Below are 57,671 nucleotides of genomic sequence, written 5' to 3' on the forward strand. Positions count from 1 at the left end.
TTAGTATGCAAATCTTTAAAGAACTTACACTGGACCTTTAGAAAAAAGAAAAAATCTTATGTGAAATTAAACTTATATAAGCTTAGCTTGATGGGCATGTGGCGATACCCCATAGCCATCAAGCTAAAATTTTTTAGTACCCCCAGAACGAAATTTTGTGCTAACTTGTAACCAAAAAGCTCATTTTATCGTATGGGGGTGGATTTGTTTACTTAAGTTGATGGGCATGTGGTGCGACCCCATGTAGCTCTACACTTGGTTGTTAGTTTTTGACGCTAACATTATGACCAAGTGTAACCTACGTTTAGCAAACTGGGGTCGTTTCGTTCATTATGACTAACGGACGGGAAGAAAATGATTCTTTTTAATCTGAGTAGAAATGATAATTACATGAGTAATATGTCCCCCGCTATTTCGATTTCGACCGAAAAAAGGCGATTTGTAAAAATTCCAAATCGCCTTTTTTAATATTATTGCTTTTTAGGTTTCTTATCTAAAATAAAGCGTAGTTCATTGATTTCATCATCAGATAGGGTATCTTCCTGAATGAATTGGGCAAGCATGGATTTCAGGGTACCTCCATAGATACGCTTGATAAATGATTTGGTCTCGGCACGCTGGCACTCTTCCTGTGTATAGAGCGGGTAAAAGGTGTAAACTCTTAGATTTTTATTGACACCTACTACATCTTTTTGAACCAATCGATCGAGAAGAGTGCGTATGGTTTTCGGCTTCCAATCAGTACTCTCCTGTAAGGAAAGTATGATGTTATTCGCTGTTTGAGGAGATTTATCCCAAAGCACGTTCATGATTTCCCATTCTGCTTCTGATATACTAGGAATGTTTTTCTCCATATTTATCCCCTCCATTTTCTTTAATAGATTCCTAAATCTTTTAAAATTGATAAAGTAATTTCTATAGCCTTGCTTCCAGATGCATCATCTTCATTTTGTATATTGGTAGCAAAGAAATAAGTATTGTTCTTCGTCTCTACATACCCGATAAACCAACCATTGATGTTTTTTCCATTCACTGTTCCTGTACCCGTTTTTCCTGATAGGCGAGCTTCTTCATTCTTTTCTAAGAGTAGTGCTTCTTTCACAGCTTGGATATTCATTTCCTTATATCCTAATTGATTATAATAAAAGGCCTGCAGCAGTTGCACTTGCTCGACTGGAGAAATTTTTAATGAGGATTCGTGCCAGAATTCACCTAATCCCCCAGATACATTGGAGTTTCCATAGTTTATATCTTGTAGATTAGATTGTATTGTTTCAAGTCCTGTTCTACGATCTAGTTCTTGGAAATACCAGTTTACAGATTTTTGTAAAGCAGATGAGACATCCTGATCCATATTCCAAGCGTCATAGGGTTGCTCCGTCCCATCCCATGAAAGGGTGGATTCTTCGGGTGATATCACATTTGATTCTAGTGCAAATAAGGCACTATAGATTTTGTATGTGGAATCAGGTGATACCCGCAACGTACTTTTCTCTTCATTATAAATGCGATATTGTTTTGCACTATGATCATATAAAACAAAACTTCCTTCATACCCTTTAAAGAATTGATGTAAATCCTCATAAACTGTTCCGTCATTATTAAAATAGTATCGGTCGTTCTCCGTCGCAAATACAGAAATGACAGGTAATTGAACTGTCAAAATGATACTGGCCAACACATAAATAAAGACGCTTTTTCTTATTGATTTCTTTGCGCCAGGCTTATAGGCAGCAATTTGTTCAATTCGTTTTTTGATTTGACTCTTCGAACCGTTTATTTTTGTTACTAATTGTAGCTTACTTGACCGTTTCGAAAGATCCAAAAAATTAATGATTGTATTTCCATATTCACTAAATGAATTATCATCTAGTAAATGTAAAACAGATGTATCACATGCGATTTCCCGATCTAATCTCATTTCTCTAAAAGCAAGCCAGACAAGGGGATTAAACCAATAAATGATTTGATAGAACAATATCACGTAATTTGTCAGCAGATCCTTATTTTTATAGTGATTCAGTTCATGAAGAAAGATATACTCGTAATGTTTCAAGCTGAGCCAGCTTTCATGCTGAGAAGGTAAGACGATATATGTTTGAAAAAGTCCGAATATCATTGGCGATTGGACTTTTTTTGAAATAACAATCTTTATTGATTTTTTAATCTGTAGTCTTTTCTTGCATTCTTCGAAAAGCACGAGAACTTCTTGATTGGAAAACGTAGAAGAATAATTCTTTATCCTTCTAAGTGTAATCCATCCACGAACCATAGTAAAAGTGTATAATAGCACCCCTGACATCCATAATCCCATCACTCCCATATTAAGTAAGGACAGATCCGGCCGATTGACAGATACAGAAAAGTCTTGTATCAGGTGTAGGCCCTGCATCATATTAGTTCCATTTATTTCTGTATTAGGGCTGAGCGCATTAGTCTGATATGTATCCCCACCGTTAAAGAGAGAACTAAAATTATATAAATGAGTAGGTATGAATGGAAGTGCTAAAGCGATAAAAAGAAACATCCACAAATGATAGTGCCATTTTGCTGTTAGCTGTCTTCCAAACCATTTTCGTATAAGTAGAATAACAGTAACGGAAAATGAAGACACCAATAGGCCAATTATAAAATGAGTTAAAAACATGTCTCTCAACACCAACTCTCTTGGATTTTTAAATTTTTAAAAACAGGTATATAGCATATTTATAGTAGCTTGGTGGTAAAAAATAAAGAGTTGACTTTATTTGATTACATTTGTAGTATTGTACTACAGATGTAATCAGACTACAAATGTAATCTTTTGAAACTCCTTGAATAAGGTTGTTTTTTCAATTCGTACATAAGAGTCTAATCAAATAATTAGGAGGTTTTACATGTAATAGTAAAAACTGGTGTTCAAATTGTATACATTGTATCTAATTTAACATTTGTTTTAAGTATTAAAAGTCTGAAAGGAATGATCATTTTGAAAAGTACAAGGATGCTAAAAATAGTGATGTGTGTTGGCATACTAAGTTTAAGTCTTGCAAGTGTAAAACTCTTTACAGGTGAACCATTGCAAGTGGAAGCAAAAGAAAAAACAAAGCAAACCAAGCATACAAACCATGCGACTCATCAAGAGTTCGCTCAACTTGAGAAAAAGTTCGACGCTCGACTAGGTGTCTATGCTATTGATACTGGTACAAATCGAACAGTTTCTTATAAACAAAATGAACGGTTTGCTTTCGCATCAACATATAAGGCTTTAGCTGCAGGAGCAGTGCTAATGCAAAATCCAATTGACAAATTAAACGAAGTTATCACTTATACAAAAGATGATCTAGTTGAATATTCACCCATTACAGAGAAATATGTAGATACCGGTATGACACTTGGAGAGATTGCAGAAGCTGCCGTTCGTTACAGTGATAATACCGCAGGGAACCTTTTATTTAAGGAACTAGACGGGCCTAAAGGATTTGAAAAAGCGCTCAAACAGATTGATGATGGAGTTACCCAGGCAGATCGCTTTGAGACAGATTTAAACGAAGCAATTCCTGGTGACATCCGTGATACAAGTACAGCTAAAGCACTTGCTACCGATCTTAAGGCTTTCACAGTTGGAAATGCACTCCCAGCTGACAAACGTAAAATTCTTACGGATTGGATGCGCGGAAACGCTACAGGAGACAAACTCATCCGCGCTGGCGTACCAAAAGACTGGGAAGTCGCTGATAAATCAGGAGCCGGAAGCTACGGAACACGAAATGATATTGCAATCGTTTGGCCACCGAATAGAGAACCCATTATCATTGCAATTCTGTCCAGTCGTGATACAAAGGATGCTACCTATGATAATGAACTGGTCGCGCAGGCTGCCACGATTACAATTAATGCTCTCAAGTAATAATATCCCAGTTTCCTCATTCATTAATCCAATGTTATCTAGAGGATAAAACTAGAAACCGATTCTTTTTATTGTGAAGAGAATCGTTTTTTTGCATGATTATCATTTCCATTATGGGGTAGCACCACATCGCTATAGCTAAGATAAATTTGTATCCATATAATCAAAAAAACGCTATTCTTTTTGTAGAAATATACAGAAGGGATGGCGTTTTGTATGACTCTATCGATTCAAGATGAGTTTCATTTATTCGCTGAAGAACTACAGCGATATCTATCTCCAAACATCCTTCAACAGCTCGCGCAGGAGACGGGTTTCGTAAAACGTAAAAGTAAGTATGGCGCACGAGAATTGACTGCTTTATGTATTTGGATTAGTCAACACGTAGCAAGCGATTCTCTCACTCGATTATGTAGTCGACTTTATGCAAATACAGCTACACTCATAAGTCCAGAAGGACTTAATCAACGTTTTAACCGATACGCTGTTTTATTTCTACAGCGCGTATTTTCCCTTTTAGTCAAAAGCAAACTAAACGATTCATCTCAAATTTCAAACCAATACACTTCTTATTTTCAACGTATACGTATTTTAGATGCTACTATTTTTCAAGTACCCAATCATTTTACAATTATTATTATGTTCTCTTTAAAAGGAGAAATAATTGTTAGTTTGCCACTAGATGTAGTACGAACTGCTGTCCCTCTTCGGATTTACTTTATTGTGATGTTTTCGTTCTCTTCTTCATGGGAAAGAAAATTGGGACCAATTATTCTGTGACAACTACATTAGTATTTACGGCAGTAAGCAACAACTTTGAATTGGTAATCGCAGTGGCCGTTGGTGTATTCGGTATTCATTCCGGCGCAGCATTTACAGTTGTGATTAGACCGTTAGTAGAAGTGCCCGTAATGATTGTACTTGTAAATGTCGCTCTCTGGTTCAAACGTAAATACTTTAAAGATCCAGCTATATAAACTTCACAACAAAAGTGGAACACAATATGGAAAATAAGAAGACAATTTTCAGGAAACTCATGTCGCAGCCAGAAGGCTGGGGGAAACAATACTTAGGTGACTGTATTCTGCAGGTATTGAAGCGCATGGAGTAACTCCTAATGCGACTAAGGCTATGAAAGAGGGGAACATTAATATTTCAGATTAAACATTGGATGTAATCGATCCAAAAATCCTAAACAACGCTGATTTAGTAGTCACTCTTTGCAGTCCGCCATTTTGCATTTGTTTATAGAGTAGAAAGTTTTATTTCTATTTCAATATATATCTATCACACAAAAAACGACCCGCATTGCGGGATCGTTAAAGTCTATTTCTCTTTCAGATGTTGTTGTAATTCGTCTATGACTTTTTGTAAAACATCGTGCTGTTCTCGTGCTAGTACCAATTCTTCCTTTACTAAAGTCAATTCCTCCATCACTGTATCATGAGTCTCACCTATAATTTTTTCAACTTTTTGTAAAGTATCGTACTGTTCTCGTGCCAGCGCTAATTCTTCCTTTACTAAAGCCAATTCCTCCATCACCGTATCATGAGTCTCACCTATAATTTTTTCATCTTTTTCCCCGGCGATTCTTGCTACATATCCGATGACAGGTAAGGCAATGCCTTGAAAGATCGTCTGTACTACGTACTCTACCCATTCCACAAGAGTATTTGGATGCTGAAAGAAAAGCGGCACAATTACAAGCCCAAAAACGATATAAAAGCAAGCCATTGTAGAAAACCATAGGGCCAGTTTGTCACCAAGCCATGCATTAAAACGCCTTATCATTCATCACTCCGTATCTAAAATAAAGTTGCTCTTTTGTACATTTGAAGAAAAGGATTTCCGTTCTGTTCCATTTGTTTCGCTATTTAAATGAATTTATCCCGCACTAACGGGCAGTGAGACCCCCACCTCAAGATGCAGCGAAAGCGAAGAAGCCAGGTGGGGGATAACTGCCCGTAAGAGCCCGATTGGTTCAACTAACCATCAGTGGGGAGATGAAGAAAACCCCCACTGATGGAAGTTTCACTTTATATCAATCTTTTTTACCGTGTTCCAGTGACTTAATAAATAGAATGACAGCATTGATGAGAAGATATACAGTTGCAAATCTCCAAATAGTTTGCTCAACAGGTGGAAACTTCGTTTTATAAATAAACGGTCGAACACCCACATAGATAAAAGCATGATATAAGATTAACAAGTTCATCCACTTAAGGAATGATCTCCAATTTTTCACTGTGATTCCGGCTACAACAACAAGGATTGTAAAATAAAAGAAGCTAAGTAAAAGTCCTGTTAAAAATCCTGTCGATTCATTAATCATTTCAATTATCAAAAAAATATCACATCCTTTCATGCATAATGTACTATCATACTATGCGCAAAAGGGACAAGCTGTTTGTACACGTGTACTTTGCAAAAAAATAACATACGTAATTCGTGTGTATGTCGATTCCGGCACCATTTTACCAAGAAAAAAACCCGAATTGTGTACTTTTGTAATGTCCACAATTCGGGTTTCAGTTCAAAAAACGTATATATTTATTTCATTAATTAGAGATGCTTTTTATGCCAACGCAGACGCATGCTCTTGTTGATCAACCGGAACAACCGCATCTGTTAATGCTGCATCTAATTCAGCTGTATATTTCAGCTTTTCTTCCCCGCTCCAGTTTAATGCTCCTGCCATGTAATTGATTACAGCCTCTTTCCATTTATATACCCAGTGAATGTTGAAGAACACAGCTCCCATACGGCGTACGAAGAAATCAACTGGTTTTGTTGTCATTTCGAACTCCATCGCGTATACAAGTGGAAGAAGTACATCCAGCGGCATATTATAGCGTTCTGCATCTTCTTTATATTCTTTCGCTAACTCAAAGAGAACATCAACGTTTGAACCGTAGAACTTCGCAAATTGCTCAGCTTGCTCTACTGTTAAACCGTATTTTGTACCTTCTTGTGCTTTTTTGGCAATGAATGTTGAGAAATTTTTAGAACCGCCAACATGACCACCAGAGATTGGCATATGCTTCGTTGAGCTTGCAGGGTATGAACCGTGACCTTCTTTTTGTAGTAAAGATGTGACATAATCGACAACCATCTCTGCCATTTTGCGGTATCCTGTTAACTTTCCGCCGGCAATTGTAATTAAACCAGATTCAGAAGTCCAAATTTCATCTTTACGAGAAATTTCAGATGCACTCTTTCCTTCTTCATAAATTAATGGACGAACGCCTGCCCAGCTTGATTCAATATCCTTTTCTGTAATTTTTACAGTTGGGAACATGTAGTTAATCGCATTAATAATATACGTGCGATCTTCTGTTGTCATTTTTGGTACCGCTGCGTCTTTATCGTAAAATGTATCTGTTGTACCTACGTACGTTTTACCCCCACGTGGAATCGCAAATACCATACGTCCATCTGGTGTATCAAAGTAAATTGCTTGCCCTAATGGGAAACGTTTTTGATCAATAACAAGGTGAACACCTTTTGATAACTGCAATACTTTCCCTTTTCTCGAATTATCTTTTTCACGAAGCGTATCTACCCAAGGTCCTGCTGCATTGACAATCTTTTTACCGTACACTTCATATACTTTTCCGTCTAACACATCAACTACACGTACGCCGCATACTTTTCCATCTTTGTATAAGAAGCCGTCTACTTTTGCATAGTTCACTGCTTTTGCACCATGTTTAATCGCTTCTTTCATAACTTCAATTGTTAAACGCGCATCATCTGTACGATATTCTACGTAGTAACCGCCGCCTCTTAATCCATCTTGTTTCACAAGCGGTTCTCTCTTCATTGTTTCTTCGCGACTAAACATCTTTCTGCGCTCACTTTTCTTAACACCCGCTAAAAAGTCGTATACGCGAAGACCAATTGATGTACTAAATGCACCGAACGTACCGCCTTTATGAAACGGAAGCAACATCCACTCTGGTGTTGTTACATGTGGGCCGTTCTCATATACAATCGCACGTTCCTTTCCAACTTCAGCTACCATTTTCACTTCAAACTGTTTTAAATAACGTAAACCGCCATGAACAAGCTTTGTGGAACGACTTGATGTACCTGCTGCAAAGTCTTGCATTTCAAACACAACTGTTGATAACCCGCGTTTTGCTGCATCTAATGCAATACCAGACCCTGTGATTCCACCGCCGATAACAATAATGTCTAACTCTTGTTTATTTACTTCATTTAAAACATTTTGACGTTGTTTACTTGAGAATTTCATGGTAATTCCTCCTTTTAATTACGAAAAAAAGAGACCACAAACATCACCATAGAATTGCTTCTATAGCGCGTTGTGGTCTCTCCAAATCTCCTACCGAATTATTAACTTATCATCATAATAACACTGTTTATAATTATTTAAAAGCTTTTGTTGCTTCAATTGCTTTTTTCCAGCCAGCATATAGTTCTTCACTTGTACCCGCTTCCATTGCTGGTGCAAAGCTCTTATCCATATTCCACTGTGCTGCGATTTCCTCTTGATCTTTCCAATACCCAACTGCAAGACCCGCTAAATATGCTGCTCCTAAAGCTGTTGTTTCGTTTACTTCTGGACGCTCTACCGGCACGCCTAAAATATCACCTTGGAACTGCATTAGGAAGTTATTTTTCACTGCGCCGCCATCTACACGTAATGTTTTTAACTCAATACCAGAATCAGCTTCCATTGCGCATAATACATCTTTCGTTTGATATGCTAACGATTCAAGCGTTGCACGTACAAAGTGCTCTTTCGTTGTACCGCGTGTTAAACCGAATACTGCGCCGCGTACTTCACTATCCCAATATGGTGTTCCAAGTCCAACAAATGCAGGTACAACATATACGCCGTCAGTTGACGCAACGCGAGTCGCATACGCTTCACTTTCACTTGCATCCTTGAACATACGCAGTCCATCGCGCAGCCACTGAATGGCAGAACCTGCTACGAAAATACTACCTTCTAATGCGTATTCTACTTTCCCGTTTAAGCCCCATGCAATTGTTGTTAATAGGCCATTCTCAGATGCTACTGCTTTTTCACCCGTGTTCATTAACATAAAGCAGCCTGTTCCGTACGTATTTTTCGCCATACCTTCACCGAAGCAAGCTTGGCCAAATAATGCCGCTTGTTGGTCACCTGCAATGCCTGCAATCGGTACATTTTGACCGAAGAAATGATAATCAACTGTATGACCGTATACTTCAGAAGATGGACGTACTTCTGGAAGCATGCTCGCTGGCACTGTTAACATAGCAAGAAGCTCTTCGTCCCATTTTAATTCATGAATGTTATACATTAATGTACGAGATGCATTGGAATAATCTGTTACGTGAACGTTACCACCAGATAATTTCCATACAAGCCACGTATCAATTGTTCCAAATAATAATTCACCGCGCTCCGCTTTCTCTCTTGCACCTTCTACGTTATCTAAAATCCATTTTACTTTTGTACCAGAGAAGTATGCGTCAATTAAAAGGCCTGTTTTTTCACGAACCATATCGTTATAACCTTTTCCTTTTAGCTCGTCACAAATTTCGGCTGTTTGACGAGATTGCCATACGATTGCATTGTATACAGGTTTTCCTGTTTCTTTTTCCCATACAACTGTTGTTTCACGTTGGTTTGTAATCCCGATACTCGCGATTTGCTCCGGTTTTACGTTTGCTTCACTTAAACAGCTTGCAATAACCGCTAAAATCGATCCCCAAATTTCTTGTGGATTATGCTCAACCCAACCTGGCTTTGGAAAATGTTGTGTAAATTCTTTTTGCGCAACATGTACAATTTTACCTTCTTTATTAAAAAGAATCGCACGCGAACTTGTTGTTCCTTGGTCTAATGAAAGAATGAATTTTTCCATATGTATTTCCCCCTTACGCTACTTTTCTAGTATTTGTATTTTTTCCGCTCTGTTTGCTTGTCATATAAGAGATTGCTAGAACAATCACTGTTACAATTACTACATAGATAAGTGCTGAGTTTTGCTTTCCTTCAAATACAACTTGATGGAATAATCCTGCTAATGATCCGCCTAAAATCGGTCCTACAACTGGAATCCATGCGTATTTCCAGTTCGATCCGCCTTTTCCCGGAATCGGTAGAAGGAAGTGTGCAATACGAGGTCCTAAGTCACGTGCTGGATTGATTGCGTAACCAGTTGTTCCTCCTAATGATAAACCAATACTTACAATTAAGAAACCTACGACAAATGGATTTAAACCATCCGCAAATTTATTTGCACCAATTGCTAAAATACCAAGTACTAAAATAAAAGTTCCAATAATTTCACTTAAAAGGTTTGCAAATGTATTTGGAATTGCCGGTCCTGTTGCAAATACGCCTAACTTTGTGCCTGCATCTTCTGTTTCTTTCCAATGTGGTAAGTAATGTAAATATACAATAACTGCCCCAATCATTGCCCCCAGCATTTGTGCTGCGATATAACCTGGTACGTCACTCCAAGGAAATGCTCCTTTAAACGCAAGTCCAATTGTTACCGCTGGATTTAAATGTGCTCCGCTAATTGATCCAACTGCATAAGCAGCTACTGAAACCGCTAAGCCCCATCCCATCGTAATAACGATCCATCCTGAATTTTGCGCAAACGATTTCTTTAAACTTACACCAGCACAAACACCGCCGCCAAGAATGATTAGTATTGCTGTCCCTATTAACTCCCCTAAAAATGGTGACATATAACCCCTCCATAATCAAATTAAAACGCTTTCAGTGAAAGAGGAAAACTGAATGGCCATTCTTTTTTTCAAAAGAAAAAATCCACAAATACAAGTTTCTATAGAAACATAGAAACAATGAAATGTGGATCTCTTCTTTTCTCCGTCACGTTTATTAACTTGTTTATAATGTTAACTGCAATTGAAAGCGGTGTCAATTAAATTTTTCCACATTTTTGTCATTTTTCATGAAAATGTTTCCATAACTCTTTTTTCGATGTTGTAATCGCTGTTGCACCAGCTTCTAAAGCCCTTTCCACATCATCAACCGTGCGAATAAATCCACCTGCTAAAATAGATAATCCGGTCCGTTCTTTCACTTCTGCAATCACGTCCGTTAAAGCTCCCGGCAACACTTCAATGTAATCTGGCTTTGTCTTTTCTAAAAGAGCACAACTTTTTTCCATTGCACTAGAGTCAATTAAGAAAACGCGTTGAATCGCAACGACACCTTTTTGCTTCGCTTTCATAATCACACTTGATTTCGTAGATAACAAACCATATGGGCGAAACTCCTGGCATACATATTCCGTTGCATACGCATCACTTTGCAAGCCATGAATTAAATCGACATGTAAAAAGACTTTCTTACCATGCTGCTTCGCTAACGCCACGACACTTTTCAACTGACCGACATGAATATCTAAAATTACAATATATTCATACGAACTATGTAACAACTTTTCTAAATCCTTGATTTGCCGAACAGCTGGTAATATTTTTTGTTCATGAAATTCCATTCGAAAATCCCCTTCTGTATGTCTTTCTATCTCTTATAGTACACAAATTAAGGAAAAAGAAAAGATGATACCTTTTTTTAGAGGTCCAGTTCCAGCGTAGCTTGATGACTCGCATGTCGAACATAGTCGAAGGGTCTTTATATTGTGTCGAGTCGTCGATATATTGTAAAAAGCGCCGATAAATATATGTTTTCCGCCGATATATTGCGAAAAGCGCCGATATATCGGCGAACACGTAAAAACGGGACTGACCCTAAAGGTAGGTCAGTCCCGTTTTTTCCTAGCAATTACTTATTATCAGCACCTAGCGTTGAAACTTGCCATTCCACACCGAATTTATCTTTCACTTGGCCGTATAACGGGCTCCAGAAAGTTTCTTGAAGCGGCATTACTACTTGACCACCGTCTTGTAATTTTTCAAATACTTCTTTTGATTTTTCTCCATCTTGTATGTGAATTGCTATAGTCAATTGCGATCCAATTTCGTGTGACTGACCTGGGAACGTATCAGAAATCATAAGATCCGTATTACCAACTTTTAAATGTGCATGTAAAATACGATCTTTCGCCTCAGCAGGAATCGGGTATTCTGGATTTTCTGGCATTTCTCCAAACGTTTGAAGCATTTCAACCTTTGCATCCAATGCGTTTTCGTAAAACTTAACTGCTTCTTGTCCATTACCATTCGTCACTAAATACGGGTTAATACCTAAAATCATCACAAGCACCTCTTTCTAAAATGTTTAACATATGTAACCGCGAAACAGAACATACGTTTCTATTATTTTATCATATATTACTTGCTTATGGAACTATTTTACTTCGTTCGTGCAATGAAAAAAATCGACATCTTTTTATGTGAAAATAAGATAGTTTGGTTGATTTTTTTATAACCCTGCTCGAATTTCGTGCTAAGCAAATGCTGACATAATTCGCGAAATAATGGTGCTACTCCCTTCTCCTTTAGCTTACACATGAAAGTGTTCTAAAGGAGGAAATGCCTGAAATATAAATATAATCAAAAGGAGTGAGATAATAATGGAAGCAAGCACCTTTTTAGGACTGTTTTGGGGATGGATGATAGTTATCGTATCAGGAATACTTTTCGTACGTCCATCCGTACTACGTGAGCTGAAAAAATTAGTAGTCGAGGACAGAGGATTTGGGATTATGTATGGCTTTCTATCGATTTTTTTAGGGTTAGGCACTGTTATCCTGCATAATGTATGGGCACTCAACTGGCAGGGATTCATCACAATCATTGCATGGCTCGCGCTATTAAAGGGAATTTACGTAATTGCATATCCTGAACCATCCAAGAAAACCGACTTCGAAGTGCGGATACGATCTACGCGTATAGCACTTGCTATCGTTGGTGCTTTGGCTTTATGGATGCTTGTCGTAATCTATATGAAATAATCTGTAATTCGAAATAGGTCTCAGTAGATTCGTTAAGATCATTAAGAATTTCCTAACACTTTCCCGTTTAAAAGGAGATGAGTAGATGAAGCTGAATCATTTGAATTTATGTGTGAATGATTTATCGGCAGCAAAAGTTTTTTTTGAAACATTTTTTGATTTTCAATGTTTAGAAGAGAAAGGAAAAGCTCTTGTAGTGATGAGTGATAATGATGGATTTATTCTTGTATTAAGTGATCCAAAAGCGTTTAAAGGGGGAAAAGATGCGATATACCCGGAAGCTTTTCATATTGGTTTCTTAGTAGAAGAACCAAATGAAGTTGATCAATTATATGATCGCTTAATAGATGGAGGTATTGAAATAGATAAAGAACCTTATAAGATGAGAGGTAGTAGTTATGGCTTCTACTTTACAGTATTTAATGGATTGTTGATTGAGGTTTCTTGCCTTGACTATAAAGACGGTAAAAGAATCTCAAAACTTAATGTTACTAAAGATGCTAAACGTTAATGAACTATCGATGCTTTATATAAATGCAAATTGAAAAATAAAAGGAGCTGACTTTTTGTAGTCAGCTCCTTCTTATATGAATTATTATCGGCAAACAACCGTTGAAATTTGCCATTCTACACCGAATTTATCTTTCACTTGGCCGTATAATGGACTCCAGAATGTTTCTTGAAGCGGCATTACTACTTGACCGCCGTCTTGTAATTTTTCAAATACTTCTTTTGATTTTTCTATATCATTTATCCCGATGAATATAGTCACTTGTGATCCAATTTCATATGGTTTACCTGGGAATGTATCAGAAATCATAAGATCCGTATCACCGACTTTTAAATGTGCATGTAACACACGATCTTTTACCTCAGCAGGAATCGGAAATTCTGGATCTTCAGGCATGTCTCCAAACGTTTGAAGCATTTCAACCTTTGCATCCAATGCGTTTTCATAAAATTTAACTGCTTCTTGTCCATTGCCATTCGTCACTAAATAAGGGTTAATACCTAAAATCATGAAAAACACCTCTTTCTAACATGTTTAGTAGTCATAAACATATGCAACCGCGAAAACAGAACATATGTTTTGTTTTATTTTATCATGTGTTACTTGTTTATGGATCTATTTTACTTCGTTCGTGCAATGAAAAAAATCGACATCTTTTTATGTAAGCCGTCAGTTTTTGAGAGGTGACTTTTTTGACAATACTTCAAATGCTAAGAACTGTGTTACCTGACTAGAGTTGAAATTATTATCTGAAACTAGTACAAGGCTGTCGTTCCCGTTTGCAAGTTTAGGACCCCAAGAGATGCCTTCGATATTGTCTAGTTTAGATAAACCTAATGTGTTCAAATCAAGAATCAGACGCTTTTTAACAGGCTTAAATTTGCTTTCTTGTAACGAATCTATATGACTAATATCACTAGCTCCGTTAAGATCAATCTCATAAATACGAATATAGTTTTTAAAGGTTCCATCTTCACCTTGTACACCAGAACGTTCAACTGTTAATAACTCATGGTTGTTTACCGCAAGGATCTCTGACACGCCATTATCTGCGTATTTACCAGGCGCTGGCGTTGCTGGAATTGGATCAATAGGGTATGCGTACTGTCCGAGTACATTCCCTTTACGATCATATTGAGTGATCCGTGAAAGTGCCCCGGAGTTTGCAGTAGGTATAGGCCCGTCCTGATATAATGGACCTTCCATTGCAACCCATAGCGACTTACCGTCGGGTGCAAACGTAGAACCTTCAAAACTCAGGTTATTACGTGCCCCAGTCTCTTGTGTTGGTGATACTTTAAATATTTCCGGCAGAGACAATGTAGACAAGTATTGTCCATCACGAGTGGCATGTTTCACGAACGGATTTAAGCCAAGAGAACGATCGCCCTCACTCGTATACCAAATACTCCCATCTAGAGGATCAATGTTTATGGATTCAAAATCTGGAACTTCTCCACCCTGAGTGGTGTATTGTGTTTGATTGGGATAAACGCTTCCGTCAGCTTGCTTTAAAAAATTCACTCCGGTCAATTGAATAGAATGAAAACCTTGGGGATTATAGTTGAGCCTAGCATTATAAAAACGCGCAGGATTATAACTTGATCTGTCGTCGCTTATCATAACCCATGTGTCACTTTTAGAATCGTACCTAAGTCCTGAAAGGCCGCCCACAGTAGTTCCTTCAAAATTCTCATTGAACGGGATTTTTTTCTCTCCAATAAACCTTAGACTCTTAACGGAACGTTTTTCGTTTAAGTTGTTTACACCATCCTTTTTCTCGCTAGAATGGTCATAATTTTCCTGTGATACATTTTGCTCAGCAGCATGAATAGTAATAGGTGATAAAGCTAGACAAGCACTTAATGCAGCAACACTTAAAACGTTAAAATACTTAGGTAACTTAAGTTTTTTCATAATACTCTCCCTTTTCTATGTTTATTTTTATACAACAAAAAAGGCATTTCTATAATTCAGTATGATGAAACGCAGAGCTTTAACAGCAAGTCCCTATTTATTAGATTTACTAAATGAACGCACATCCCCATTTCCTTCATACAAAATTACCACTCTACAATAACACCAAGATATGAATTTCCGTTTAAAAGACTATTAAAAAAATGTAAAGCATCACAACGAAAAAGGATGGCAACCTCTCGGCTACTCATCCTCTAACATACAACTATTAAAGCAAAACAGAATCCTCATCCTTCTCTTGATGACGTCGTTCCCGTTCTTCTGCCAAACGTCTCATATATATTTCGCCTTCTTTTTCAATAAACTCATTATCAATATCTTGCTCTTTTTTCGACGTGTATAAGACCATATAACCGCTCACAACAATCCCAATAATAATGAGATAAATCCACCATGGTAAAGTTTCCATTCAAGTTCCTTCCTTTCATAAGACAAGCTTTGTTAATTTCACTGTATGAGAGGAAGGAAGGTTTTATGACTCTTTTATTTTGAAAGGGCCTTCAACTTATCGATGAACCCAAACTGCCCCTGCTGACTTATCATCAGCTTGACCTACCACTTCAATTTTAATTCCAAGATTCGGAAGTTTTCGTCCTGCATCTGGAATTACGCTGTTCATATATGATTTAGAATCATCAAATTTAGACACACCTGGTAATCCTTTATAATCAAAGATTCCGCGCGTTGGTGAATTTACTTTCCATGCTGGCGTTTGATCAAACGAGAACGCAGCATCTGCAATTTGATAACGAGTACTATTTTTCACACTTGGCTGTCCATTTAATGTTCCAATAATCGCTTCTGGATGAGAATCTACTACTCCAAGGAATCCTTCGCCTGGATGCACGCCAACCCAGTTATCTGTAAAGCTTTGATCTGCATACCATACAACAAGTCCTGTATTGTAAACTGGACCGCGTCCATATTGCAGTGCTTCGTCAGAACCTGCATAGTTTCTCCACTCTAAATAATAATTATTTTTCTTCTGCTCAAATCCATCAGAAACAGTAAATCCTTTTAAAGTAAAGCTCGGTTGTCCTTCTGCATCATCAGAGAAAACAACTTTATTATCTACCGTTAAAGTAGCATTATCAAGCGCAAAGCCTCTGTAAGCTACAGCAACATCTGTTAAATATTCAAATTGTAGTTTTACTTTCTTCCCTTTGAATTGACTTAAATCATAAGACTTGTCAATCCACGTATCATTCGTTGTATCCATGCCATTCTTTACGTCTTTGTCACCCATTCTATCAATCTTTGTTTTCGTTCCATCTTCCGTAATAGCATATACGTCAAGGAAATCATAATTTGCTTCAAGTTCATAGAATGCTTTATAATCAAATTTCGCATTCGTTACATTTGTTAAATCAAACACTGGGGTCTCTAATGTTGTATGTATATCATTTCCTTTTGTACTATAATAAAATTTCTTTCCAAAACCAGATTCAATATTTTTCAACTTTTTATCCGGTAAATTTACACGAATAATTCCTGGACGTTTTGATTTTGTAACACTTTGATCTAAATACGTCGAAAATCCGATACCTGTGCCAAGTTTATCATAGTTTACCTCTACAATATTCGCCCAGTTCCCTTGCATATTCTTTTGGAAGAACTCTTTATTTTGCGGAGAGAAACTTGTCGGTTCTGTTCCTGCAATTCTTCCAGCCCAGCTGCCGCCGCTCATAATAGACCAAGCTTCAATTGGCTCACCTTGTCCTGAATATTTTGTATCATACTCATCAGGTAAACCTAAATCGTGACCGAATTCATGAGCAAATACACCAACTGCACCGTCTTCAGGCTCAATTGTGTAATCATATGCAGCCATCTTTCCACCCCAGTTTGGAACAGATGCTGTTGTGCCATCAATTGCATAAGGTTTTCCACCAAGTTTTGAACGGTGAGACCAAATCGCATCATCCTTTAATTTTCCGCCGCCAGCTTCTTGGCCAACACCAGCGTGAACAACCATTAAATGATCAATAATTCCATCTGGTTCATTTTTATTACCATCACCGTTGTAATCATACTGATCGTATTGATCAAAATCAGCTAAATTAATTCCTTTTGCTACCGCCGCTTTTAACGCGTCTTTTACTAAATCACGTGGTCCTAAAGGTGCTTTATTATCATGACCACTTCCTGCATCATCACCGTAATCAGAAGCTTTACCTGGAACAGTCAACCATTCCGTTACAGTTCCATCAACTGTATAACTGCCGCCTGATTGCTCTTCATAATATTGCTTAAATGTTTTAATTTTCGAACCATTGAACAGCGTAAACTGCTCATCTCCAAACAGCATATTTTCATAATGCTCACGATTAAAATCATTCGCATACATATATCCTGGTTCTTGATCAATATTGTTATGTTTAAAATCACTAAATTCTACAAGTAACACAAGAACTTTATCTGTACGAACAGGCCCGTTATATTGCGCTTGCTGCGCTGAAGACGTCGGCACTTTACCATTTCCATGTATCTTTCCATTTAATCCAGGTACTTGCCCAGCTAATGGACCATTCTTTGACTGATGTTGGTTCTCTTTCTCTTCCATTTTCGCATCTTTTACTTTTTTCATAAAATCAGTAGCTTCCTGAGTAAGACTGTCTTCTGGCGTTGTTTCCTTTCCAGGATTTTCGCCTTTTTTCTTCTCTACATATTTTTCTACAGCCTTCGACGTTTCTGCTTGTGATGCAGATGGATCAATGACCCCGCGTTGTTTCAGTGCATTTGCCAAACGTTCCTCTGGTATTAAATGCTCATCTATGAAACTAGATGGCTCTGATGATGATTCAGCATAAGCAGCATGACCACCGAAGGCAAACATAGAACTTAGCATAGCCCCTGTTGCCAACACTGAAAAAGTTTTTAATTTTCTGTTCTTTTTCAATGCAATCCCCCCTATTGTGTATAAGTTGTCGACTTTTTTTGTCGATATGTACATATTATTATCGATTGATGTAATTTTCAATATTTTTGTAATATACAGACTATTTAATGTAATTTATTTTATTATAATAATTTTTCTGCAGTAGAGCTGATCATTTTTTTGTTCTACTTCACTTCAATCATCATAAAAAAAAGATTCTACCACGATAGTAGAATCTTTTTTACACTCTTTTTTAGTTATGGAAAGTAGGTTTATAAAACGAACGATTATCAAGCGCAAATACACGCTCTGTATATTCACCTGGTTTTGTACGGCTTAACGCACGGTCCATCATATTCATCTTCGCATCTAAGTTATCAATATAATGAAGAATTTCTGCTTCTTTTACAAGCGGCGGCTTCGGACTGCCCCATTCTGCTTTTCCGTGATGCGATAAGACAATGTGCTGAAGAATCAATATTTCTTCTGCTTCAATTTGCAGCTCGTCTGCTGCTTTGCCAATCTCATTTACCATAATCGAAATATGACCAAGCAAGTTACCTTCTAACGTATACGTTGTTGAAATTGGACCTGATAATTCAATGACTTTACCAAGGTCATGTAAAATAACACCCGCATACAATAAATCTTTATCAAGAGACGGATATAACGCTGCAATTGCTTTCGCTAAGTCAAGCATCGATACAACATGATACGCCAGTCCTGAGACAAACTCATGATGATTTTTCGTTGCTGCTGGATAATCTAAAAATTGACTTTGATACTTATTCAGCAAATGTCTCGTAATGCGCTGAATATTAGAGTTACTCATTTCAAATATGTACTGTGTAATTTTCTCAACCATATCTTCTTTTTTGAGTGGCGCCTTTTCCACAAAATCCGAGATATCCGTTACTTCATTCGAATTTGCCACTCGAATTTGTTTTACACGAAGTTGAATGCGTCCTTTATAATTTTGAATATCGCCCGCTACTTTTACGATTGTTTCCGCTACATATTGCTGCTCTACTTCAGGTGATACATCCCACAGCTTCGCTTCAATGTCACCGCTTTGATCTTGTAAAATGACTGTTAAAAATGGTTTCCCGTTACTTGCGATACCTTTCGTTGCCGATTTAATCATTAAATATAAATCGACTTGCTCACCAACTTCATACTGTGCAATTTTCTTTTTCATATATTTTCCTCCACCGTCATCGATATTATTAGTATAGCATATTACAGCACTTCTACCTCACTGCTTTAATCGCTGAACTTCATCTTCTTCAAAGAAAGATAAAAGGTGTTTATGACAAGTAAAGAAAATGACTTGCCGTTCTTTCGCTAATTCCTTCATAAGATGCACAGTTCGCTCTGTCCGCAGTACATCAAAATGTACAAAACTATCATCAATAATAAACGGATACTGCCCTTCAAACGTATGCGCTAACGCAAACCGCAGCGATAAATACAGCTGCTCTGCTGTCGCTTGGCTTAATTCATGACTGTAAAAACGAAGTCCATCTTCTCTCTCTACAATAAACGGCTCTTCTGCATCTGGCGAAAAGACTTTTACATATTTTCCACCTGTTAAATACACAAAGTATTCTTCTGCCTTTTGCAAAATGCGCGGCAACTGCACTTCATGATAATACTTCTTCGTTTTTGTTAATACAGCCTTGGCCGCAGCATAAGCAGCCCACTTTTTCACTTGCTCGCGTACTTGTGATTTTTTCAATTCCCATTCATGAAGCACATCACCGTACGTACGACCATCTTCTAACTGGGAGATATCAAGACGCAGAGCTGCCAGTGTATTCGTCAATTCTTTTTCCTCGCGCATGAATTGTTCTAGCTGCTCTTGCTCTTTTTGGCGCTCTTCTTCGTAGCCTTCTAAACGGTAACCAGTCTCCAGCGCCGCAGTCATTAATCGTCCTTCCAACAAATCCATTTGCGGAATTAATCGATCAAGCTGCTGCTGCTTTTCTTCAATCTGCGCCGCTTGCTTTGCCGCAGTCAAAAAGGCCTCTTCATCAGCAGCTCCGGTAACATCCCAAAGTTGCTGACGTTCTTCTAAGAAATGATGAAGTTGCTGTTGCACTGCAGCTTGCTCTTCTTTCCACGCAGCATCCTTTTCTTCCAGCTGCTTTTTCTGCAATTGCTTTTCCTTTTCTTTCTGCACATCTTTACTCATACCATACAAAAATAACGACGGTGTATCCACGTTTCTTTCTGTAGAAACAGTTAGCTTCATTAGTTTATGTTCAAACTGCGAAATCATGTCTTCCTGCAGTTCTTTTCGTTCTTGCAGCTTTGCTAACTCACGATACAATTGCTGCATCTTTTCAATCCGTTCAAACGCCGGCAATATGTGAGCGTATGTAAAATGATCTGGCAGTGCGTACATCTCTTTATACGATTTTACCTGCTCATTCACCTGAAACAAATCATTCTCCCACTCGTCATACTCAGAAAGAACGCGTTCATATCCGCGCTCAATTTGCTTTAACTTAAATTCTTCGCGTTCAAGTAACTTGCGTACTTCATCATCTTTCTCCAGGCGATACCTTAGTTCAAGCGCTTCATTACTTTCATGTCCACCTAACTCAGACCCTTTAGAAGCAGAGCCCATATACATCACATACAAAACGACAAGGCCAATTAAAAGAAAGACTCCAACAAACAATAACTTGCGATTATCCATTAAAACGCCCGCAAGCAGCAGCAAAGCATTCATAACGAACAGTACCATCGCAGCTTTATTCATCTGCGGTGCGGTGTTACTTCGTTTCTGTCTTTGCCCTCTTTGCTGGGACGCTGCACTTTGCGCTTTTGGCAAATGTCTCTCCCGTTCTTCCTCAGACATCGTTTGCGCCTTGAGCCTGTTAACCGCTTCCTCTTGTTCCTCTAACTGTTCCTGTCCTGTTTTAAATCTTTCATCTAACTGTTGTTTTCGCTTCTCTAACTCTTTTGCTTGCTGCATTATTTGCGTAATTGTTTCCTTCATAGCCAAGCTCGTACTGAAAGAAAGAACGTCCTCACGCTCAAACACTATCCCGATTTGCTGCTGCAAATCTTGTATTTCTTCCTCTATATGTGAAATGCGTCCTGTCAAATCCCGCACTTCTTGCAGCGCCGTTTCATAAGACATATGCTGCAAACGAAGCTCTTCTACATACATATCTTGCTGAAGCAATTCTTCATTTACTTGCAATGCTTCTATTTCAGTTTGAGCTGCATTCAATTTCTTTTGCAGCGCATCTTCCTGCAACTGAAGTGGTTCAAGTCGTGCTTTTACTGCTTCATAACGCTTTAGACCATCAACTGGAAACGTATGTCCCTCGTGTTGTTCTAAAAAGCGTTCACACGCACGTTTTTCCAAAAAGAGCGGCTGCAACGCTTCCAGCACTTCATAATCTTGCTTTCGTTTTCCTGCTTCTTGCTGCTCTGTACGAATGACTGTAAGACGTTCTTCGATACTCTTTTTCTTTTTCACAAGCTCTTCATACGCCGCAATCTTTCCTTGCCAATCCGCCAGCTGATCTTGCAGCTTTTTTAGCTCCTGCAATGCGACATTAATTTCGGGCTTACGGCCATTTGGCTTAAAACGCTGCTCCATTTCTTTTTCAAGCATTTTTTCGAGTCGTAATAACCCGTCGCTGCCAACTGCACTTGCTGAAAATAAATAATTGCCAATATCGTTTTCTCCGATGTGGTGAATATTTTGCAAACCGTGCATATCAAATGAAAAAACAGAATCAAACAATTGCTCATTCATTCCATTTAACAGCTGCTTTAAAACATCTTCACCGCCTGTTTTTCCGTCCGCAAAATAAACCGTCACTTCCCCGGCCGCTGTTTTCGGAAGACGTTCAATTTTTAATCGTCCATATTCTTCGGTGAAAACCGTAATTGCACCGCCGTATTTCCCGCCTTCTTTCGGCTCATAACGGCGCTGCCCTCTTGTCGGAAAACCAAATAGTATGCTCTTCATAAACGAACGGATCGTTGACTTACCCGCTTCATTTTCTCCGTACAATACTGTAAGCATGGAAAGGTTCAGCTCGACATTTTCCAATTTTCCATATCCGTAAATATGAAGCTTTTCAATTCTCATGCTTTTCTCCTTTCTTGCTCTAGTAATTGCTCTAAAATAATATTCTCGGCGCCCTTTTGAATCTCTTTCTTTTCTTCCTCAGAAAATGAATGAAGCACCTTCCTCGCAACCGGCGAAGTCCAAATCATCCGCAGCACCTCATCCATACTAGAAAATGACTCAAGCTCCTGCAGCACATTCCCAATAAAATGATTCTCTTTCTTCAACTTCTCAATTTCCGCAAACGAAATTGTTTCATTCTTCCATTTCACGACGTGTACAAAACTACTGCGCTCTTCGCCTGACGAGACAATATGAAGGATTTCCTCTACGCGCTTCTCATCACGTAAATAAGAAGCAAGCGGACCTTGTCCTGTAAACGTCATCGTCACAAGCAAACCTTCCTCTTCTCTTCGAACACCGTTCATACTCTCTGTACATGCATGAATAAGATCATCAACTGTCTCTAGCTCATCAATGTTGATAGAAATCTCATCCCAAACAACATCTGCCGTACTAAAAAATGCCAGTTCCGTCCCTCGCTTAGACAAGGAAACAACATACGCACCTTTCTCTCCTGTTTCCTTTCGGTGCCGCCCTTGAATATTGCCAGGATACACGATGCACGGTTCTTCTGCTAACACTTCACGTTTATGTATATGACCAAGCGCCCAGTAATCAAACTGCTTTTCCTTCAATTCACGAATTTGAAACGGCGCGTATCGATTATGCTCGGCGTCTCCTTCCACGCTTCCATGAAGCATACCGATATGAAACGGTGCACCCGTCATCTTTTTATATTGCTCTGTCATATTATCGGTCACGGCTTGCTGCTGATAACTAAATCCGTAGATGGAGGCAAGCAGCTCCCCGTTTTTATAAAATGATTTTTCTTCTATATAAGGCTCTGTAAAAATATGTACATTACTCGGAAACTCAATTGCCGCCCAGCTTCCTCCTAAATGATCATGATTGCCGTGAATCACATATGCCGGAATATCATACTGCGCCAAACGCTTCATTTGCTCACGAACAAACACTTGCGCCCGCAAACTTCTCGTTTCTGCATCATACAAATCACCCGCAAGTAAAACAAAATCGACCTGCTCTTGAATCGCTTTATCAACAATGCGCGCAAACGAACGAAACGTACTTTCCTTCATTCTTTCCCATATAAAAGCTGGCACATTCAATTCCATCCCTTTAAACGGACTATCCAAATGCAAATCTGCCGCATGAATAAACTTTACTTCTTTCACAACGTAACGTCCTTTCTCCGTCATACTCTGCTCAATCTAACATGAATAAGAGCCGACTCACAATATATCGACGCAAATGCATCATTTATCGGCGCTTTTTCTAATATATCGGCGCAATAGCACCATTTATCGGCGTTTCGACACAATATAAAGTGAAACTTCCATCAGTGACGCTTTTCTCACTGATGGTTAGTTGAACCAATCGGGCTTTTACGGGCAGTTTTCTTCCCCGTGCTTCTCCAGCCTTTACTGCCCGTTAATGCGGGATAAAGACCTATCGACCATATTCGACATACGAGTAGAAGCACCTAAAATACGAGTAGGCAAAGTTTCACTTTATTTTAGCATGATATGTCACATATTTCTTTTGCATAATCGCTCGTTTTATGACACAATAGTTATAACATTCTGATTATTTATTTTGGAGGGAATTTTCATGGGCGTATACACACTAACAGTTTTCGAAAAAGACGGTTCCAAAGTACTAGACGAATCATTTGAGGCTGCCACTGAAACAGAAGCAAAATCAAAAGGCGAAACCCTTTTACAAGAAAAACAATTGTATGACCATACCCATCGCTGCACATCTTCAAGCGGAAAGCTTGTATTATTCCAGCGCTAAAAAAGAAGCGTCAGAACGCTTCTTTTTTACACTATATCTTCTTCACACCACAGAAACACAACTTCTACGATTCGATTACCTAATCGAACGCGCTTATTCCACATTCCTGCTTGAATAAGGCGCTTTAACTCATCCTTCATTTTATCCGTCCAATCAAGAATACTCTCTTTCTTATCATACGGATAAATACTTGGAAACTCTTCATGCAAGAGACGCAAACTTTCCGCATCCAGATGAAAATGAAAAAAATAATTCGCAGTAAGAGAAGGCTCCTGCAATTGTAAAAACTGGTGGTCAATTTGCTTTTTATTGCGATAAAACGTAAAAATATTGACCTTCCCACTCGTAATTTGATCAATTTGAATTTCGTGCTTTTCAATAATCACGCTGTTCAATCCACCTCAACATATACTACTTCTAGTATATATGTCTTTGACGGAGAAGTTAACTACTTTCATATGGAAATTCATCATTCCGCCAAAAAATACAATCAGAACAACTCAAAACAAGAAAGGAAGCGATTATATGCATTTCGGTAGCAAAGGTTGGTACGTAAATGAGTTAAAAAAATTAGGTATCCGTACTTATGAAGGTAGAAAACTAGAGTCATATCGTACGCATATTTTGGCTGGGTTGCTTGAGAAGGTTAAGAAACAGTCGGCTTAATGTAAAGAAGCTCCTTCTTAAGTGGAAGGAGCTTTTTCATTGAAATTCTTATATCTTCAATCATTTCTAGAATACGACTGCATACTAGTTTGTTATAAACTGACATCGCAGCTCCTCTCTTTTCACTTTTTCCATCACACAAAAATCACCTTGTGAATTTTAAATAAAGTATGCTAAATTGAACTCTTATTTTTTACCGCAGCTATCGTCTAAATCATACTGCTTTGAGATTAGTTGATTGCGAATTTTATCTAATTGTCCACTTATTGATTTTTTTATTTCATTACCTGTGCGGCTTTCAAAACTTTGATTTAACTCTACAGCCTTTCCTGTTAATTCTTTACATACATCATGAAATAAATCATGATTTTTCCGAAGGATATATTGCTCTTCATCTATAATTTGATTTATTTTAAACGATACTTCTGTTTTTAAAAACGTTCGCTGCATTTCTGTTTCCAAGTGTTTTTTAGCAGCTTGTAATTCATCTATAACATGCGTTGCAACATCTTTTGCTGTATTTTCAATTTCCTTTTCAATCTTTTTAATTTCCCCTATAAAATCAACCACGTTATCTCCTCACTAATCCTGTAAAGTTGGTCGCTAATTCATTATCTTTATCTCGTAATGATTTCGCTGCATAAGCAATATCTTCTCCCAAATAGCCTAAATCTCTTTGTTCTTTTCGCAAAAGATAAATTAACTCTTCTGCCAAATCCACATCATAAAAATAATCTATTCCGTTTCTTCTTGCTTTGGCGATCTCAGCAATCGCTTTGTCTACATCATACTCACTTAACAAATGGTATTTTCCGCCTGGTCCTGTCTCATACTTCAATTTTCTCTTTAACTCCATAATTGCTTCTTCTTCTCTTCTTTGAAATTCTTCTATATTTCGTGCAATATCTAATAATTTATCGCTTACTGCTTGGATTTCTCTTGCTTGTCTAATAATTTCTTCGGGTTCAAATTTTAATTGAACACCTCCATTTGAGTGGAACATACCCTCAAATGTATTCATCGGATGTTCTCCCATGAATACTACAGCAAGAATTTTATCTAATTTCCCGTTACCTTTTACTGTATATTGCTTTCCGATTATAGGTGCTCCAAATTGTGCAAAGTTTCCTACTGCATCTTTCCTATGTGTATAATCAACAACCTTATGATCCATCTCTCCAGAATCTACACGTTTCTTCGCCTCTGGACTTAGTAATCGATATATATTAGGCGCGGCATATGTAGTTGCATAAAAATTTCGTTCTGTCGCTACATATTGAGCTAATCCAGCACCTAAACTATGGCCTGTAGCATGAACAAAAGTTGGATGGTATTTTTCATTTACTTTATCTACCCAATTTATTGCAGTATCGAATTGTGTTTCCTTATTTGATTTTTCTAATTGAGTTGGATATACACCATTTCTTTTCACTTGAAGATTCTTTTGATTTCCGAGAAAAACTTGATTAGTGTCTGCAGTTAAATCACCATCAAATTTACCAAACTCTGTTCCACGAAATGCAAATACGATATTTTCATAGTGTACTTTATTCTCTTCATAATCTTCTGCTGGGACTACAGCAATGGCTTGTAAACCATTTTTTACTTTTTGGCGATCTGTATCGATAGATTCTATGACTCTCCAAACCTTACCGTTGCTACCTTTTATTTTTGCACCTTGATGTAACACCTCATTATCATAAACTTGATCTGATAAATTAAAATAATCTTCATCTGTCGCAATTGGATTTTTTTCCAATTCATTCATATATCTCAACTCATTTCATGGTATATTTTAACTATATTTGAGCTAAGGGGTTGGATTATGAAAAAGGTAATTATAATCATATTATCCATTATTTTCATTATAACAGGAGGGTACTTTACTATGGAATACTTCAAACAAAAAGAAAAAAAAGAGCAGTTTTGGAAGGAACAAGAAGTACGGGTAGAAAAGTATATTCATTATAATGTCAAAGATGTTCAATCTATTACTTTTACAGAACAAAGCATAAGTCCTATGGGCGTTCCTAAATTAAAAGGTTATATAAATAATGATAAAGAATTATGGTTTATAGCTAATATTAGTACTACAAAAAATTTCGAAGATAATTTTTCATCTTCTGGAGAATTATATGATAAATACACAAAGAAACCTGAAAAATCCGTATCTGAAATTGAAAAAGAAGAGAAAAAACAAAAACAAGAGTAGTCAAAAAAAGACGCTCTTCTTTTCTACACCATGCTTTAAAAATGAAAAATAGTTAATTAGCTTATAAGTAGCGAGGAATTTCTATGAAGAAAAATATCATTTTGTTTATATCTGTCATGCTTATCATAGCAGGAGGATATTTTACGATGGAATACTTAAAACAAAAAGAAAAAGAAGAAAAGTTTTGGAAAGAACAAGAAGCACGGGTAGAAAAGTATATTCATTATAATATTAAAGACGTAAGATCTATTACCTTTGAAGAACACGGTGTAAGTCCCATGGGAGTTCCTTACCTAAATGGATACATAAATAAGGATACAGAATTGAATTTTAATGCTAATATCATTGATTCAAAAAATTTCGAAGAAAATTTTAACTGTTCCGGAGAATTAGATAAACTTATCCAAAAACCTGATAAGTCAGTATCAGAAATTGAAAAAGAAGAAAAAGAAAAGAAGCATGAGTAGTCAAAAAAGACTACTCTTATTTTGTACGACATATTTTAGAAGAAATTTAAAATAATTGCACATCCTCCAAATGCCATTGTCACTATAAGCCATTCCAGAATCAATTATAAAACCACATATCAATATAACTATGTAACAACCTAAAATGGATAATATAGTTTTATCCCCTATTATAGAAAATACTCTATATTCTCACTTTATGGTTTATGACAACTTCACATTCAACACGTATACTGTTGCTGGTACATACTGCATGAACGGTCCTCAAGAAAGTGTTGACTGACGATACAGTTCGAATAACAGAGCGGGATCGTTCCATTAAAGATGAAGGAATATTGGAATCAGTAACGAATTGTTCGAATGAGTAGTGGTAGTGTCGGCTCTTCGATAAAGTGAAACTTCCGTCAGTGGAGGTTTTCTTCATCCCCCACTGACGGTTAGTTGAACCAATCGGGCTTTTACGGGCAGTTATCTCCTACCTATCTTCCTTGTTCCTCTCTGCTTCTTGAGGTGGGGGTCTTACTGCCCGTTAATGCGGGATAAATTTTTTAGGAGATGATTGATTTGAAGTTGTTGCAAATAAGACTTTTGGTCAAAGATTTTAAGAAAAGTGCCATGTTTTACAGAGATTTATTGGAGTTTCCAGTTAGTTGGTACGAGGAAGACATGGAATATGCGCTTTTCAATAATGGGGATACGAAGATTGAGCTTGTATCTCGAAAAATGATGGCCGAATTGGTCGGAGAGGGAAATAAGCCTTTAGAAGCTGAGTCTCAATCAAGATTCTTGCTTCAATTTGAAGTTGAAGATGTTGATAAGACTTATAACCGTTTCAGAGAAAAAGGAATTGAATTTGTTAATGAACCGCACGATCGTAAGGAATGGCGATCACGTATTGCACATTTTCGCGACCCTGATGACAACTTAATTGAAATATATAAAATGCTGTAATTTGATTGGTCAAAATGAAATTTTATAATCCTAAACACCTTTAATAACACAGTTCGATTTATTTGAACTGTGTTAATTTTATTTGTGAGAGTAGAATTTTTACAGTAAACGAACAAAAAGGACGGTGTTTTTTTACGTATTTCTTCTATGTATTCTTTTTCATTTAAAGTTCTTGTTGTAAACTGGCATCGCAATTCCTCCAATACTTTGATTCTATTATTTTATCACACAAAATTTACCATAACCCTTAAGATACACATATGATATCCGCAGAAAAATCCACACTTTCCGCACGTAAGACAAGATTTCCTTTTCATACTCAAGCATATAATGTTAAAAATTCAAAGGGAGCATGTTCACATGTATTACGGAACAAAAGGCTGGTACGTGTCTGAGTTGAAAAAACTTGGGATTAATTATTATGAGGGGCGGAAGTTGGAGAATTACCGGGCGCATGTTTTGCGGAATTTGTTGTTGAAAGAACAGGAGGAAAGAGAAAAAGAAGATAAATAAGACCTCTACGTTGGCGGCGTAGAGATTAGAGGGCACTCATATAGAGCCAAGAGAAACCTTAAGAAATTAAGGTTTTTTTCTATAGAATTGAGGTTTTCCTTTTATTGTCTAGACAGTATTACCAAGAAATGCTATATTACCATTTTATAATTATTATTAAGCTAAAAAAGGAGGAACCTTGCATGCAATGGTATTTACAAGCATTTAAAAACTATGCAGGATTTCAAGGGAGAGCTCGTCGTAAAGAATACTGGATGTTTTTCCTTTTTAACTTCATTATCACTATTGTAATGGAGGTCCTTGCGGCAATGTCAGGTGTATTTTTAATATTTTTCTTACTTTATGCTGTCGCAATCATATTACCATCCTTAGCCGTTGGTGCCCGCAGATTGCACGATACCGGAAAAAGCGGATGGTGGCAACTGCTGAGCCTTATTCCTTTCGTTGGTGGTATCGTTCTCATTATATTCTTTTGCCAGGATAGTCAAAAAGACGATAACAAATATGGTACAAACCCTAAGGCTGACACAAGCTATTAGGGGTATAAATGAAAAATGACTTGAGTTGCTATATGTGTAGCCTCAAGTCATTTTTCTATTTACTGGATGATTAGCCCCAAAATCAGGCGATAGTTCGGTATTACTAAAGTGGCTGTCGCTTGGCTATACTAATCTACCATTTGAAATTAACTGTGCCCTTATCTTCTGCTTCTTCCGCACCATTGGTCTGTATTGGCTTACGGAAGTTTGATTTTGGTTCAGGCATTTTGCTGTCGGCGCCTTTGACGCTTTTCCAGATAGCTTCGTTAAGCAGCGGTTCAGACGCACTGTCTGAGACCTCAAGATTCATTTGGGCTGATTCGGCGGCCATTGGAGCGTTCCTTGGATTTAGCTCGTCAAGTGACTGCTTTGGAACGATCGCCTTATAAGGTTTAACATTCGGCTTACCCGTAAAGCTATTTACCATCGGAGTTGCTGCTGCGTCAAATTGTGTCATCGGCGGTACTCCAACAATCAATTCCATCGTGCGCAGCATGGAAGTGGTCGTATAGAACGTGGAATCCACCTTGCCCGTTTGCGTATACGGACTGATTACAAGAGCTGGCGTACGGTGAGCGTCAACGTGATCGGAGCCATTTTGCGCATCGTCCTCGGTAACGAAAATCGCTGTATCCTTCCAAAATTCGGAGTTCGAAACAGCTTCTACGATGCGACCTAACGCCAGATCGTTATCCGCCATCATCGCTCTCGCAGTCGGTCTACCTACTGATGTCCCTACGGTATGGTCATTAGGCAATCGGATAAACTGGACAGTTGGCATCTTGTCTGCCTCTTCAAAAGTCTTAAACTCTCTTAACCACTCATCCGCTCTCGCCTGGTCTTTGATGTGCAAACCATCACCTGGGTAAGCGGCATCTGTTTTTGCTGCCAGCTTCGGCATCGTGGAAGGCGCTATGCCGTTTCGAGCATAAAATCCGTAATTGCGATAGTCGATGCCAGCTTGGTCCAGACTGTCCCATAAATAGGCATTCTCAACATTATCGCTTGGTGCCGTAGAAAACTTGTTTTCACCTTCCCAATCATAATCACGTGCCCGTCCACCGTACCAATGAGGCCAAGTCTTTTGCGTATACGAATTGGCCATAGCTGCCGTGGACCAATTCCAGCCATCTGCAGAAACATCGGCATCCGCATAAAAATTGTCGATCGTGACGAATTTGCGGGCCAACTCCCGGTGATTCGGCGCCGACTCATCCCCGAACAGATTCAAGCTTGGATCCCCATTTCCTTTTTCAAAAGAACCAAATACTTGGTCATAAGTCCGGTTTTCCTTCAAAATGTAAATCACATGCTTAATCTCGGAGGGATCCCCGACATGGCGAGGAATAACTTGCTTCGCCTCATTTGAGCTGATGCGAACCTTATCCCGTTCATTAAACCCATTGTTCTCAACCACCTGCTTTGTATACTTGTTAAGCTGCCCTTTGTCCGGCACATCGACGATGGAAAGTGTTCCTTTGGTCATCGATGAGGTTTTTTGATCATCCGGAACACTCTTTTTAATAGTAGGATCTGGGCCATTCGGGTTTGGACCGGCTCCGAATCCTTTAGCGTTGGCCACAAACAGCTGCTCTCCATCCTTGGAAATCTCCACTGCAGACGGATACCAAGCGGTTGGAATCATCCCCTCGATCTTTCCATGTTTCGTATCGATGACGACTACATCGTTATTACCAGCGTTGGCCACATAGAGTTTCTCTCCATCCTCAGAAACGGCCATTGCGTTGGGACTGCTTCCCTCTTGTGCACCTTTGTAAGGAGAGAGATCAATCGTTTGCTGCACCTTGCGGGTCTCGGTGTCAATAACAGAAATGCTATCGCTATCACTGTTGGTAACATACAAAAGTTTTTCATTTGCACTTAACTTCATGGCGCTCGGATGGGAACCGACTTTGATCTGATCCACCGCTTCTCCTGTTACCGTATCGATGACCGAAATCGTATTCCCGCCCCAGTTGCTTACATACGCAAATCCACCGTCATGGGAAAGCTTAACAGTGTAAGGATTATGCCCAACCGGAATCGTTTTGGTAACCTGTCCGGTTTGGACATCAATGATCGACATGGAATCATTCAGGTTATTGGCCACGTACAGGAATTTACCGTCCTTTGAAATGTCCAGTCCCCCCGGGAAGAAATCCACATTTTTCGGTAGTACGATCGGCTGCTTTTCCGTTAGACGCTGTCCCTCGACATCATAGACGCGAATCTTTTGGTTGCCTCCGGTAGTAGCATACACATGTTTACCATCAGGACTATAAGTGACACCCCAAGTCAAGGATTCTGGATATTTGTACTCTAGAGTTTGAATGACTTCCCCGCTCTTCACATCAACGACCATTATGGAATGGATAGATTGTCCACTGTTAGCGTACAAAATGGTTTTTCCATCCGGGCTCATGACTGAAGCGAACGGTTTATCACCCAACTTCACTTGTTTTCCAGCAGGGGTGATGGTCCAACCGTTTGCTGGTTTTTCAATTTGTGCTCCCCAAGGGAATTGGTTATAAGCAGCCAAAGCCGCTGTTCCCCCACCGAATGTCAAACTTACAGCCATAGTTACCCCAATCCACTTCTTCCAATTCTTCCGATTCTTTTGCATATTCTCACTCCTTACCAAGATTTTGTATGTGCAAAACTACATAACTTGTTCAACTTCCACGATTTTTCCTGAATCAAGTGCTGACTTCCGATTCATCCATTCATAAATGATAGGGATGATAAACAGGCTGATGCATGTTGATGTGAACATGCCCCCTACAACCACAATTCCGAGAGTCTGTGTCACAATCGTATCCCCCCCGGACGTAAAACATAGGGGCAAAACCGTTAAGATGGTTGTACCCGCTGTCATTAAAACGGGACGAATCCGTGTCAGTGTGCCTTGCAGTACAGCATCTCGCGGAATCATTCCTTCCCTGAGGTTCCGTTCGATTTTGTCCACAAGTACGATTCCGTTAGTCACAACAATTCCAGTGAGCATCAATAGCCCGACAAATGCGCTCAAATTCCACTCTTTACCGAATAGGATCAGCCCCCATACGGAACCGATTAAGGCTAATGGGATGCAGACGAGAACAGACATTGGAACCTTCCATCCTCGGAAAAAAGTACTAATGATAAGGAGAACCAACAGCGTCGATACTCCCAACGCGATAGCCGCTTCGACCACCATTTGCTTCACCTGTTCCGAAATCCCGCCAAAGGTATACGTAACTCCCGGCGGCATTTGCACATCCTTCAAAATGTGATCCACTTGGTCAGTGACCTCTTTCACATTTCTTGAGATAACATCAGCCGATACGACTGCAAAAGGACGCCCGTCCCGTTCACGGATAACCGGATTGCGAAAATTGTGCTGAAGGGTTGCCAACTTGTTGAGAGCGACAACGCTTCCATCCGCTGCGGTAAAAGTTTCATTAGCTAATGCATCAATGACGTTTTGTCCCGGCAGGACAATGCCATCCGCTGCCACAGGTACGGCTTCCGCTGAGGCGACCGCATCATTTTCCAGGACAATCGGAACTTCCCCAGAATTGATTTGGACCGAGAGCTTTTCCCCTTGAGAAAGATAAGGCTTGATCCGCTCTAGGACATCCTCCATTTTAATTCCAGTACGCTGAAGCTCGTCTCGATTGATGTTTAAAAGATAAATAGAATTGCTGTCATCGTTATCCGCTGCTCCTTCAACACTTAAGCCCTGTACTAACTTCAGCTTGCTTTGGATAACTCGTGCCTGTTGTTCCAGCGTAGCGGTATCCGCTCCTGTAAGGACCACCTTCAACCTCGAGTCGTCCCCGGCGATATTCATATTCGTGACCGTAAACAACGCCTTGCTCGGGATCGCTTTGACTTTTTTGGTCAGTGCCGCCGAGTAGGCTTCCACATCTGTGCCTTTTTTCACCGTGACAGTGATGTTGGCTACATTATTACGTGGAATCCAGCCTCCTCCTTCATCAAACACATCATCAAATTGAGGCAGAAAATTGGAGCCGATCGTAGCCGAAAAGGTATCAATAGCAGGCTCCTTGCCTAACACATCTTCAATTTTTTTCACCTCAGCATTAACCTGGGATAGGGAACTATTTTCCGGGAGCTCTACCTCAATGTTGATTTCCCCCGAGCGTCCCATTGGCAAAACATTGGCGGGCAGGAGCAGTGCTGCAGCCACTGTAACAGAAAAAATCCCTGCACAAACCGCTGTCACTGTCTTCTTGCGTGGCAGTGCCCAACTAAGCATACGGTGAAGAATGTTTTCCATCCGTTTGCTGTCCCCCTTGAGGGAACCTTTATTCAACCAAAATAGCGACAGACCCGGTATCACTACTAGCGACACTACCAAGGAGGTTACTAGCGCGATCACCACCGACCAGGCGAATGTTGAGAATGCGGCACTAATCATCCCTCCAACTAAAGCGATAGGGATAAACACAGCCACCGTTGTTGCCGTTGAAGAAACAATCGCTGGAATCATTTCCTTTACAGCTCCTGCAATGACAGGAATCGTAGCCTTTCTCCCAGTCTCCTTAACCCGACGATAGATATTGTCCAAAATGACAATCGAATCATCGACGACCCGGCCCATCGCCACCACCAGACCGGATACAGTGAGCATATTCAGAGTAATGTCCATTGCCTTCAGAAAGCCCGTTGTCACCAGGAAACAAATTGGCAGCGTCAAGGCGATCAGCAATGTAGCCCGAACATGGCGGAGAAAAACAAAAACACAAATCATGGCAAACAAACTGCCTAATACCCCTTCCTTTAGCAGACCAAAAAGAGACTTTTGAACTTGAGCCCCGTAATCATAAAGGATGTTCATCTGCACGTCTTCGGGCAGTTTCGCCTGAACTTCATTCACCCGTTGTTTGATTCGATCCGATACGTCCGTCACATCGGAAGATGGCGTCTTCAGCACATCGATGAGGACGCTCGGTTTACCGTCCGTTCGCGAAATCGTCTTTAGATCTACCATGCCTTCGGATACATCGGCCACAGAGGAGAGATCTACCGATTTGCCCTCAGCATTGCTTATCTTTATCTGCTTCAGCAGCTCAGGATTGATAGTCTCGCCTGTTACTTGAATCGGAATTAGAGCCTGCTGACTCTGAATCTTTCCTTTCGGCCATACCATATTGGCGGAAGACAACGCCTTCTCGACGTCTTTCAACGTCAGTCCGTTTTTCTTCAATTCATTCATGCGGACCGTTACAACATAACCTTTCTGTCCTGTCCCCGTAAGGCGTACTTCTTTTACCCCCGGAACATACTCCAGCTCCTTTGCTACCTTTGTTTGGATTTCTGTGCGAAGCTGTTTCTCGTCGGTCGTTGTCCCTTCACTTACTAATCCGATTCTCATCATAGGAAAAGAGTGAGTACTGACTCTCGTGACCACCGGCTTTTCGACTCCTGCTGGAAACTGATAACTGTTCAAGGCTTGAATAATCTCCTGTTCCGCCTTTTGCACGTCAAAATTGAGCGGAAAATAAAGACTGGCAAACAACCCTCCATCATAGGAGTTGGTTTCTAAATATTGAAGCCCATCTATTCCTCTCACAGCTTTTTCCACTGTACTTGCAACATCGCTTTTCACCTGATTGGCATCAAAGTTCTCCGCCCTTACCGTAATCATCAAGGTCGAATTGTTAATGGCAGGCATGTAATCACGCTGCATTTGATAAGCTGAAATTCCGCCCCACAGCATAATCAGAAGGATCGACATTATAACCAGCACAGAACGTTTCGTTACTGCTTCTATCAATCGTTCCATCGTTTTTTATCTCCTTCTTTAGCATGTAGAATATCGTCTGCTACCTTTTCCGTTCCGCTCTTTTCATTTTTTATTCGCTCCCCCTTTGTTGCCTTATAAAATATTTTGATTAAAAATACGCTATGAACGTTGATTTATCAATACGACTTCGTTTTATCCCGCATTAACGGGAAGTAAGACCCCCACTGATGGAAGTTTCACTTTATTTTTGGAAAAAAGGTTGATCAAAACCCCTCCGATGTTTCAGACCATATAATTTAGAATAAAGTTCGATTAAAAATGTTCATAAATCTTGTTTTATCAACGTTCTTATAAAATATGTACTGTATTTTAATCAATCTTTTTTATAAACGGTGCAACTTTATTACAAACGGTCGAGCTTTATTTTAAATCCCCCTTCAGAATCAAATTTGCTTTTCTGCTTAATCGTAAGCCACAAAATTTAATAGAGCGTGAATTGAATGTAAAATTTTCGTAATTTTGCAGAAATGATGAAGGAACGAGGATTATCAATGGCTCACACGGCCATTATGCGGTGGGTTCATCAGTATAGTTCTGAATTAGACAAGCGACTTCGTCGTCATCTAAAACGTACAAATGATTCATGGAGAGTACACGAAACGTATATCAAAGTAAAACAATTGCCAAAATGTTTGTAGCAATCTACTTTGTACTTCCTCGCATAGCTGCTTCTTCTCTCTTGCTACATAAATAGATAAATAACCCATGAAGATTTTCTTCATGGGTTATTTATACTTTTCCCTTATTTGTGATACGATTCACCGTTACACCTGCAACAGAGATCATTTTATTTATTTATTTATTTTTTTACTTCTTTTACATATTCCCATGTTTCCCCTTTATCTTTTGATTGATAAAGTGCACTACTATTACCATTGTAATCTCCATCTGATCCTTGTCCAACTAACATATTAAAAACTCCATCTTTCTCATAAGGCATACCTGGAGAATCAAAAGGACTTATTATAGACTGTGTATTATCTAATTTCACTTCATGCGGTGGATAATTTACCTTTTTAAAAGATATGCCCCCATCATCTGTACGATATAACTCTCCCTCAGTACCAGAAGGTCTGACTGCTCCTAAAAATCCAAGTTTATCATTTATAAAAGTTATTCCTGATACACTACCAATTCCTCCAATGAATGGGTCTGTATTTATAACCTCCCATGTTTTACCTCCATCAATAGTCTTGCTTAGTGAATAAAAAGCACTACCTAATGCTTTTTCTGTCATATTTAGTTTATAACCAACTTCTTTTGATAGGTAAAACTGTTCCTTGTTATTCGTTACATCTTGTTGCTTCTCTTTAGAACTCTTTTGCTTGGGATTCGTATTTGGTTTACTCCAATTCGGATCACCTATTAAGTTATATCTAGCAGGTATTATCTCCTTCTCTTTTCCAGGGACAAATATAGATACAGTATATCCAATGATTTCAGAAGTTGCTTCTTCAAGTTTATGCTCCTTACCATTCTCATTAATATTAATAATTCCCTCTGTATTGTATCCCCAATTTCTTTTTCCATAATAAACCAATCCATACTTACTTCCATTCCACTTACTAACTGTTTGCTTAACTGGAATAGCCTTAACCGTTTTAATTAAAGGTTCTACTAGTTTATCATCATCATAATCAGGATTTGCATATCCATTTCGGATTATAGTAATATCTTGTGACTTCTTCTTATCATAAGCTATTAAATAAGTTTCCTCTTTCCCGTGAGCATTTTTTCCATAAACAAATGTATCAAATGCTGTAATTGTTCCATCTGAATTAAATGTAAGGTCGAAATCAGTTGCCATATATAATTTCTTTGGCAAAGTATATTCTTTATTTATATCTTCAAAAATACCTTCTACTCCATATTCATATATATTATTATGTTCAAATTTAACTGATCTTTCATTTTTTAATCTTTCTATAAACCATGCAAGTTTGCCATCATAATTTGTTGCACTTTTATAAATCTTCACCCCATAAAATGATGTGATTACAACAATAATGATAATAGAAATGTATTTCCATGCAGGTAAATTAGTTAATTTTTTAGATTCATATTCTCTATCTTTTATAATTCTCATTGTAGTAAATGTAATTACAGATATAAAAAATACTATACATAATAATAAAATATAAATATTATAATTCATTCTTCCATACTTACAGAATGAAGCTAACTCATAACAAAAAATCCAGTATCCAATTATTAAAATTGGATTTGTTAATAATAATATAAGTATCCTTTTTGCATTTCCTCTAAATATGTAAATCACTCCTAATCAAATTTATTAATTATATTTATCCATATAAAGTATACTTTGTTTTACCAAATATTTGTATAATCCTTTAATCATCCTATTACTTTATTGCATACGAATGAAAGTTAAAGTAACCAGAATTGATATAGTAATGAAACGCAAATAAAAAAGCACTCCATCATGCACAGATGAGCGCTAATTTCTTAATTCTAATTTTTATAAAAATGATTCCGAAAATGACCCATTTTACTTTTTGGAGGAATCATCTCTGGTCACCATATCCTGATAAGTCGCCTGTTCGCTTCCAATCTTGACATCGGCGATAAAAATCTTCCGTTCTTTTACCGGACCAGGTTTCGGTTCGCCGTACTTGAAATCTCTGGAACGGCTATATATGCAGAAGAATTCCAAGTTTCGATTTAAAAATATGAAAAAGTTCGGCATATAACCGAACCTTTTTCATCTGTTTATCACTTCAATAAAAGCTGTATTCCCATTGTTCCTAATTGTAGAATGGAATTTTTGATTTTCTAATGTCTCAGCAACTTGTTCTAATTTTTGTACATCATCATGATGAATGAGTAAACTGTCTGCTCCACTTTCTTCAATGTGGATATGTTCAATATTACCAATGGCTTTGTGTACGGTTTGTAAAAAATCGGGTTTCATAAATAAGGCCTCCTATATTTACAGTTATTTGTTTCTATTATTTCCTTATTTATAAAAAATTAGGCCGGTTGATAAACCAATCTTTGTAATTTTGTTTTTTTAACTTGTATATGTCCTAACCATCAACTAACTCATTATTTTCTATAAACATTTGAATTTGACAACTATAGGATTCTGTATTAAAAAAATCATTAAATAACTCCACTTCAATGAAACTTTTAACTTTTAAATTATGTTCTTTTATATATTTAATTATTTTATTTCTACGCTCCGCTTCATTCTCTTTACTATAGGCTAACGTTAAATACTTTCCCTTTGGTAATATTTTTATATTTTGTTCAACTTCTATATTAGCATTCCCTTGAAATCTACTAAAAACATACCTTGGTTCTACATTCCCCTCTGAATTAAAGCTATATATGATTCCTCTTTCCAGTGACATTTTCTCCTCTTTATCTTGAATGATTTTCTCTAAGTCTGAATAGTAAAGTAACTCCTGTAAACTTCCCACTTCTTTACATGGTGCTACAATTACATAACGCTGTTCAAAGAACTTAATAGATATTTCATCATTATTTAATATATCCTTAGAATTCTCTACCTTCATATGTAAGCTATCAATGGTTTTGATTACTTCTTGCATTTTCTTTATGTTTTCTTCTGCTTCATATCTTTTTAATTGTAAAAATTTTAGTAATTCATCAGTATCACAGTCCTTAAAAATCTCTTGAAGTTCTACTATACTCGTTCTTAACTCTCTACAGCTTTTTATAATATCTATATGAATAAATTGATCTATAGAATAATATCTATAACCTGTTGTTTCATCAATATATTTTGGAATAAGAATCCCCATTTTGTGATAATATCTTAACGCTTTTATTGTAATGTCTTTTATTTTAGCAACTTCCCCAATAGAAAATAAGTTTTTCACCCTAATCACTTCCTTTATATTTTTTCTTACATGATCGTTGACTCTCCTCTTAGGGGAGACCTTATGATCATAATAAGGCATTTACAAGAAAATACGAAATGAAAGTTTACTTATATAACAGGGAGTTTTTAAACATGGATCAAGTAATATACAGAAGCCTAGTTAAAGAAGATTATGAAGCAGTTAAAACATTGATTGGTGAAGCATTTGGCTTCAATGAATTTATTAAGGATAAGAAATTTTTAGATTCAGTATTAAACATCTATCTACAAGGTTGTATTTTAGAAAGTTCATTTAGCAAAGTAGCAGAAAGAAACAATAAGATTATTGGTGTTATTTTAGGCGATTCAAAAAAAGACAAAAATCGTTTAAAGAAAGCTCATAATACTTTAAGTATTGCCTATTCCATGCTTAAAGTACTCATGACTAATAAGGAAAATAAAAAATTCATAAAAGAATTCTCAAAGGTTCAAGATGCATATAAAGAACTTATAAAAGAAAAAGAAGATGATTTTCAAGGTTGTATACAGTTATTTATTGTATCAGGGGAATCTAGAGGTCTTGGGGTTGGAAAATCTCTAATGAATCATTTGCATAATTATATGAAAAGTATGGATGTGGAATCCTTATATCTATATACAGATAATAGATGTAACTATGGATTTTATGACAGCCAAAATTTTGAACGTATAAATGAAAAAGAAGTTTATTTTAATTCAATGCAAGAAAAACTTAATGTATTTTTATACTGTTATGATTTTTAACTAATAGTAAAAACCGTATCACTTATTTGTGATACGGTTCTGCCTAACGGGACAGCCGGTCAATTTTCCGATTTCGTCCTACTTCTGCTTCTCTCCGACCACCCCATAGAAAAACAACTCCATCAATTGATCCATACTCCTCGCTATGCGTTCTCGATTCGCCCCTTTCCAATACCGACCCAGCTCATTTTTGTACATCGTGAAGCACAGCATAATCATCTCTTCTGTTTGATCTCTATGAATGTAGCCCTCTTGCTTTCCAATCGCGACAAACTTCATAAAAAATCGCATGACTTTCTGCTCATTATAACTCTTCAGCCTTTGCATCAACCCACTCACCTCAGAGAATGGGGATTTCTGAAAATTATCCGATAAAATTTGTAAATTTTCAGCTTCCAGCAGCATGATTTCCTTCGTCTTTTCAGGAAAGGAACACGCTGAATCCAGAATCTTCTCATACTGCCCCAACTGTTTGTCCATCCAATTCATAAGCATGTCGGCATAGAGCTGTTCTTTTGTTCCAAAGTATTTATAAATGGTAGCGGGAGAAACCTTCGCATTTTGAGCGATTTCATTCACGCTTACCTTTTGAAAACCATGTTTGGAGAACAATTCAAATGAAGAGCTGTATATTTGCTCAATTTTGTTCTGTTTCCGTCGTTCGAATCCGTTCATATTCTCCACCTCACTTGTAGTGTAGCTCAAGCTTTAGAGTAAATGCAGAAAATGTAAGTTTGTACCGGGGATTCGGATTTGCTCTAAGCAAAGAAACACAAATCGACAAGGTACCCGTATATTGTATGTTCTATCAGAAAAATAGTTCGGGCAACGGAGATTCCGAGATTTCGACTCATTTATATAAATAAAAAAGTGGCCAATTTAATGACCACTTTTACTAACTTGTATGCTTTCATTCAAAATAAAGGTTTCCCTTTATTTGTTGAAGTATGAATCCGTAACTCTATACTATTTCTAAAGTGGTGGATTTTCCACTCCCAAATGAATCCAATCTTCTTTTGGAGGACCATACACTCCAAATGGTTTTATTCCTGCTTGACGCATAAGAATTGTAACTTGTCCACGATGATGAACAATGTGCTTAATTAGCCCCATTAAGATTGTAGCGTTTGACTCCTGTCTTCCAAAGGCTTCTTGTATTTGCTTGAGGGATTCATCTGTCCATTGTTCTTCAATAATTTTGGCTGCATCGATACTTATCTTTTTAAAAGTTTCAGCAATTTCCTTCGCTGAAATTGGTACACTTTCTGCATTTTCTACTCCATCTATCTTCAACCCGAAATGAGCTAAATACTCTGGAATACTTGTTGTAAAATGCCACGCAATTCTCCCCAAAGTACGACCTTCTGGATAAACTTGTTGTTGTAATGATTCATCTGTCAAACCATCCAAAACTTTTTGAGTTAGTAATGCTTCCCTATTCCATTCATTCATAAAGTCTGAAATTGTTACATACATAAATAATTCCTCCACAATCAAATTTTTTCTCGAAATACAGTACAAAATATTCGTTCCTATATTTCAATTTCCTTCTTAAATTAGAACGACTCCTTGATAAACTTGTTCTTTTTTTGTATGTAGTAATTTGTTGCTATAGTTATGAAACGCTTTGCTCACCTTGATAATCAAACAGAACATTTGTTCTCGTTTTTTATTGTATCAAGAATTCAGGAAAACATCAAATTTCAATAATATTCTTTAACAGAGCCAATTTAAATAATCGTTTAGTTTAATTTGTTTATTAAAGTGATCGTTTATAATAAAGTTTGATAATTTGTAAAAAAGTTTGATAAAAAAATCCTATTGTCATGTAAGTTTTTTCTTATTGAACTAAAAAATGTATGCATTTTGTTATAATCTAAAAGCAAATAAAATCAATCATAGGAAGGAAGAAGTATGAATCATATCTTTATTGTTTTAGTAGAATTTTATCCGTCCTGGCTTGCTATGACTCGTGAAGAAAGAGGGAAACGAGCTAATGAGCTTAAAGAAATTACTTTAAAATATCCCGAAGTGCAGGTGCGTTTCTTTGATGCGGAAGCCTTACCTGGAAAGGATTTTACAGATATTATCATTTGTGAAACAAATAATATCAAAAAGTACCATTATATGTGGGAATAAATAAGAGACCACTCTGTATATACTGAAGGGCATATGAAGATTAAAAATGTTATTATGGGAATAGAAGAAGCCTATAAACAGTTTGAAGCAGATTCATTAAATAGTAATTAAAGCAATAATTAACGAGTATTAATATTCAACAAAAAGTAACCTACAATAATCGAATTTTTTATAAAAACTCAATCTAAATTCAAAACCGTAGAATCCATTTTGTTTGTTGCAAAATACACTTTCAATTAATATTTTTGGTCAAACTTTATTTCAAAGCAACAAGTTCATCCCCTTAGCGTACAGGAAATCGGCTTTTTCTTTGTAGAATTTTGCTTAGCGTACGAAATTCGCATTTTGTTAGTGCTACCCCATGCCCATCAAGCTAATATTTTAAAGTACCCCCAAAACAAAAATTTTATCTCACCACAGTTGTCTATGAGAATTCAGGTCATTTTTTTCGTTTTGGGGAACAATTAATTTCTTAACTTGATGGTGATATGGTGGAACCCCTTTTAATCGGTATATGTTTTGAAGCTAAACTTACAATAGTGGTTATTACAATATTCATAAATAATGCTATTGCTCCTGTACTAATGTCGTTAATAGTGTGTGGGACTGTTGGAAAAAAGGTTGCGATTTTTATATTGAAAATCGTAGCATACAATACAATGAGCACTCCTGTAATAATTCCAGTCATTGCGCCATATTTATTAATATAATTTTTTGAGGAAAAGCTAAGGAACAATGCAGGTGCCAATTGTGCGATAAGACTGTATGACATGATGTTTAACAGTGCAAGTGCTGTCCCGCCAAATACTGTGAAGATTAAAGCAGTCAAAGAAAGGATAATGATGAATAGTTTTGAGGCTACTAATTGTTGCTTTTCGGTGGCTTTTGGAAAAATAACATTGTAAACCCCTTTTGTTAAGCCAACAGATGCAGACATTAACATAACAGATGCTGGTACTAAAGCCGTTAGTAAACCAGCTGCTCCAACTATTCCAATGACCCAAGGATCAAATGTTTGAATAGATAATCTTAAAAGAGAAAGATCTCCATCAGCTCCTTGTAAACCCGGGATTTTTATGATAGCTGAAAAGCCAATAAAAAAAACAAAGAGCAATAATATGGTGTATAAAGGTAGGGTAATTGCATTTTTGCGAAGTGCTTTTTCACCATTTGCTGAGAAAACCACAGAGAAAGAAGTCGGTAATAAATAAAAAGAGATTGCATTTAAAAGGATAGTAGAGATAAACCACGGTACACTTAGTCCCTGATTGGCTAACGTTAACAATTCAGGTTTAACAGCCTGAACAGACTTAAACATTTGCTGAATCCCACCAAAATAGTGGATAGGGATGTATAGGCCTAAAAAAATAACTACTCCCAAAATCATAATATCTTTAATCACAGCTGTCCAAGCTGAGCCATGAATACCAGAGAATATTACATATGTTGTAATAACTATTGCACCTATAATACTTGCAACTACTGGTGAAATAGCCCCGTAAGAAGCTTCTGAAACAATAATTCCTAACCCTTTCATTTGTATACAAATATATGGTATGATCGCTAAACTTCCCACAATAGCTACTATAACCCCCATTGCACGACTATCGTATTTAGATGCAAAATAGTCAGGTTGTGAAATAATACCATGTTCTTTACCGTATCTCCAAATTTTAGGTGCAATCCAATAAGATATTATATATGCTAGAAATATATACGTGGGCACATAATATGCAGCAGCACCTTTGGAATACGCCCAACCACTTCCGCCTAGAAAAGTAAAAGTCGTATAAACCTCTCCAGCTATTAATAGAAATACGAACAAGGTTCCAAAACCTCTGCCCCCAACTGCAAATTGCTGCAAATTCATCTTTTTTCCTCTTCTTGCTGCTATCCCTAAATAAAGAGATAGGATTAAGAAAATAAAAATAATAAATAATGATATATTCATTCTGTCTCCCCCCCTTGATTATCAGGATCAAGCTTATAAACAATGGTTAAAATAATCGAAGAAAGTACCATCCAAAATACAATCCAAAATAAAAGAAAAGGCATTCCTAACACGTAAGGCTCAATTCTATTTGCAAATGGCAAGAATCCTACAACCCCTATAAAAGGGATTAAGAGCAAGAGTTTAATATATTTCAAAATATGCTCGACCTCCTATTTCATAGTTTGAATTTTTATGGATTAAGAGCCAATATCACAAAAGGATTTGTTAATAGAATAATGTGAAATTAATAGAATTGTAATGAAACTCCTTTTATTAACAAATCCTTTTGCCTAGATCTAATTTTTCATTATTAAATCATTCTCTTTTTGATAGACAATTTCTCCATCAATAATCGTTGTCTCCACTTTCAAATCCTTAATACTGTCTGGTTCAGCTTTTAAAATACTTTCATTTAAAATAACTAAATCAGCTAATTTCCCTACCTCTAGGCTGCCTTTTATATCCTCTTCAAAACTTGCATAAGCGCCATTCCATGTGTAAAGTTTAATAGCTTCTAGTACACTAATGGATTGATTAGTGCCAATTTCAGCTCCAAATTGGCTTTTTCTATTAACTGCAGTATGAATTCCTAATAAAGGGTTATAATCAGTAACCGGTGCATCTGAACTACCCGCTGCAACAATACCTTTATCTATATAATCACGAGCAGCGTACATATAATTAACACGTTCACCATAATTGTGAGCATATATCTCGCCATATTCATATGGAAATGGTGGGTTTGGAATAGGAATAACTTCAAGTTGTTTCATTCTTTCTTGTAAATCCGGGGTTGAAACTCCTGCATGCTCGATTCGATGACGGTGATTTTTCCTTGGAGTTTCTTTTAACGCTCTTTCTACACAATTTAAATACATTTCAATGGCTTTATCACCTTGAGCGTGTACGGTAATTTGATAGCCTTTCTTATGTGCTTCACCTAGAACCTTGTATATTTCTTCCTCACTATAATAAAGAATCCCGAAATTGTTAGGATCACTGGAGTATGGTTTTCGAGTTGCAATCGTGGGACCAGAGCTACTTCCATCTAAAAATATTTTAGCCGGCCCGACTCTGAATTTCTCATCTCCTGTACCGGTTACTATCCCTGCATTCATCATTTTATTTACAAATTTATCGGATTCATTTATGGTACCGATTATTGCATATACCCGAACACGGATGTCTTTGGTTTTTATAGCTGTTTGTAACAAACGATAACAATTGGAATCAAAAGTAGCTGCTTCATGAATACTCGTGATACCTCCTGAAATGAAATGATCCGACGCTATTTTAACAGCTTTCATAAGTTCGTCATCTGTATAGCTTGCTACATCATTCATCTTCATATTTGCAGCTTCAAATAATTTACCTGTAATTTCCCCCTTCTCATTTTTTTCAATTACTCCACCTTGAGGATTCGGTGTCTTTTCGTCAAATCCAGCCTTCTCCAATGCTACTGTGTTTACGATACAGATATGTCCACATGTACGAGAAATGATGATTGGATGATCAGTTGAAATGGCATCTAGCTCAGCAATCGTTGGATACCGCTTTTCCTTTACTGTGGTTTCATTAAACCCCCAAGCTCTTATCCACTCGCCTTTTGGTGTTTCCAACGATTTTTTCTTAAGCTCATTCAGCAAAGCTGCAACAGAGTCGATGTGACTTTCTTTACAACTGATATTCAATTGAAAAACCCCATATAAAACCAGGTGTGTGTGAGAATCAATAAATCCAGGAAGGAGGGATTTGCCTGCTAAGTCAATGACTTCAGTCTTCTCCCCAATGAATTCCTTCATTTCTAAATTTGAACCGACCCCTATTATTCGATTATCCTTTATTGCTACAGATTCTACTATTGAGTTTTGTCTGTCTGATGTAATAACTTCACCATTGATAAATACTAGATTTGCATTCATAAACACACCATCCTTTTTCATTTTTAGGCAATTTTGTAATCAGTCTATTTATAATAATGTAGAGTTAAAGCGCTTTCATTAAACAATTGGTAAGATTTATTTCAAGAGTACAAATCGTAAAGATTTTTTCAGAATAATAAACATGATCAGTGAAGCCAAAACAGTTCAAAAAACAATCCAAAATAAATGAAACGACATTCCTAGGATAAAATATTTTTCTCTGTTAGCAAAAATTGCGGTTCCCCCAACATTCTAATAAAAGGAAGAAATCCTAATAAACAGAAAAATTCTATTAAATACCTCCTCGTATAAATTAATAATTTCGCCCGGTACACTTTTATAAAGCAATAATCATGCCATAAATTTGGAACGAAAGCAGCGTAAATAGACAGAAAATTATAAAAAATAACTTTAAATCTAGCTATTGTGAGATATAATGAATTAAATTCGTTTCAACAGATTCATAAATGGTTCGTTCTTTTCACTAATTTCCATCTATTTTGAACCGCTTGTGGTTCAAAATAGATGCATGCATAGGAGGCTTCAAGCCATGTACGACATTCCTGTCCAAATTGAAAACAAATATCTCTTAAAAATTCTCGACAGTCTTGAAAGTGGGATGAATATTGTTGACAAAAATGGAACGATTATGTGGGTAAACCAAGCATGTTGTAAGATTTTTAACAAAAGCAAGGAGGATTTGATTGGTAAGAATATTTTCGTTCTGAAAAAAGAGGGTGCTTTCACTCCATCCGTAATCGAAATGGCTTTACAAAATGGAAGTACTGTAACCACTGTACAAGAAATTACTGGTGGAAATAAGATGACAGTAACAGGGGAAATTATTTTGGATGAGCAGGAAAACCCCATTTATTTTGTAGCACATGGTCATGATATAAGCAATTGGATGGAGAATATTTCCCAACTAGAATGGGAAGAATTAGCCCCCGTATTGAAGCGGTATTTACTAGAAATAAGAAAAATGAATACCCAGTATATTCTAAGCAAGGAGGAACAGTCCTTTATCGGACATAGCAAAGTACATAATTCGCTTGCTGAAATCATGGAAAGAGTGGCAAGTGTTGATTCAACTGCGCTCATTAACGGAGAAACGGGAGTTGGAAAAAACGTAGTTGCGAAGCGTATTCACGAGTTAAGCGAACGAAACAGTCAACCCTTTGTCCACTTAAATTGTGCAGCAATTCCCGATTCACTTCTCGAATCTGAATTGTTCGGCTACCACAAGGGAGCCTTTACAGGTGCTAATCCAAAAGGTAAGCCAGGGCTGGTCAAAATAGCCGCAAAAGGAACGCTTTTTTTGGATGAAATTAGTGAACTTCCGCTACATCTGCAACCTAAGCTCCTTCAATTGCTGCAGGACAAGACCTATATGCCTATTGGCGGTTCACAGTTAGTAAAGGCTGATATTCGCATTATTGCAGCAACAAACCGCAAGATTGAGAAAATGGTAAAAGAAGGAAAATTCCGAGCTGACCTATATTATCGCCTTCATGTTTTACCAGTAAACATTCCGCCACTACGCGAGCGGAAAGAAGATATTTTTCCGTTTCTCCATTTCTATTTGCAAAAATATAACCAGATATTCAACCAGACACGTACCTTCTCGAAGCAAACGCTAGATGTTTTACAACGTTATCAGTGGCCGGGAAATATACGCGAGTTAGAAAATACTGTTGAGCAGCTCGTTATTATGGCTAAAAGGGAAGAAATTTCGATTCACGATTTACCAGAGCGCTTTCTCTCAGTAAACATGGAAAAAGAAGCTTTAGAGTCTCTGAAAAAAGGCAACAATTTAAGCGAGATTATCGAAAGTATGGAAAAAAAAATTATTGAACAGGCAATTAAGGAAAATAAGACTACACGTAGAACTGCAAAAGTTCTTGGAATTACCCAAACCTCACTGATCCGTCGGTTAAAAAAATACAATATCCGCAACGAAAAAGAATAGCTAAGTATACATATCTGGTAAGATACAACTTTCTTCAATTCAGATGCTCATGAATTACAATTCCGAAATGATCTTAAGCGCTTTTAAATATAGAAAATCATTTAAAAGTAAATTGGCTATGTAAGTTTCACATAGTCAATTCACTTTTTTAGGAGGAATGCTTTTGGGACACTGATTCAGATTAATTTGGAATGATTATCACAACTCCTCGCACTTCTTTGCAACACATCCTTCCCTACTAAATCCCCTCCACAAACCTCCCATACTCCTTCAAAAACCTTAACTTCACAACCCCAACAGGCCCGTTCCGATGCTTCGCCACATGAACCTCTGTAACATCCTTATTCTCCGTCTCCTGATCATAATAATCCTCCCGATACATGAGCATAATCACATCTGCATCCTGCTCAATCTGCCCTGTCTCCCTCAGATCAGACAAAAGCGGACGCTTATCTTGGCGTGACTCCACCGCACGTGATAGCTGAGACAGCGCTACGACACACACATTCAAATCACGAGCCAACAGCTTCAACTTGCGGGAGATTTCACTCATTTCCTGAAACCTGTTTCCCCTGTATTTCGAATCGCCTGTAATGAGCTGTAAATAATCAATAATAACGAGCAGTTTTTGATCTGCATGCTTTCGTTTCAGCTTTCGTACTTGCATCCAAATTTCCTGTGTTGTGACGCCTGCTTTATCATAAATCTCTAGCGGCAGATCCCCAATTTCCGCAAATGCCCGGCTTGTTTTCTCCCAATCTTCTATCGTAAAACGGTGCTTCGGATTTTTCAGCCTTTTTCCCGATACCTCTCCAGTGCAGGAAACCATCCGTTTTAGTAATTGTTTGTCACTCATCTCCAAAGAAAACAATCCAACTGCCGCACCCGATTTTGCGGCATGAAGCGCAATATTTAAGGCGAACGCTGTTTTTCCCATGGAAGGCCGGGCGCCAATCACAACAAAGTCACCTTCCTGCAGGCCGCATGTCATCTTATTTAAAGCGGAAAAGCCGGTCTCAATGCCTATGAGTTCTTCTGCGTCCTGATGAAACTCTTCATACAAGCCGACTAACGCATCCTTCAAATCAAAATCTAGTGTACAGTCCACCTCTTCTAGTTCACAGAGTGCCGTAATCGTCTCACCGATTACTTTCTCATCCTTCTCCGCAAGAAGACGTTCACTCATACTTTGTGCCATGATTCCCGCATGCTGCATTTTCCATGCGCTCCGAACAAGCCCCTCGTAATAGGAGAAGTTAGCTGTATTCGGAACACTCTCGATGATATTGACAAAGTACTCAATCCCGCCAATTTGTTCCAAAAAAGAAGGATCTATTCTCGAAACAAGCGTAACAAGGTCAAGCGGCTGTCCGTCTTCCTCTATTTTCCGTATTAACTTGAATATAGCTTGATGCACAGGCATAGAGAAGTGCTGCTCGGTCAAGCGGCACTCCTTAATCAATTCACCATCAAGCAGCAAAGACCCTAATACCGTCTGTTCGGCCTCAACGTTTTGAATACTCATGGACGCCACCCCTTTTCCTGCAAGAACTTCTGCAGTTCTTCTTCAGACGGTACATTTTTCTCCCACTCTTCACACTCCTCTAGAAACTGCTCAGTCTCATGAATAGCAGACGGTTCCTTCTTCCGGAACTTCACTGCCGCTGCATCTACTTCACTAAGTTTCGTATATCCCTTTCCATGCCAATCTCGTAAAATACCTTTTACGTAAGCAAGCGTCCGCTTGTTGTTTTCATGAGCAATTTGGAGTGCTTTCAATACGAGCTCCTCCGACAGGTCATCAATCCATCCGCTCAGTTCCTCTGCGGTATATGGCGACAAGCTGCCAAAGTTTTGTTCATAAAACGTGAATACATTGTGATCGGAATCTATTTTTTCATCTGCTTCACAGCTTTCAGATTCGTCTTGAGAAGCGGCCTGAGACTCTTCAACCGGCATGTCGAAATGCTCCAGTAATAGCGGAATGCTTAGCTCTTCCTCCAAGCACTTTTGAAGGAACATATGGACAAACTTTTTGCTTTTCACAGTCTTTAACTCACGCAATACACATTTCTCAACGTTCGTGTTCGTAACTGGGTTATAACGCAACCAATTCTGGATATATAACTCCTTCGTTTCTGCATCATATAATATCTTTCCATATTCAATGAACCGCTGCAGCAGCTTCTCAACAGTCTCTCTGTTGTAGCCTGTTTCCATTTCCGCCAAACGCTTCGGCAGCGGATAAATGCCGCACTGCGTAGTTTTAGAGCACGTCAGCAAATATATGTAAAAGTATCGCTCCTCCGGTGTTAAGTCCAATACAAAATCATCCTGCCAAAAATTCACCTGTACATTCCGGTATACTGCCATATGTATTCCTCCCATCTTTAATGACAAATATGAAATTGCTGTTTCTTTAATAGATATAAGAATGGAAGAGGAAATGTGGTAATTTAATTTTAAATTTTTTTAAAAAATTACTACGATGCTATTTCTTTTTGGATAATTCTTGTAGTAGTAGTTTTTTTGTTTTGTTTTTGTAGTGATTTATTACTTGGTAGGGGCTTGTAAGGGGCTGTTTTACATTCGTCATCCATAAGGAAAAGAAGTTACATCAAATGATAATCCCCCTTTTAAACTGCATTCCCATTTCTTCATCATATTCCCGCATACGCTGCTTCTTGCTTGCGGCGAAATGGGATGCTTCTCTTTACTTCGTGTAGCATCCCTAACAGCAACACCACTTTACAACTTTTACTAAATTTTAAAATTATTTAACAAATTTATTTATCATGAATTCTATACTCTAAATGTTGCATTACAGCTTAATATAGTCATAGAATTATAATTATCCTCTGGCCGAAAGGACGTAAAGAGCTGTTAGAATGAATTACTGAGAATATGAAGGATAAAGTGAAACTTCCATTCGGAGATGCTTTTCCTCCGAATGGTTAGTTGAACCAATCGGGCTTTTACGGGCAGTTATCCCCCACCTTTCTTTTTCGCTTTTCTCTGAATCTTGAGGTGGGGGTCTTACTGCCCGTTAATGCGGGATGAAGCAAAGAAACGAAGTAAAAGCTAAAAAAATTAGAAAAGGAAAATGGAGAGATGAATTAAATGTTAAAGATCATAAAACATTTAAAACCTTTTACTGCCTCAATCATTGCAGTTATATGTCTTTTAACCGTACAAGCTGTATGTGACTTATCACTGCCAGACTACATGTCTAACATTGTCAATGTAGGTATTCAGCAAAAAGGTGTAGAAAACGCAGTACCTCAAGTCATTCGTAAAAGTGAATTTGATAAACTTAAGCTCTTTATGAATGAAGATGAGAAGAAAAAAATAGATGACAACTATGTGCTTTTAGATAAGAAAGATCTTTCTCAAAGTGAGTTACAAAATTACTTAAAAGATTATCCACAGCTTGATAAAGAACCTCTTTATAAGCTACAGACAAAGGATAAAGATACAATTAGTGAACTTAACGATATATTCGGAAAACCAATTTTAATTACAGAGGGAATTGAAAAAGGTGGTACATCCGCTGCGCCAGATGGCAGCCAAACACCGACGAATCTTCCGCCAAATACAGATCCTTTCGCAGTAATTGCTAAATTGCCTCAAAGTCAAATCGATGCAATGAAAGAAAAGGCAGATGAAAAGTTTAAAAATATGCCAGGCAGCATGGTTACACAGTCAGCCGTTCCATTTATTGAGAATGAGTATAAAACGATCGGTATAAATACGAATAAGCTTCAAACAAATTATATTCTTACTTCTGGCGGGAAAATGCTGCTTTTATCTTTAGTTAGTATGGCCGCTACCGTTATCGTGAGTTTACTTGCTGCAAAAGTAGCAGCTGGATTAGGCAGAGACCTTAGAAAGAAAGTATTCCGGAAGGTTACGAGCTTCTCGAATGCAGAATTTGATAAGTTTTCTACTGCATCTTTAATCACAAGAAGTACAAATGATATTCAACAAGTGCAAACACTTATGGTTATGATGCTTCGGATCGTATTCTATGCACCTATTTTAGGCATAGGCGGCGTAATCAAGGTACTTACTACAGACGTTTCCATGGGATGGATTATCGCAGTTGCAGTTATCGCGATTTTAAGCTTAGTCATTGGTTTATTTAGCGTCGCAATTCCTAAGTTTAAGAGCATCCAAAAGTTAGTTGATAAAATTAACTTAATCACTCGTGAATCTTTAACAGGTATGCTTGTTATTCGTGCTTTTAATAACCAAAAGTATGAAGAAAAGAAATTTGAAAAAGGAAATCAAGATTTAACAAGAACAAATTTATTTGTAAGCCGTTTAATGTCATTTATGATGCCAATGATGATGTTTATCATGAATGCCGTTACTGTACTTATTATTTGGGTTGGAGCACACCAAGTAGATATGGGACATATGCAAGTTGGTGATATGATGGCATTTATGCAATATACAATGCAAATCATCATGGCCTTCTTAATGATTTCTATGGTATCCATTATGGTTCCGCGTGCTTCTGTATCCGCACAACGTATCGCAGAAGTTCTAGATACTGACATTAGCATTCGTGATGCAGAAGAACCAAAAATATTCTCTTCAGACAAGAATGGTTACGTTGAATTTAAAAATGTTAGCTTTAGATATCCAGGTGCAGAAGAAGATGTGCTTTCCAATATCAGCTTTACCGCAAAGCCTGGAGAAACGACAGCTTTCATTGGAAGTACAGGTAGCGGTAAATCAACATTAATAAACTTAATTCCACGTTTTTATGATGTAACGAGCGGTCAAATATTAATAGATGGCACTGACATTAGAGAAGTATCACAGAAGGAATTGAGAGAAAAAATTGGTTATGTACCACAAAAAGGAGTTCTATTCTCAGGTACGATAGAAAGTAATCTGAAATACGGTAAGAAAGAAGCAACTGAAGAAGAACTAGTAAAAGCATCAGAAATCGCTCAAGCTATGGAGTTTATTAACGCGAAACCTGAAAGCTTCCGTACAGATATATCACAAGGCGGTACGAACGTTTCAGGTGGCCAAAAACAAAGACTTTCTATTGCGCGTGCTCTTACTAAGAAATCTGAAATATTCATATTTGATGATAGTTTCTCAGCTCTTGACTTCAAGACAGACGCAGCATTGCGTAAAGCTTTGAACACTGAGATTTCAGGAAGTACTGTTCTACTTGTTGCACAAAGAATCAGTACAATCATGAATGCAGATAAGATCATTGTACTTGATGAAGGAAAAATAGTAGGAACTGGTACTCATGAGGAGCTTATGGAAAACTGTGAGGTTTATAAGCAAATTGCTTTATCACAACTTTCAAGGGAGGAACTTTCGTCATGAGTGATAGAAAAATAGAAAATAGAAAACAAGGCGGCCCTGGCCCTGGTGGCGGCGGTCATATGGGCGGCGGCATGAGAAAGATTGAGAAGGCAAAAAACTTTAAGGGAACGATGAATAAGTTACTTCAATACTTAAAGCCATATAAGTTATCAATTTTGATCGTCATTATTTTTGCAATAGGTAGTGCCGCCTTTGCAATCGCAGGTCCAAAGATTTTAGGTAAAGCTACAACAAAACTTTTCGAAGGACTAGTAAGCAAGGTATCAGGCGCGCCAGGTGCTGCAATTGACTTTACCTATATCGGAAACATTGTCGTTATACTCCTTGGATTATATATAGTGAGCGCTGTGTTTGGCATTATCCAAGGCTATATCATTTCTGGAGTAGCACAAAAGGTATCTTATAACTTCAGAAAAGAAATTGATGAAAAGATTAACCGTATGCCGCTTAAGTACTTTGATAAAACGACACACGGAGAAGTATTATCTAGAGTTACAAATGACGTAGATACTGTGAGCCAGACTTTAAATCAAAGTATGTCGCAAATCATCACATCCGTTATTACAATCATTGGTGTACTCATCATGATGTTATCAATAAGCTGGCAAATGACATTAGTAGCGCTTTTAATATTGCCAGTATCCATGATGCTCATAATGGGAGTCGTAAAAAGATCACAAAAGTACTTTAAATCCCAGCAAGAGTATTTAGGACACGTGAACGGTCAAGTAGAAGAAATTTATAGTGGTCACAATATCGTAAAAGCCTTTAACACTGAAGAAGAAGAAGTTAAAAAATTCGAAGAGGTTAACGATACCCTTTACCACTCTGCATGGAAGTCTCAATTTTTATCTGGAATGATGATGCCGATTATGACGTTTATCGGTAATATCGGTTACGTAGCTGTATCTATTTTAGGCGGATGGCTTGCGGTCAAGAAAACGATCGCAGTTGGAGATATTTTAGCCTTCGTTCAATATGTGAGAAGTTTTACGCAGCCAATCGCTCAAGTAGCTCAAATCGCGAACGTACTTCAATCCACAGCTGCAGCTGCAGAAAGAGTTTTCGAATTTTTAGAAGAAGAAGAGGAAATTCCAGAAGCAGAAAATCCAGTTAAACTTCAAGAGATTAAAGGAGAAGTTACCTTCAAAGATGTTCAATTTGGATATAATCCAGATAAGATCATCATCAATAACTTCTCAGCTAATATTCAGCCTGGACAAAAGGTAGCCATCGTAGGACCAACTGGGGCAGGTAAAACAACTATCGTGAAGCTGTTAATGCGTTTCTATGATTTAAATAGCGGTGCTATATGCATAGACGGTCACGATATAAAAGACTTCACGCGAGAAGATTTACGCAATATGTTCGGTATGGTACTTCAAGACACTTGGCTATTCAACGGTTCCATTATGGAAAATATACGTTACGGTAGACTCGACGCTACTGACGAAGAAGTGATTGAAGCAGCTAAAGCAGCTCACGTTCACAGCTTCGTAAAGGCTTTACCAAATAGATACAATATGGAATTAAACGAAGAAGCAAGCAACGTATCCCAAGGACAAAAGCAATTATTAACAATTGCCCGCGCCCTTCTAGCGGATCCAAAAATACTAATACTCGATGAAGCAACAAGCTCTATCGATACTCGTACAGAAGTACTGATTCAAAAAGCCATGGAAAACCTCATGGAAGGCAGAACAAGTTTTATCATTGCTCACAGATTATCAACAATACGTGATGCAGATTTAATCCTTGTCATGAAAGATGGGGATATTGTAGAACAAGGTAATCATGAAGAGCTATTGAAAGCTAATGGTTTCTATGCTTCGCTTTATAATAGTCAGTTTGAAAGCGCGGATGCTTCGTGAGATTAAAAAGAACACTCCTCTAGTTTATGAGAGGAGTGTTTTTTTCTACTTCTTAAAAGTAGATAATGCCATAGAAAAATTAACACAAATGAATGAGAAAATTAATTTTAATAGTGTCTCTACTGAATCTAGCGTAACAAAAGCAACGTTATAGAGATTCGCAAGCGTATTGAAGCATTAAGACAACAACAATCTCAAATATTCTCTCCAAAACAAATCAAACGTGAAATGAATGAAAGTAACAAAGATGCTATCATTGAAACATTAAGACGTAAAATATCGAAATTGGAAGAAGAAAATAAACAATTACGTCAACATGTCAAAATTGCTTACGCTCAAATTTATGAAAAAGTATAATGTATTCAATTAGTAATCCCCAAAACGAAAAAAATGAGCTGAATTTTCATAAATAATTATAGAGATATAAATTTTTTGTTTTGGGGATAATTCAAAGTATTAGCTTGATGATTATGGGTAGCACCACACATCCATCAAGTTAAAAGATCATTTAAAATAAATACACTATGCTCGCTCCCTAACGAACCAAAATCAGAATTTGATTAGGACCTGTACGTTTTAACACAAAATACCCTTTCTCCGATTTTGTTGCAATTCCATCATCATTTGACAAACAATATCCATGGGTTTCACAAGTCCCATCGTCTCGAACCAGTACTTGACCAATTAATCCGACAGGTACCCATTCTGGACGATTTACACGAGAGATATACTCTTCATAAGGATTCCATTCCGGATTGGGTATAGGCTGCATTATTTTTCTTTCTGGGATGATTATATTTCCTTCTCCATCTCTTTGAGCTGGAAGGGTAACTTCATGGTATTTTCTTCGTCCCCATTCATCAGTCAGATATTTTCCCTGCCAACGTAAGCATCCACTATTTCCTAACAGACCTGGTGTTGCACTTGTTATTCCCAAAATAAACAGATCATTTGAAGTGGCCTTTCGAATTTTATCTTCTGTCGATACAGTAACGAAATAGCCAACATCAATCGAGTTTCCATCGGCTGTTTCAAACATTTCTGCGTAATCACCAGCTGGAGTTAAATATGCTCCATCGATGAACATATTTCCGTTATTTAGAAGTTTTCCAACTAGACCTGTAACATCATAAGGTACTGCTCCGAAAGCTACATTCCACGAATAAGTTGGGTCCCCATCTGTAGCATTAACAGCTCCATTTCTACCCATAATATGGGCTCCTTCGAAACCATTTGCTGTTGTATCCAATCCTTCAGTATGAGATAAATCCCCACTAGCAATTGTACCTGATCCTTCGGCATGGGCCGCAAATCCACTTGCCTTTGTACCGCTACCTTCTGCGTGGGAAGAATCCCCACTGGCAATTGTACCGGTTCCTTCGGTATGGGCCACAAATCCACTTGCCGTTGTACCGGTTCCTTCTGCGTGAGAAGAAGTTCCACTCGCCGTTGTACCGGTTCCTTCTGCGTGGGAAGAAGTTCCACTTGCGGTTGTACCGTTACCTTCGGAATGGGCTGCAAATCCACTTGCCGTTGTATTATTTCCTTCGGCATGGGAAGAATCGCTACTTGCCGTTGTACCTGATCCTTCGGCATGACTCCCCTGAGCTAAAGCGTTAGTAGAAACCCCTTCGGCATGGGCACCATTTGCATTTATATCTGTACTTGTTGATATGCCCTCCGCATGGGAAGCTTGCCCGTTGGCGGTTGTACTAAAACCTTCAGTATGGGAATTAAGCGCATTCGCTCTCGTAAGTTGACCTTCGGCATGTGATGCAAAACCACCAGCTATTGTACTAACACCTTCTGCATGAGAAAAATCACCTGTTGCTTGTGAGCCTGGATTGACTGTAATATCAGAAGTCCCACCCTCAGCATGAGAAGCAAACCCACTAGCTGTCGTATTCACTCCTTCAGCATGAGAACTAGATCCACTCGCTAATGAAAATGCTGCATTACCATTTTGATCAACACCACCGCCTTCAGCATGAGAAGCTCTTCCACTTGCTGTATTCCCTTCTCCTTCGGCATGAGAGTTAGTTCCACTTGCAATTGTTTGTTGCCCTTCAGCGTGGGAATGATCTGCACTTGCTTGTGTACCATTTCCTTCTGTATGTGCAGCAAATCCATTGGCGACTGTATTAACTCCTTCCGCATGAGCAGCAGTTGCCAATGCTCCTGTAGACGTATTTTGGCCTTCCGTATGGGATGCAGATCCACTCGCTGTTGTACTGTCTCCTTCGGCATGTGAAGCATTCCCACCTGCTGTTGTATTTTGACCTTCGGCATGTGAATTAGATCCACTGGCATTTGTATGAAATCCTTCCGCATGGGATGCAGCTCCATTCGCTATTGTAGTGTCTCCTTCGGCATGCGAAGAATTCCCACCTGCTGTTGTATTTTGACCTTCGGCATGTGAAAAAGATTCACTCGCCGTTGTACCGCCACCTTCAGCATGGGAAGATCCTCCACTGGCTATTGTTCT

Annotated in this window: 47 protein-coding genes and 5 pseudogenes (1 of these 52 running past the window's edge); 20 read left to right on the forward strand and 32 right to left on the reverse strand. The window is 37.9% G+C overall.

The genetic code is table 11. The annotated features are described in order from the left end of the window. Positions 1-470 precede the first annotated feature (470 nt). Both blaI and LRP84_RS05570 read right to left on the reverse strand, forming a co-directional pair. Positions 471-854, reverse strand: coding sequence for a penicillinase repressor BlaI (gene blaI / locus LRP84_RS05565; protein ID WP_230574172.1), 384 nt, complete (start codon positions 852-854; stop codon positions 471-473). Between the two features lie 20 nt (positions 855-874). Further along, a complete protein-coding gene (locus LRP84_RS05570; RefSeq protein ID WP_230574399.1) occupies positions 875-2,647 on the reverse strand; it encodes a BlaR1 family beta-lactam sensor/signal transducer in 1,773 nt (590 codons plus the stop codon). A 312-nt stretch (positions 2,648-2,959) separates the two neighbouring features. Here LRP84_RS05570 and bla point away from each other — a divergent pair, with 312 nt between their 5' ends. The 4 genes and pseudogenes from bla to LRP84_RS05590 form a co-directional block, all read left to right on the forward strand. Further along, entirely contained in the window at positions 2,960-3,889 is a 930-nt protein-coding gene (gene bla, locus LRP84_RS05575; RefSeq protein ID WP_437438763.1) for a class A beta-lactamase, read from the forward strand. Positions 3,890-4,105: 216 nt separating this feature from the next. Further along, positions 4,106-4,516: pseudogene (locus LRP84_RS05580) on the forward strand (transposase); the annotation flags it as partial. Next, positions 4,514-4,866, forward strand: a pseudogene (locus tag LRP84_RS05585) (arsenic resistance protein); the annotation flags it as partial. The pseudogenes LRP84_RS05580 and LRP84_RS05585, both read left to right, overlap by 3 nt. A 26-nt stretch (positions 4,867-4,892) precedes the next feature. Continuing rightward, a pseudogene (locus LRP84_RS05590) lies at positions 4,893-5,134 on the forward strand (low molecular weight phosphatase family protein); the annotation flags it as partial. 81 nt (positions 5,135-5,215) lie between these two features. Here LRP84_RS05590 and LRP84_RS05595 read toward each other — a convergent pair. The 7 genes from LRP84_RS05595 to LRP84_RS05625 form a co-directional block, all read right to left on the reverse strand. Next, entirely contained in the window at positions 5,216-5,680 is a 465-nt protein-coding gene (locus tag LRP84_RS05595; RefSeq protein ID WP_230574173.1) for a hypothetical protein, read from the reverse strand. 250 nt (positions 5,681-5,930) lie between these two features. Next, the gene (locus LRP84_RS05600) at positions 5,931-6,233 is read right to left on the reverse strand and encodes a hypothetical protein (RefSeq protein ID WP_230574174.1); all 303 of its coding nucleotides are present in this window, start codon (positions 6,231-6,233) and stop codon (positions 5,931-5,933) included. Between the two features lie 231 nt (positions 6,234-6,464). Beyond that, entirely contained in the window at positions 6,465-8,147 is a 1,683-nt protein-coding gene (locus LRP84_RS05605; protein WP_230574175.1) for a glycerol-3-phosphate dehydrogenase/oxidase, read from the reverse strand. A 133-nt stretch (positions 8,148-8,280) separates the two neighbouring features. Continuing rightward, entirely contained in the window at positions 8,281-9,771 is a 1,491-nt protein-coding gene (gene glpK / locus LRP84_RS05610) for a glycerol kinase GlpK (RefSeq protein WP_230574176.1), read from the reverse strand. Between the two features lie 13 nt (positions 9,772-9,784). Then, on the reverse strand, positions 9,785-10,606 hold the full coding sequence (locus tag LRP84_RS05615; RefSeq protein ID WP_230574177.1) for an MIP/aquaporin family protein: 822 nt from the start codon (positions 10,604-10,606) through the stop codon (positions 9,785-9,787). 218 nt (positions 10,607-10,824) lie between these two features. Beyond that, positions 10,825-11,385, reverse strand: a complete 561-nt coding sequence (locus LRP84_RS05620) for a glycerol-3-phosphate responsive antiterminator (RefSeq protein WP_230574178.1) — start codon at positions 11,383-11,385, stop codon at positions 10,825-10,827. Between the two features lie 287 nt (positions 11,386-11,672). Beyond that, positions 11,673-12,104, reverse strand: coding sequence for a VOC family protein (locus LRP84_RS05625; RefSeq protein WP_230574179.1), 432 nt, complete (start codon positions 12,102-12,104; stop codon positions 11,673-11,675). Between the two features lie 319 nt (positions 12,105-12,423). Between LRP84_RS05625 and LRP84_RS05630 the strand changes: the two genes are divergently transcribed. Continuing rightward, positions 12,424-12,804 carry a hypothetical protein gene (locus LRP84_RS05630; protein WP_230574180.1) on the forward strand — a complete coding sequence of 127 codons (381 nt, stop codon included), beginning with the start codon at positions 12,424-12,426 and terminating at the stop codon, positions 12,802-12,804. An 85-nt stretch (positions 12,805-12,889) separates the two neighbouring features. Beyond that, positions 12,890-13,315: a VOC family protein gene (locus LRP84_RS05635; protein ID WP_230574181.1), complete on the forward strand. Its 426-nt coding sequence runs from the start codon at positions 12,890-12,892 to the stop codon at positions 13,313-13,315. An 84-nt stretch (positions 13,316-13,399) separates the two neighbouring features. Here the strand turns inward: LRP84_RS05635 and LRP84_RS05640 are convergent, their stop codons facing one another. The 7 genes from LRP84_RS05640 to LRP84_RS05670 all read right to left on the reverse strand — a co-directional run bounded on the left by LRP84_RS05640 (position 13,400) and on the right by LRP84_RS05670 (position 23,525). Beyond that, positions 13,400-13,825 carry a VOC family protein gene (locus tag LRP84_RS05640; RefSeq protein ID WP_230574182.1) on the reverse strand — a complete coding sequence of 142 codons (426 nt, stop codon included), beginning with the start codon at positions 13,823-13,825 and terminating at the stop codon, positions 13,400-13,402. A gap of 159 nt (positions 13,826-13,984) precedes the next feature. After that, positions 13,985-15,232 (reverse strand): esterase-like activity of phytase family protein, encoded by a 1,248-nt coding sequence (locus tag LRP84_RS05645; RefSeq protein WP_230574183.1) that lies wholly within the window; start codon positions 15,230-15,232, stop codon positions 13,985-13,987. A 268-nt stretch (positions 15,233-15,500) separates the two neighbouring features. Continuing rightward, positions 15,501-15,701 (reverse strand): sporulation YhaL family protein, encoded by a 201-nt coding sequence (locus tag LRP84_RS05650; RefSeq protein ID WP_230574184.1) that lies wholly within the window; start codon positions 15,699-15,701, stop codon positions 15,501-15,503. A gap of 96 nt (positions 15,702-15,797) precedes the next feature. Then, the gene (locus LRP84_RS05655) at positions 15,798-18,191 is read right to left on the reverse strand and encodes an immune inhibitor A domain-containing protein (protein WP_230574185.1); all 2,394 of its coding nucleotides are present in this window, start codon (positions 18,189-18,191) and stop codon (positions 15,798-15,800) included. Positions 18,192-18,423: 232 nt separating this feature from the next. Then, a complete protein-coding gene (gene yhaM / locus LRP84_RS05660) occupies positions 18,424-19,368 on the reverse strand; it encodes a 3'-5' exoribonuclease YhaM (protein WP_230574186.1) in 945 nt (314 codons plus the stop codon). Between the two features lie 57 nt (positions 19,369-19,425). Then, on the reverse strand, positions 19,426-22,287 hold the full coding sequence (locus LRP84_RS05665; RefSeq protein ID WP_230574187.1) for an ATP-binding protein: 2,862 nt from the start codon (positions 22,285-22,287) through the stop codon (positions 19,426-19,428). Beyond that, a complete protein-coding gene (locus LRP84_RS05670) occupies positions 22,284-23,525 on the reverse strand; it encodes a metallophosphoesterase family protein (RefSeq protein WP_230574188.1) in 1,242 nt (413 codons plus the stop codon). Before LRP84_RS05670 ends, LRP84_RS05665 begins: the two co-directional genes overlap by 4 nt. 436 nt (positions 23,526-23,961) lie before the next feature. Between LRP84_RS05670 and LRP84_RS05675 the strand changes: the two genes are divergently transcribed. After that, complete coding sequence (locus LRP84_RS05675; protein WP_230574189.1) at positions 23,962-24,147, forward strand: YhzD family protein; 186 nt, start codon at positions 23,962-23,964, stop codon at positions 24,145-24,147. A gap of 26 nt (positions 24,148-24,173) precedes the next feature. On the opposite strand, the gene LRP84_RS05680 is transcribed toward LRP84_RS05675, so the two are convergent. Next, positions 24,174-24,533, reverse strand: a complete 360-nt coding sequence (locus tag LRP84_RS05680; protein ID WP_230574190.1) for a hypothetical protein — start codon at positions 24,531-24,533, stop codon at positions 24,174-24,176. A gap of 139 nt (positions 24,534-24,672) precedes the next feature. Between LRP84_RS05680 and LRP84_RS05685 the strand changes: the two genes are divergently transcribed. Beyond that, the gene (locus LRP84_RS05685) at positions 24,673-24,813 is read left to right on the forward strand and encodes a YflJ family protein (RefSeq protein WP_230574191.1); all 141 of its coding nucleotides are present in this window, start codon (positions 24,673-24,675) and stop codon (positions 24,811-24,813) included. A gap of 186 nt (positions 24,814-24,999) precedes the next feature. On the opposite strand, the gene LRP84_RS05690 is transcribed toward LRP84_RS05685, so the two are convergent. Both LRP84_RS05690 and LRP84_RS05695 read right to left on the reverse strand, forming a co-directional pair. After that, entirely contained in the window at positions 25,000-25,383 is a 384-nt protein-coding gene (locus LRP84_RS05690; protein ID WP_230574192.1) for a hypothetical protein, read from the reverse strand. A gap of 1 nt (position 25,384) precedes the next feature. Beyond that, positions 25,385-26,581 carry an alpha/beta hydrolase family protein gene (locus LRP84_RS05695; RefSeq protein ID WP_230574193.1) on the reverse strand — a complete coding sequence of 399 codons (1,197 nt, stop codon included), beginning with the start codon at positions 26,579-26,581 and terminating at the stop codon, positions 25,385-25,387. A 57-nt stretch (positions 26,582-26,638) separates the two neighbouring features. On the opposite strand from LRP84_RS05695, the gene LRP84_RS05700 reads away from it, so the two are divergent. The 5 genes from LRP84_RS05700 to LRP84_RS05720 all read left to right on the forward strand — a co-directional run bounded on the left by LRP84_RS05700 (position 26,639) and on the right by LRP84_RS05720 (position 29,495). Continuing rightward, a complete protein-coding gene (locus LRP84_RS05700; RefSeq protein WP_230574194.1) occupies positions 26,639-27,025 on the forward strand; it encodes a DUF1433 domain-containing protein in 387 nt (128 codons plus the stop codon). A gap of 83 nt (positions 27,026-27,108) precedes the next feature. Further along, positions 27,109-27,492, forward strand: coding sequence for a DUF1433 domain-containing protein (locus LRP84_RS05705; protein WP_230574195.1), 384 nt, complete (start codon positions 27,109-27,111; stop codon positions 27,490-27,492). Between the two features lie 564 nt (positions 27,493-28,056). Beyond that, positions 28,057-28,443, forward strand: a complete 387-nt coding sequence (locus LRP84_RS05710) for a VOC family protein (RefSeq protein ID WP_230574196.1) — start codon at positions 28,057-28,059, stop codon at positions 28,441-28,443. 360 nt (positions 28,444-28,803) lie between these two features. After that, entirely contained in the window at positions 28,804-28,956 is a 153-nt protein-coding gene (locus LRP84_RS05715; RefSeq protein WP_230574197.1) for a YflJ family protein, read from the forward strand. 182 nt (positions 28,957-29,138) lie between these two features. Beyond that, entirely contained in the window at positions 29,139-29,495 is a 357-nt protein-coding gene (locus tag LRP84_RS05720; RefSeq protein ID WP_230574198.1) for a DUF805 domain-containing protein, read from the forward strand. Positions 29,496-29,628: 133 nt separating this feature from the next. On the opposite strand, the gene LRP84_RS05725 is transcribed toward LRP84_RS05720, so the two are convergent. Continuing rightward, positions 29,629-32,118 carry a bifunctional YncE family protein/alkaline phosphatase family protein gene (locus LRP84_RS05725; RefSeq protein ID WP_230574199.1) on the reverse strand — a complete coding sequence of 830 codons (2,490 nt, stop codon included), beginning with the start codon at positions 32,116-32,118 and terminating at the stop codon, positions 29,629-29,631. Positions 32,119-32,154: 36 nt separating this feature from the next. After that, positions 32,155-35,286 (reverse strand): efflux RND transporter permease subunit, encoded by a 3,132-nt coding sequence (locus LRP84_RS05730; RefSeq protein WP_230574200.1) that lies wholly within the window; start codon positions 35,284-35,286, stop codon positions 32,155-32,157. Positions 35,287-35,753: 467 nt separating this feature from the next. Here LRP84_RS05730 and LRP84_RS05735 point away from each other — a divergent pair. Beyond that, a pseudogene (locus LRP84_RS05735) lies at positions 35,754-35,924 on the forward strand (IS6 family transposase); the annotation flags it as partial. Between the two features lie 182 nt (positions 35,925-36,106). Here LRP84_RS05735 and LRP84_RS05740 read toward each other — a convergent pair. From LRP84_RS05740 to LRP84_RS05750, 3 genes are all read right to left on the reverse strand, one after another. After that, positions 36,107-37,585, reverse strand: coding sequence for a WD40/YVTN/BNR-like repeat-containing protein (locus LRP84_RS05740; RefSeq protein ID WP_230574201.1), 1,479 nt, complete (start codon positions 37,583-37,585; stop codon positions 36,107-36,109). Positions 37,586-38,029: 444 nt separating this feature from the next. Then, a complete protein-coding gene (locus LRP84_RS05745) occupies positions 38,030-38,239 on the reverse strand; it encodes a hypothetical protein (RefSeq protein ID WP_230574202.1) in 210 nt (69 codons plus the stop codon). A gap of 115 nt (positions 38,240-38,354) precedes the next feature. Next, positions 38,355-39,173, reverse strand: coding sequence for a MerR family transcriptional regulator (locus LRP84_RS05750; protein ID WP_230574203.1), 819 nt, complete (start codon positions 39,171-39,173; stop codon positions 38,355-38,357). A 134-nt stretch (positions 39,174-39,307) separates the two neighbouring features. On the opposite strand from LRP84_RS05750, the gene LRP84_RS05755 reads away from it, so the two are divergent. Beyond that, positions 39,308-39,937, forward strand: a complete 630-nt coding sequence (locus tag LRP84_RS05755; RefSeq protein WP_230574204.1) for a GNAT family N-acetyltransferase — start codon at positions 39,308-39,310, stop codon at positions 39,935-39,937. A 78-nt stretch (positions 39,938-40,015) separates the two neighbouring features. Here the strand turns inward: LRP84_RS05755 and LRP84_RS05760 are convergent, their stop codons facing one another. Together LRP84_RS05760 and LRP84_RS05765 are read right to left on the reverse strand one after the other, a co-directional pair. Then, positions 40,016-40,612 carry a TetR/AcrR family transcriptional regulator gene (locus LRP84_RS05760; protein ID WP_230574205.1) on the reverse strand — a complete coding sequence of 199 codons (597 nt, stop codon included), beginning with the start codon at positions 40,610-40,612 and terminating at the stop codon, positions 40,016-40,018. Positions 40,613-40,909: 297 nt separating this feature from the next. Beyond that, on the reverse strand, positions 40,910-41,413 hold the full coding sequence (locus LRP84_RS05765; RefSeq protein ID WP_230574206.1) for a DinB family protein: 504 nt from the start codon (positions 41,411-41,413) through the stop codon (positions 40,910-40,912). A gap of 438 nt (positions 41,414-41,851) precedes the next feature. Here LRP84_RS05765 and LRP84_RS05770 point away from each other — a divergent pair, with 438 nt between their 5' ends. Continuing rightward, positions 41,852-42,076 (forward strand): hypothetical protein, encoded by a 225-nt coding sequence (locus LRP84_RS05770; protein ID WP_302850573.1) that lies wholly within the window; start codon positions 41,852-41,854, stop codon positions 42,074-42,076. Between the two features lie 472 nt (positions 42,077-42,548). Here LRP84_RS05770 and LRP84_RS05775 read toward each other — a convergent pair whose 3' ends face one another. The 3 genes from LRP84_RS05775 to LRP84_RS05785 all read right to left on the reverse strand — a co-directional run bounded on the left by LRP84_RS05775 (position 42,549) and on the right by LRP84_RS05785 (position 45,991). After that, positions 42,549-44,027, reverse strand: coding sequence for a sodium:solute symporter family protein (locus LRP84_RS05775; protein ID WP_230574207.1), 1,479 nt, complete (start codon positions 44,025-44,027; stop codon positions 42,549-42,551). Further along, positions 44,024-44,224, reverse strand: a complete 201-nt coding sequence (locus tag LRP84_RS05780; protein ID WP_230574208.1) for a DUF3311 domain-containing protein — start codon at positions 44,222-44,224, stop codon at positions 44,024-44,026. The genes LRP84_RS05775 and LRP84_RS05780 overlap by 4 nt, the downstream gene beginning before the upstream one ends. A 141-nt stretch (positions 44,225-44,365) precedes the next feature. Continuing rightward, a complete protein-coding gene (locus LRP84_RS05785) occupies positions 44,366-45,991 on the reverse strand; it encodes an amidohydrolase (protein WP_230574209.1) in 1,626 nt (541 codons plus the stop codon). A gap of 550 nt (positions 45,992-46,541) precedes the next feature. Here LRP84_RS05785 and LRP84_RS05790 point away from each other — a divergent pair. Next, on the forward strand, positions 46,542-47,960 hold the full coding sequence (locus tag LRP84_RS05790) for a sigma-54 interaction domain-containing protein (RefSeq protein WP_230574210.1): 1,419 nt from the start codon (positions 46,542-46,544) through the stop codon (positions 47,958-47,960). A 238-nt stretch (positions 47,961-48,198) separates the two neighbouring features. Here LRP84_RS05790 and dnaB read toward each other — a convergent pair whose 3' ends face one another. Together dnaB and LRP84_RS05800 are read right to left on the reverse strand one after the other, a co-directional pair. Further along, positions 48,199-49,485: a replicative DNA helicase gene (gene dnaB / locus LRP84_RS05795; RefSeq protein ID WP_230574211.1), complete on the reverse strand. Its 1,287-nt coding sequence runs from the start codon at positions 49,483-49,485 to the stop codon at positions 48,199-48,201. Then, positions 49,482-50,333 (reverse strand): DnaD domain-containing protein, encoded by an 852-nt coding sequence (locus tag LRP84_RS05800; RefSeq protein WP_230574212.1) that lies wholly within the window; start codon positions 50,331-50,333, stop codon positions 49,482-49,484. Before LRP84_RS05800 ends, dnaB begins: the two co-directional genes overlap by 4 nt. 747 nt (positions 50,334-51,080) lie before the next feature. On the opposite strand from LRP84_RS05800, the gene LRP84_RS05805 reads away from it, so the two are divergent. The 3 genes and pseudogenes from LRP84_RS05805 to LRP84_RS05815 all read left to right on the forward strand — a co-directional run. Continuing rightward, positions 51,081-53,315 carry an ABC transporter ATP-binding protein gene (locus LRP84_RS05805; RefSeq protein WP_230574213.1) on the forward strand — a complete coding sequence of 745 codons (2,235 nt, stop codon included), beginning with the start codon at positions 51,081-51,083 and terminating at the stop codon, positions 53,313-53,315. Further along, positions 53,312-55,186: an ABC transporter ATP-binding protein gene (locus LRP84_RS05810; protein WP_230574214.1), complete on the forward strand. Its 1,875-nt coding sequence runs from the start codon at positions 53,312-53,314 to the stop codon at positions 55,184-55,186. The genes LRP84_RS05805 and LRP84_RS05810 overlap by 4 nt, the downstream gene beginning before the upstream one ends. A 49-nt stretch (positions 55,187-55,235) precedes the next feature. Beyond that, a pseudogene (locus LRP84_RS05815) lies at positions 55,236-55,543 on the forward strand (DUF6262 family protein); the annotation flags it as partial. Positions 55,544-55,721: 178 nt separating this feature from the next. Here the strand turns inward: LRP84_RS05815 and LRP84_RS22425 are convergent. Next, on the reverse strand, positions 55,722-57,671 hold the 3' portion of the coding sequence (locus LRP84_RS22425) for a peptidase G2 autoproteolytic cleavage domain-containing protein (protein ID WP_302850574.1). Its footprint extends 1,158 nt past the window's final position; 1,950 of the gene's 3,108 nt are visible here — the last part of the coding sequence; the start codon falls outside the window, past its right edge; the stop codon is at positions 55,722-55,724.

Source organism: Bacillus rhizoplanae, assembly GCF_917563915.1.
In the GTDB taxonomy this organism is placed as follows: domain Bacteria; phylum Bacillota; class Bacilli; order Bacillales; family Bacillaceae_G; genus Bacillus_A; species Bacillus_A rhizoplanae.

What these genes read in the sequence shown, in the direction of transcription:
- LRP84_RS05665 (WP_230574187.1), bottom strand. Translation starts at nt 22,287, where the DNA reads ATGAGAATTGAAAAGCTTCATATTTACGGATATGGAAAATTGGAAAAT.
- LRP84_RS05605 (WP_230574175.1), bottom strand. Translation starts at nt 8,147, where the DNA reads ATGAAATTCTCAAGTAAACAACGTCAAAATGTTTTAAATGAAGTAAAT.
- LRP84_RS05720 (WP_230574198.1), top strand. Translation starts at nt 29,139, where the DNA reads ATGCAATGGTATTTACAAGCATTTAAAAACTATGCAGGATTTCAAGGG.
- LRP84_RS05595 (WP_230574173.1), bottom strand. Translation starts at nt 5,680, where the DNA reads ATGATAAGGCGTTTTAATGCATGGCTTGGTGACAAACTGGCCCTATGG.
- LRP84_RS05800 (WP_230574212.1), bottom strand. Translation starts at nt 50,333, where the DNA reads ATGGCAGTATACCGGAATGTACAGGTGAATTTTTGGCAGGATGATTTT.
- LRP84_RS05635 (WP_230574181.1), top strand. Translation starts at nt 12,890, where the DNA reads ATGAAGCTGAATCATTTGAATTTATGTGTGAATGATTTATCGGCAGCA.
- LRP84_RS05755 (WP_230574204.1), top strand. Translation starts at nt 39,308, where the DNA reads ATGGATCAAGTAATATACAGAAGCCTAGTTAAAGAAGATTATGAAGCA.
- LRP84_RS05685 (WP_230574191.1), top strand. Translation starts at nt 24,673, where the DNA reads ATGCATTTCGGTAGCAAAGGTTGGTACGTAAATGAGTTAAAAAAATTA.
- LRP84_RS05620 (WP_230574178.1), bottom strand. Translation starts at nt 11,385, where the DNA reads ATGGAATTTCATGAACAAAAAATATTACCAGCTGTTCGGCAAATCAAG.
- blaI (WP_230574172.1), bottom strand. Translation starts at nt 854, where the DNA reads ATGGAGAAAAACATTCCTAGTATATCAGAAGCAGAATGGGAAATCATG.
- LRP84_RS05775 (WP_230574207.1), bottom strand. Translation starts at nt 44,027, where the DNA reads ATGAATATATCATTATTTATTATTTTTATTTTCTTAATCCTATCTCTT.
- LRP84_RS05760 (WP_230574205.1), bottom strand. Translation starts at nt 40,612, where the DNA reads ATGAACGGATTCGAACGACGGAAACAGAACAAAATTGAGCAAATATAC.
- LRP84_RS05765 (WP_230574206.1), bottom strand. Translation starts at nt 41,413, where the DNA reads ATGTATGTAACAATTTCAGACTTTATGAATGAATGGAATAGGGAAGCA.
- LRP84_RS05700 (WP_230574194.1), top strand. Translation starts at nt 26,639, where the DNA reads ATGAAAAAGGTAATTATAATCATATTATCCATTATTTTCATTATAACA.
- LRP84_RS05790 (WP_230574210.1), top strand. Translation starts at nt 46,542, where the DNA reads ATGTACGACATTCCTGTCCAAATTGAAAACAAATATCTCTTAAAAATT.
- LRP84_RS05630 (WP_230574180.1), top strand. Translation starts at nt 12,424, where the DNA reads ATGGAAGCAAGCACCTTTTTAGGACTGTTTTGGGGATGGATGATAGTT.
- LRP84_RS05770 (WP_302850573.1), top strand. Translation starts at nt 41,852, where the DNA reads ATGAATCATATCTTTATTGTTTTAGTAGAATTTTATCCGTCCTGGCTT.
- LRP84_RS05705 (WP_230574195.1), top strand. Translation starts at nt 27,109, where the DNA reads ATGAAGAAAAATATCATTTTGTTTATATCTGTCATGCTTATCATAGCA.
- LRP84_RS05810 (WP_230574214.1), top strand. Translation starts at nt 53,312, where the DNA reads ATGAGTGATAGAAAAATAGAAAATAGAAAACAAGGCGGCCCTGGCCCT.
- LRP84_RS05695 (WP_230574193.1), bottom strand. Translation starts at nt 26,581, where the DNA reads ATGAATGAATTGGAAAAAAATCCAATTGCGACAGATGAAGATTATTTT.
- LRP84_RS05730 (WP_230574200.1), bottom strand. Translation starts at nt 35,286, where the DNA reads ATGGAACGATTGATAGAAGCAGTAACGAAACGTTCTGTGCTGGTTATA.
- LRP84_RS05615 (WP_230574177.1), bottom strand. Translation starts at nt 10,606, where the DNA reads ATGTCACCATTTTTAGGGGAGTTAATAGGGACAGCAATACTAATCATT.
- LRP84_RS05715 (WP_230574197.1), top strand. Translation starts at nt 28,804, where the DNA reads ATGTATTACGGAACAAAAGGCTGGTACGTGTCTGAGTTGAAAAAACTT.
- dnaB (WP_230574211.1), bottom strand. Translation starts at nt 49,485, where the DNA reads ATGAGTATTCAAAACGTTGAGGCCGAACAGACGGTATTAGGGTCTTTG.
- LRP84_RS05645 (WP_230574183.1), bottom strand. Translation starts at nt 15,232, where the DNA reads ATGAAAAAACTTAAGTTACCTAAGTATTTTAACGTTTTAAGTGTTGCT.
- yhaM (WP_230574186.1), bottom strand. Translation starts at nt 19,368, where the DNA reads ATGAAAAAGAAAATTGCACAGTATGAAGTTGGTGAGCAAGTCGATTTA.
- bla (WP_437438763.1), top strand. Translation starts at nt 2,960, where the DNA reads ATGATCATTTTGAAAAGTACAAGGATGCTAAAAATAGTGATGTGTGTT.
- LRP84_RS05625 (WP_230574179.1), bottom strand. Translation starts at nt 12,104, where the DNA reads ATGATTTTAGGTATTAACCCGTATTTAGTGACGAATGGTAATGGACAA.
- LRP84_RS05570 (WP_230574399.1), bottom strand. Translation starts at nt 2,647, where the DNA reads ATGTTTTTAACTCATTTTATAATTGGCCTATTGGTGTCTTCATTTTCC.
- LRP84_RS05805 (WP_230574213.1), top strand. Translation starts at nt 51,081, where the DNA reads ATGTTAAAGATCATAAAACATTTAAAACCTTTTACTGCCTCAATCATT.
- LRP84_RS05725 (WP_230574199.1), bottom strand. Translation starts at nt 32,118, where the DNA reads ATGCAAAAGAATCGGAAGAATTGGAAGAAGTGGATTGGGGTAACTATG.
- LRP84_RS05640 (WP_230574182.1), bottom strand. Translation starts at nt 13,825, where the DNA reads ATGATTTTAGGTATTAACCCTTATTTAGTGACGAATGGCAATGGACAA.
- LRP84_RS05785 (WP_230574209.1), bottom strand. Translation starts at nt 45,991, where the DNA reads ATGAATGCAAATCTAGTATTTATCAATGGTGAAGTTATTACATCAGAC.
- LRP84_RS05675 (WP_230574189.1), top strand. Translation starts at nt 23,962, where the DNA reads ATGGGCGTATACACACTAACAGTTTTCGAAAAAGACGGTTCCAAAGTA.
- glpK (WP_230574176.1), bottom strand. Translation starts at nt 9,771, where the DNA reads ATGGAAAAATTCATTCTTTCATTAGACCAAGGAACAACAAGTTCGCGT.
- LRP84_RS05745 (WP_230574202.1), bottom strand. Translation starts at nt 38,239, where the DNA reads ATGAAACCCGATTTTTTACAAACCGTACACAAAGCCATTGGTAATATT.
- LRP84_RS05650 (WP_230574184.1), bottom strand. Translation starts at nt 15,701, where the DNA reads ATGGAAACTTTACCATGGTGGATTTATCTCATTATTATTGGGATTGTT.